Below are 45,278 nucleotides of genomic sequence, written 5' to 3' on the forward strand. Positions count from 1 at the left end.
CGCCAAGGTCATCATCTCCTCGCGCAAGGCCGACGTCTGCGAGGCCGTGGCCGAGGAACTCTCCGCCGAGGGGCACTGCGAGGCGATCCCCGCCGACCTGGGCCACGACGAGGGTGCGATCGGGCTGGCGCAGGCCGTGCGGGAGCGCACCGACCGGCTCGACGTCCTCGTGAACAATGCCGGCGCCACCTGGGGCGCGCCGCTGGAGGCGTACCCGGAGGCCGCGTTCGACAAGCTCTGGGCGGTCAACGTCAAGGCCGTCTTCCGGCTCACCACCGCGCTGCTGCCCGCACTGCGCGCAGCCGCCGGCCCCGACGACCCGGCCCGCGTGATCAACATCGGCTCGATCGACGGGATCCGGGTGCCGTGGATGGAGGTGTACGCCTACTCGGCGACCAAGGCGGCCGTGCACATGCTGACCCGCAGCCTCGCCCACCAGCTCGCCGGCGAGCAGATCACGGTCAACGCGATCGCGCCGGGGCCGTTCGAGAGCAAGATGATGGCGTTCGCGCTGGACGACCCGGCCTCCCGGTCGGCCATCGAGCAGCAGGTGCCGCTGGGCCGGATCGGGCGCCCCGAGGACATGGCGGGCACGGCGATCTACCTGTCGTCGCGCGCGGGCGCGTACCTGACCGGGGCGGTCATCCCGGTCGACGGTGGGATCACCACGCACGGCTGACGCGTACCCCTGATTCGACGGCCCGGGGCCGCGCGGACTCGGCAGATCCGCGCGGCCCCGGGTGTGTCGTGTCAGCGGCCGGCGAGCAGCCGGTTCACCGCGGTGTCGACGTCCAGGTGCTCGGCCTCGCGGCCGCGCGGGACGACGACGTAGGTCCGGCGCAGGAAGCGCACCAGCACGCTGCGCGGGACCTCGAAGAGGGCGTTGCCGTCCGGCGACGACAGCGCGAGCGCGACGAAGTCGCCGCGCGGGGTGGCCCACGGCCAGACCCGGACATCGCCGATGCCGGCCGGCTCGTCGAGGCCGGTGACCAGCAGTTCGCGGGCGAACGACCAGCTCACCGCCTCGCCGCCGGCGGATTCGGCGTGGAACAGGACATGGACCGCATACGGGTCAGCAGGGTCGTAACGCAGACTGGCACGCACCGGCAAGGCGGTGGCGTCAGGCGCGACGAGCCTTAGCGACGTCTCGACCTCTACGGTCGTCGGTCGAATGACACTCATGGACGTTCTCCCCCCGGCACCGCTGCGGAACGCGCGTGTCCCGCTTTTCCCATACTCAGGTGCTGCTCCTGGCTACGCTCCGCCATACGCTGACTTCACCCAGTGGTGGGAAGGGGGTCGGAAAGCCTCCAAGAACGTGAAAATTCTTGTAGGATTTCCGCTTCCGCCCGATCCGCCATCCCGCCCGGCAACGGGTGGTTCAGTCGTCGACTTACTCCGGTAACGTCCAGTCCTCAGCAGGGGTGACGGTCCCGGGCGACACTGGGGGTGGAAATGGTCACGAGGGGTTCCTCGGTGGAAGCGAGGACCACGGCCGGCCCACCGAAAGGTGCGGCCCGAGCAGCCAAAAGTCGGGGGTACGGGGTGCCTGTCGAAGGGGGTCCGGGGACCGCTCTCGCCCAGCGGCGCCGCGGCGGTTGGCGCGGCCGCGTGCACACCACCCTCGAACTGATCCGGGCCAACCCCACCGGCCGCATCGCCCTCAAGGTCTTCATCGGCCTGCTCGGCGCCATCGTCGTCACCGTCGGCCTCGCCCTGATCCCGCTGCCCGGCCCCGGCTGGCTGCTCGTGATCGCCGGCCTCGGCGTCTGGGCCGTCGAGTTCCACTGGGCCCGCCGGCTGCTCGCCTTCACCCGCCGCCACGTCAACGCGTGGACGCGCTGGGTGACCAGCCGGTCGCTGCCGGTCCGCTGCGCCCTGGGCGCCGTCGGGCTGGTGTTCGTGTCGGTCGTGGTGTGGCTGTCGCTCAAGTTCAGCCTCGGGATCGACCTCGTGGCGAGGGCGATGCACTACCTCGCGACGCACTGAGACCCGGTTTTTGGTCCGGGGTCTCGATCAGGTAGAGTCATCGGCGCTGAGGGCGATTAGCTCAGCGGGAGAGCGCTTCGTTCACACCGAAGAGGTCACTGGTTCGATCCCAGTATCGCCCACCATAGATATTCCCAGGTAGGAAGCCCGTCACCGGTTCGGTCGGTAACGGGCTTCCGCGCTGTTGCCCCTTAGATTGGGAGCAGATTGGGAGCAGGCGGTCCGGCTTAGGTGTCCCACCGCCGTCGGCCGCCCGGCGGCGGTACTGGTTACCGTTCCCGACCGCGCCGCCGGCTGATCGTGAAGCCGCAGGTGCCGCGACCGGCAGCCGCCTGACGACAGGGCGGCCCGCTCTGGCTCACCGGCGTGACTGGCGGCCGTCGGTCCGGTGGGCCGCCCACTCGCCGGTCCACATCGCGAGGTCGTGTACCCAGCCCTGGGTGCTCTGCCGGGACTTCGCCGACCACTTCGATGCGTTCCTGGACGCGAAGTGGTCCAAGACCTCGCGGTCAGTCGCCGTCCATGCGGGAAACTGTGCTAGCCATTCTTCTGCCTGTTCGGCGCTGTGGCCGCTGCCGATCAGCCACTGGACGAGCAACGCGAGTTCGACCCATGGTGCGGCCTTGGTTGCCCACGCCCAATCGACGATCCGTAGGCCGTGTGTGGTCACGATCAGGTTGGCCGGGTTGAGGTCGGAGTGGATGAGTGTCTCGCCGTCCATCGCCGGGTGCGCGAAGCCGAGCCGGGCTGTCGGGGTGAACCATGGCTCGCCTGGCGCGGGAGTCTCCTGAAGTGCCTTCAGCGTGACTGCGAGCAGATCGAGATCCGCGTTGCCGGGTGACAGGTCGGGGTGGGGACCGGCAAGATGCTCGGTCCCCACCACCAGCCAGCCATGGGACTCGAAGTGCCACAGAACTGCGGGTGGGTGCCGGTCGATGGCCCGGGTTGCCGCCAGCTCGTAGCGCAGTGACCGAACGTTCAACTCTCCCAAGGCCGCCTTGACGAAGACCGGTCCGGCGGGCCCGGTGACCGTCGAGGCGATCTGCGCGTGGTTGCCACTGGGAGCCGGGGTTACGTCGAAGGCTCCGCCGATCCGTTCGGCGATCTCTGTCGTGACACTGTGAGGCAGAGCGGTCCAGTCGCTACGCATCGTTCTCTTCTCTGCTACTTGCCGGGCTGAGGCGGGTTCGGCGGGCAGCAGGACTCGGCCTCACCACCCCAGAATTCCATGTCGACCCGGTAGCCGGTGTTGTGCAGCGCCGTGAGTGTGTAGGTGACGGCGGTGCCGTCCTGCATGGCCTCGGTCAGGATCGGCCGGTGGTGTACGTAGCGGCCCGCGATCTCCTTGCAGGCGGCGGTGTAGGGCTTACTGATCTGCCTGAGTCGGTGCCATTGCGGCGGCTCTCGCGTCCTGGATTGCCGCATTGCTGACCGTCAGGGCCTGCAGCAGTCGCTCGTGAGCGGCGTTTGGCATGCCCCGGTCTGCCATACCAGATGTCTGCAGGATTTCGGCCAGCTTGGCTCTCGACGAGGCGTCGACGACGGTGAGGACGTCGCGGTGGTGCAGTAGGTCACGGGCAATGTAGGCGTCATCGGAGGTGAGGGCCTGATTGATCAGATCTGCGGCGAGGCACCGTACGTCAGGATGGTCCACGCCGACAGCGTCAAGGACGGTGAGCCCGAGGCGGTTGTGAAAGACCGCACGACTGGGTGCGGACGTTAGCTGCCGATGACTGCGAAGCAGCTCGCCGAGCGCCATCCCTTCCGATTCGCCGGCCCCCTTGTTGCATAAGTAGGCCAGGCATAAGGTGACCGCTTCCTCCCATGGCTCCCCAGCGACGGTCTCGGCGATGAGCGAGCGCGCGCGTTCGATCTGGCCGGTGGTGGCGTGGGCGATGACCGCGACTTGGCGTCCGTCGAGCATCCGGTGCCCGATGCCATTGTTCTGCTGGAGGTGGTAGTGGGCTTCTCTCCAACGGCCGGCGGTGGTGAGTGCTCGAGCACCGTCGGCGAGGAGCACGGCCCACAGCCATTGCCGCACTTGACGATGGTCGTCCGCCGCTCGGGTTAGTCGGCTCGCCGGCAGGGGTTGGCCGTCGATCAGGGTGTCGGTGCGGGATGAGACAGCCTGGTAAAGATCGGTGAGGAGCCCGAGTGCGGCGTCGCCATTGCCGTCTCTGGTGTGCAGGCGGGCCAGGTTGACCAGTGGCTCCAGGGCATGCCGCGCGGCCTGCGCGGCCAAGGGGAGGGTTCGCAGGTACGCGGCCGCATGCTGGTGGCACCACAGTCGGGCCAGCTCGGGCTGGCCACAGTCCGAGGCTATTAGCGCGGCCTGGTTGTAGACGGCAGACGCCGCGGCCAGATCGCTCGCCCGAGCCGCACGGTCGGCGAGGGCGCAGAGGTCGTTGACGCGGATGCTCAGCGCCTTGGCGGCGGGCCGCGGTCGAGCCACGAGGGGAAAGCGCCGCAGGGCCTGGCTGGTCGGGTCCATCCTCATTGCCAGGTGACGGTGATCGGGTGGTGCGGCCGGGGGAGGACGAAGTGTCCAGCCGAGGGATTCGCCTGGGCGGGCGCGTCGGGGATTTCGAAACGCACGGTCCGGGTGCGGTACTCGGCGTCCCAGACGCGGGTCTCGTCGGCGACCTGCTGGGCGAGGTCCTTGCCGGAGGGGCCGTGGCCGATGACGCCGACTTCGTACAGCTTGCCGCCGTCGCCGGTGGGTCGTGCTGGCCGGATGCTGAGGTATGCGAGGTCGGCGCCGCGGGTGGTCGCCATCGCGCCCCACGGAAACATGGGGGAGACGGCGTCGCGCTCGATGGCCTGGGGTGTGACGTTCATCCGCATGATGGCGTTGTCGAGACGGCAGGCGAGCCACAGGTCGAGCCACTCGTAGGGCACCATCGGTGGGAAGAGCACGCCGGTCCACATCTCGTGCCGCTCGCTCTCGAGTACACCGGCGAGTGCGGCCGCGTCGACGTCCTGGTCCTTGTGCACCTGCAGCGTCACGTCCTGCTCGCCGGTGAGGGTGACAAGGCGTCGGGCGTCGTCGCCGATGCCGCGCAGCGGCATGAAAACGGCCAGTTCACTGCCGACGTCGCGCCATCCACCCTCGTACCGTTCGAAGATGATCGAGCGGGACGCGGCGCCGCGCAGCCGCAGCGGCACGACTAGCCGGCCGTCCGGGGCCAGTTGCTCCAGCCACGCGGTGGGTGTCTCCCAAGCGCCGACGGTGGCGATGATCCGGTCGTAGGGTGCGTCGTCGGGGTGTCCGAGCGCGCCGTCGCCGCGGACGACCTGGACGTTGGCGACCCCGGCGGCGGCGAGGTGTTTGCGAGCCCCGTCGACGAGGTCATCGTCGAGGTCGATGGTGCTGACGCGTCCGGTTTCGCCGGCGATGGCGGCCAGGAGAGCGGCGTTGTAGCCGGTTCCGGCGCCGGCTTCCATGATGCGGTGGCCTGGTTGGGCGTCGAGCTGCTCGAGCATCATGGCCACGATCTGGGGCTGCGAGGCCGCGCTGATCGAGGTGCCGCAGCCGTCGGTCTTGGTGTAGACCGGTCTGTCGGCGTACGCCTGCTCCAGCGGCACGCCGGGCAGGAACAGATGCCGGGGAGTCGTCCGCATCGCGGCGTCGACCGTCGGTGTCCGGATGAAGTTTTCTGCCCGCAGCCGGTCGGTGAGCTCGGTACGCAGGTCGGCGGGTTCACGAAGCGCGGCCATCTGGTCGACGCTAGCGGCCGGCGGCGTGGGTTCTGTGGTGGACACGGTGCTCCTCCCTATGGGGTCGAAGACGTTTCTCACCGCCAGCGCGGCGAGGGCGGACTGGTCGCGTACGGACAGGCCCAGGCGGTTGGCGTGGAAGATGACGTGGTGGGCGATGACCGCCCGGGGGCCCCGTCGGAGGCGGCCGTGCCGTGCCAGGTCGGCGACGGCTTGACCGGCGGTTTCGAACGCGTCGAGCCATGCCCCGTAGCCCGCGAGCGGGCTGTCCGAGGCGGGATGGCTCGAACTCCGGATGTCCGCGGTCATGAGCCGGTTCATCGCTCGGTCGAGGTCCGCGGTGGCGCCGCTTTCGGCGGGCAGAGTAGGGGCGGGGCGTAGGTCTGCGACCTTGGCCCAGACGTCGCCCTGCTCGTACCAGTCCAGGCCGGCGCTACGCATCAGCACGCTGGACAGCAGGATGGCGAGTTCGCGTCTGCCGAGCGCGGCCGGCTCGGCTAAGCCGGGTCCAAGGAGCAGCTGTCGGCTGTCCTGGTGGAAGAGGTCGTGGGCGATGTGCATGCCGGCCGAGCCGCCGAAGGCCAGCGTCTCCGGCTCGTAGATGCTCGGGGTCCAGTTGACGATGCGGTCGTCGGCGGCGAGCGTCTCCAGCAGGTCCTCGACGACATGAGAGGTGGGGTCGTCGGCAATGTAGCGCCATCGCCACGACGGGTACTTGCGGACGTACCACCAGCCGTGCAGGACGCCGTCGTCCTGAGCGGCGGCCAGTGCTGGGGCGAGCACCGTGGTGGCGATGTGCTCAGCTGCGGTGGGGTTGGGGAACTCGACGGTGTACTGCCGCCAGTCACATGTCGACATCAGTTCGGACTCCTCCTCATGTCACGGGATAGGTGGGTCGGGCGGTGATCAGACAGGAGTCCCAGGAGCTGACCGGCGTCGATGCGGTGCTGCAGGTTATGGCGGCCAGGGCCACTCCGGCGGCGCCTTCGAGCATCCCGGGGCCCGGTGCGGCGGCGACCAGGGCCACAGCCGTCCGTCGAGGGCCGGCACCAGTGGGGTCGATCATGCTGATCAGGTCGGGAACTCGGGCGTCAAGGCGGGCGGCTATGCCAGGGGGAGCGTCGGCGGCGACGCGGTGGGCGATGTGGGCGAGGCCGGCGTACCCGTGGCACAGCGACGGATCCGTCGTTGACGCCAACTGGCCCGGGTCGGTCAAGGCGCGGGCGAGCGCGTCCCCGGCAGTTGCGCGACGGACCGGGTCACCGGTCGCGAGAGCAGCGAGCTGCTGCGCGTGCGCCAGGCCGGCGGTGCCGTAGCACCATGAGGGCCGTTGGGCTGCTGGCGTCGATGGGCGGTCTGCGCGTAGCTGCCCTCTGGTGATCCAGTACGGCCAGATTGGGCCGGTGCCGGTATCGCTGCGCCACCGGTCGAGCCAGGAGCAGACGGTTGCGATGGCCTGGAGTTGCCCCGGTATGACGACACCCCGCAGAGCGGCGAGCGCGAGGAGGGCCAGTGGGCCGGCGATGCCGTGTGCCAGTCCGTTGTTGCTGTGGCCGTCGGGGAAGCGGGCGTCGGTGCGTCCGTTGGGGCCGCTGCCGGTCCACCAGCCTGGTAACACCTCGCCGTCGCGGTGCAGGGGAGCGGTCAGGCGGACCAGATATTCGAGTACGGCGTGAAGTGCGTCGCCCGCGGATGGTCGGCGGAGCAGGTACGCCCCGATCCCGGCGAGCCCTCGGATGGCGTCGAACTCGGCGAGGGCCGGTAGCTCGCTGGCGTCGATGCGGGCGTGGGCGGCGGCCACGCGGCGCCGGGCATCGGCGGAGATCGCCCTGTCGAGGCCGTCGAGTGCGTGGGCGTAGACGCCGGGCTGGTGGGTGGCCGCGCAGGCGAGGACGTGTGCGAGTGCAGGTGCGCCGTGGAAGGGATGGCTGTCGGCACCCGCCGTAATCGGGCCGCCGGTAACGGCGGTCAGCCAATGATGGGCGCGCTGCCACGGTCTCAGCCCCGCCGCTGCCAGCTCGACGTGCAGCAGGGCGATCCCGGGCACGCCGAGGGCGAGCGACTGCCGCCACCAGGGCTGCTCGATCGGCAGGCTCGAATCGTCGGGATGGGCGAGCAGGTCGGCGACCGCGACGGCGAGTTCGTGGCTCTCGTATGCCGGGTTCATGGCCGGCTCCGGGCGAAGTAGGCCAAGGCGGCGGCTCGCGCGAGGTAGCGGCATTGGTCCTCGTCGTCGAAGTCGATACCGACAGCGCGGATGTAGTGGGCGTGCATGAGTGAGCCGAGGACGTCGTCGCTGTTGATGCCCTCGGCGTACGGTCCGGGTAGGTGGGTCCGGTAACCGGCGAGGGCGACGTCGCGGCTCTTCCAGGCGTCGACGATGGCGGTGCCGCCGGCTACGGCGCGCAGCGCGGCCCAATCGTCGCCGGGGTGGGCGAGGCGGACGGCTTCGCGGAACAGCGGCCGCTCCACCGGTTGCGGCGCCGCCCCGGGTATGCGGTCGACCATCCAGCGCATGCCGGCCTCGACGCTGCCGGTGTACGCGATGGCGATGGCGGCGATCTGCGCGGCGACGAGCGCCTGCCGGCTCGGGCGGACGGGTTGGCGCAGCTGTGTGAGGACGGCGTGGGAGTCGGCGATGAAGACCGCCTCGGCGGCCTGCATGGCGGGGCCGGCTCCCCACCGGCCGGTCTCCGGGTAGGAGGTGGCGTACCCGATCTCCCGCAGCAGCCCGCGGCGCCGCAGGTCATCGGCCCACGCGCTGACGCGTTCGGCGGCCGGCCCGAAGGCCGACGCGTCGGGTAGGGCGATGCGTAGCCGGAGGTGCTGGTCGGGGTCGCGGAACCGGAGGAACCACCAGTCGGGCGGGGAGTCCCAGGCGGCGAGCAGGCGAGGCAGGTGCTCGGCGAGGAGCAGGTCTTGTCGGCGGATGTCTCCGTACACCTTGGCGAGCATGATCCGGGAGGTGCCGGGGCTCAGCCCCTGGTCGCGTCCGATGACGCGGGCCGGGGTTGGTGTGGGTAGGGGCGGCCAGGGCGGCGGTTCGGTGGCGTGCAGCGTGACGATGACCTCGTGTGGGCGTCCGCCGCACCAGCCGAGGTCCTGCGGGGTGGGTGCCTCCACGAGGACTGCTCGCGGCGCGGTGAGCAGGTGGGTGCGTAGCAGGACGCGGTGTGCGGACTCATCAAGGTCCAGTGGCAGGCGGCGGTCGGCCTCGACGAGCTGCACCAGGCGCGGCAAGCGGCGGCGGGCTCGCCACTGGTTGAGGGCGTCGTCCCAGGCGTACCAGGGCTGCCGCCGGTCGGGCAGCTCGGCCGCTTCCAACCGCCAGGTTGCGGGGGCGAGGATCGCCCGCCCGTAGCGCATCCGGGGCAGGAACGGCAGCTTCGCCCGGGCGGCGGCGCCCCAGTCGAACGCGGTGACCTGGGCGCACTGGGCGCGTCCGAGTTCGATGAGGAACCGGGCCAGCGGCGGGGTGTGGGTACGCAGGTTGAGCGCGTGCATGCCGACCGCCTCGATGCGGTGGCCGCGGTCGGGTACGGCGAGGTACATGCGCCGGCCGTCGCAGCCCACCGCCAGGTCGTCGACCGTGAGCACGTATCGGTTCGGACGCCGGTGCTCGGCCAGGCTGATGACCGTCGGCAGGATCTGCTTGGTGCGGGTGACGTGGGTGGTCGCCGGGTCCAGCGGCGGGAACGACATCTGGGCGGGCACCGTGTCGCCGTCCGCGGCGGGCAGGTCGGTCAGGCCGGCGGCCAGCTTTCCCGCGTCGACCGCGCGCAGCACGGTGAGGAACCGACCGGTGAGTCCGCCGGCGCCCCGGGACACGGAGGTGACCTCGACGGTGAACCTGCCGCGCGTCAGGGACGCCTCATCGGCGGCGTGCACGCGGACGCTCGCCTCCAGGTGCGCAGGCAACCGCAGCCGTTGCGGCCCCAGCTCCAGCTGCGCGGTCAACGCCTCGTCGAGCAAAACCTCGCCCACACCGTCCACCGCAGCGCGCTGAGCGAGGGCGAGAAGCAGCTCGTCACGGCGGGACAGGGGTGAGCGCGGTTCCGCCGCAGACGCACCGGGGTAGCCGTCGGGGAAGCCGATGCCGCTGTCCGGGTCGAGGACGTCGCGCAGCGGCACCAGCGAGCCGATCCCGTACCGCTCGTAGAAGCGCTGGTGGTAGGCCCGCCACGCTGCGGTGCCGTAGGGATGCGCGCTCAGCCGGGTCAGCACCTGCGCCGCGCGTTCCACCTCCCGCGCCACCTGATCGGGCAGCGTCACCGAGGCGTCCAGCCGGAGATCCACCGCGAGCGGTTCCTGCGCGGACACGCCAAGGCCGCGCATCTGGGAGGCCACCTGGGCGCGGGCCGCGCGGCCTGCGGCACCTTGGGGGGCGCGGTCGCGTCCCAACCCAGCGTGGATATCGCGCAAGGCGCGGACCACCTCGGCGATCGGCGCGATGCCGCCAGCGCCGCCGTCGTCGAGCTGGACCAGCAGGTACGCCAGCGCGTCCGGTTCCGTGCTGGGCGCGTGCAGGCTGGTGATCAGAGCGCCACGGGTGATCAGCTCGGTGAGCATCGCCGTGACGGTCGCCGCTGCGGCGTGTGGGAACACCGCACGGATCTGCGCGGATAACGACTCCATCCGGATCGGGGCGCGGGCGGCGGCGATCGCGGCGCGAACCGGCGCCGTGAATCGCAGCGACACCTCCACGGCCGTCGTGCCCTGCGGCCGGACGTACGGCTGGTAGGGCAGAACGAGCCGCTCATCGCGCACCGTCATCGTGTTGTTCGCGACGACCGGAAGCCGGGCGACCAGCTCCGGGCACCGCTCCAAGTGGCCGATTACATCGGCGAGCCACGCCGCTCCCGCCCGGGACACGGCATGATGCGCGGTGCCCCACCTGGTCGGCGAGCGTGAGCCGAACACGGCGGGTGCCACTCCGGCGAGGAGACCGAACGGGGTCGGCCGGCCGCGCAGACGCTGCGTGTAGCGGGCAACGGCCTGGATCACCCGCCGGGTCTCCCGAACGGTGAGCGCGTCACCCGCGCACAGCCTGCCGACCTGCGCTGCCAGCACCGGACTGGCGTGGCTGACCCCGTCCACGATCGTCTCGATCGTCCACACCTGCCGCAGCCACTCCACCCAGCCGGGCACGAGGTCATCGCACGATTCCGTCAGATCTGGCAACGGCGGCAGGTCGATATCGGAGTGGGCGGCCGCGCGGACAAGCGCGGCATTGGTCGACCGGTAGGCCGGGAAGCCTGTGGAAGAGCGCACGCTGCACCTCGGTGAATGTCAGTGGGGATGCCGGCCAGCACGAAACGGGGGCGCCCCGTCGCGCTAGCCGGCATCTCCGGGAGGGGTTCGTCGGTCAGGCGACGTTGGTTGTGCAGGCGGTGCAGGTGCTGCCGCAGCCGTCGTCGGTCAGGTTGACCAGACCCGCCACGTCTGCCACCTCCAGCAGCCTGACGTCCAGATCGAACTCCTCGTTGTCCGCGGTGGTGCTCTGCTCCGTAGTACTGATGGCCATGTTTCCTCCGATCCGAGATATCCCGGGCCGCGGTGGCCCGAGGTGGTGCCGGGTGGCCGCTTACCGGTGACGCGTCACCCCTACCGCCCGCTTGCCGGCGGAGCATGAGGGCCGGAGGCGTGTCCGGCTCAGAGCTGCCCACCGGCGCTCGCCGTGTGGCCGCGTACGAGGCCCGGGCACCTGTGCTGCCGCAACGCATCCAAAGGGCTGTAGCGCGGCCGGCTGCCGTACGGAGCCTCACCGAGTGCGCTTCACACGATCACTCATGGCGAATGGGAGGAGGAATACCTACCTGCGGTCCGACCTTGCTGTCACCCCGTGTCATTCCCCGGCATGAATGCATGACGGGTGTCTGATCTAGGCAGCCGGTGACATAGTCGGCAGGGATGGCATGTGGGCTGAGGGGAGAGACGGTGCCTCGGCATCCGGACGCGATGATCAGGCCGAACACTGTGCTCAGCGAGGCGCGACGACGCTTGCCCTCGCCCGTGCGCCCCGGTCAGCGAATGTCCCGCAGCGAGCTAGCCGATGCGGTCAACGTGGCGCTCGATCGAATTTACGCAGGCCGTGACGTCACTGCCCACTACGTGGACTTTCGGTGGGTTGGCAAGCTGGAGCGTGGCGAGCATCGGTGGCCGAGCGAGGCGCGCCGGGCGGCGTTGCGCTACGTACTCGGTGCCGAAATCGATGCGGATCTCGACCTCTACAGCCCTCGGCGTACGGATGGAAAGTACGTCGCCGATGAGGCGGCCGAGCCCCAACCAGGCAGCTGGGACGAGACCGTTCACTTGCTGCGCGAACAGTGGCATCTCTTGGTCCAGAACGACAAGATGTTCGGCCCCGAGTACGCCCTGACGGGTGTCGCCAGGCAACTAGAGGTGATTCGCGGCCTCCTCCGCGAGGCACCCCAAGAGCTGAGACCCTCAATCCTCCGCCTCGCCGCCCAGTACGCCGAATCCGCGGCCTGGCTGAACCAGTCCCTCAACGACCACTCCGCCGGCCACCACTGGACACAACAAGCACTCGCCTGGGCAGCACAGATTGGTGACTCGACCATGACCGCCTGGGCCACCTACCGCAGCAGCCAGCAGTGTTTGATGAGCGGATACCCCGCCAAGGCCGTCGAGCAGGCCGAAGCGGCGTTGCTCTACGACCGAAGGCTCACCGGACCGATGCGGTCGGCGCTGCGTGTCCAGCAGGCACACGCTCTCGCCGCGATGGGCAAGCACCACGCGGCGATGCGCCTCCTAGATGAGGCGCACCGCTGGGCAGCGGACCGCCACCCAGGAAAGGCAGAAGGCGAGCACGGCACCTACTGCACCAGCGGCTACATCGAGGTACACCGCGGAACGTGCCTCCGGCTGGCGCAGCGACCCCAAGAGGCGCTCACCGTCCTGGAAGACGCCCTGCCCAAGATCCCACCGCGGCATCGCCAGGACTTCGCTTCCGCCTTGCTGAACAAAGCCGCCGCCTACGCGGCGGCGAGCCAACCCGACCTGGCCGCGGCGACAGCACACCAAGCACTGCCGATCGCGCGGCGGGCAGGGTCACGACGTATCCTTCACCAACTCACGCAGCTGGGCGCTGCGGTAAGCGGACACCAGCAACTGTCGGACGTTCGCGCCTTCCTCGACGATCTCAAGGAGGCCCCCTGATGGCATCCGACACCGAATTGGCCGCGATGCGACATGCAATCACGCTGTCATCGTTCGGACTGGGCACCACCAGCCCGAACCCGCCCGTCGGCTGCGTCATCCTCGATCGTCACGGCGTACCTGTCGGAGCCGGTTACCACCGGCGAAAGGGAGAACCACACGCCGAGGTGAACGCTTTGAACGCAGCTGGCGCCGCAGCGCGAGGAGGCACCGCCGTCGTCACACTCGAACCCTGCAATCACATCGGCGTCACCCCAGCCTGCCGCCAAGAACTCATCAACGCCGGCATCGTCCGCGTGGTCATCAGCATCATTGACCCCACATCCCGAGGCGACGGAGGTGCTGCTGTGCTCACGGCCCACGGCATCGACGTCGAAACCAACGTGATTCCCGACGAGACACTCACCGTTCTCGGCCCCTGGCTCGCAGCCACCCGTCGGCGTCGTCCCCACCTGACCTGGGCCTATGGCCTCGGCGACAGGGGCAACCATGAGGTCGACGAGCGACTGACTGCTGACCTGCGCACCAGTGCAGACCTCGTACTCGACGGCAAGGCAATCGAGGAGGGTGTGCCGGGCGGCCATGCCCCTGAACACTTCACACTGCCCGACGACTCGACCAGCGGCATCCGACAGCGGCTGTCAGCCTGCTACGCGGCAGGCTCGCGAACCATCCTGGTCGTAGGAGCTCACCATTCAGGCGCATTCCGCGACAACCTCGACTGCGTCGACGAGATCGTGGTCGCGGTGGAGAGAACCCCAGCATCAGGCGGACTCGCCGTAATCACCGCGGACGTCACGCCCGCAGGCTTCGAGGTGGCCGATATTTCCCCCGATATAGCCGGCGCCCGTGTCCACCTTCGCCGCCTCACTTAGGCCGCTCCACCACGAGCCACCGAATACGTCTTGTACCAGGCGAAGCGTCAGCCAGGACGGGTTGGCGCTCACCCGGCGAGGTGGCGAGGTGTTCACTTTCAAGGTCGGGTCGCCGACTTGTTGGTGGCCTAACCTCGCAGATTCTGGTCCCACCAGCAGGTTGCCTAGCCGTCGGCGGCGGTGATGATTGGCTCACCCCGTCGGCTCCTACTCGGGCGTATTCGCGAGTTGCGCCCCCTACTCAACCCGGGGACCTGCTGTTCGTGCTGGCGGGCCCGACAGCACGACTCGAGCCGGTTTCCAGCAACCTCGCGCACTGTCATGAGCCCATGGGCGAGGCATCGGGCTGAGTAATTGCGAAGGTCCTGCTCTCCGCGCGGAGAATCACCGTTCCGTCGGTTCAGCTGTCATCGTCGCGGGTCAGGCGATATTCGGACCACAGGTCAGACACTAGGTCGGGCCGTAGGTCGGAATTCCCGCCCGGCTCGACCGTAGGGGATTCTGATCGGCATGAATCGCTGCATTGTCCCTCCATGCGGTTAGCGCCTTGCCACCGAGCAAACCGCCGACGCTGGCAGTTGCTTCAACTGCACGGCCAGCAGCAAGCCACGTCCGTAAACGCCGTGACCGAGGAAGGCCAGCAGTGGTGATCCCCACACCCCCTGGCGCAGAAGATGACCGACCGGTAGTGCGCCTGTACCTGGAGTCCACACCTGCGAGACACCGGCGGGCGCGGGGGAGTGGCCCGGAGGGGCCGGTGCTGCTGGCTGACGAGTTTTTCCTGATCGCGCACGACGACCAGACCGGCCGGCCCCGTCTGCACCAGAGCGCGATCACTCATGGGCTGGCGGCGGCGCTGCTCGGCGAGTTGGCCGCCGCCGGTCGGATCTCGTTCGACCGGGGGCACATCTACGTGCTGGACCAGCGGCCGCCGGCCGACGCGCTGCAACATCTCATCCTGGATCGGCTTGTCGGCGAACCTCAGCACACCGCGACCCGCACGTGGCTGTCGTACCTTGCCGCGACTGCCCACGATGAGGTCGCGCGACGGTTGTGGCAGGCCGGCAAGGTCGAACCGCAGCAGCAGCGCAAGTTCCTGCGCACGGTCACGGTGCACGTTCCGACGGACATGAACGTCGCCGCCTGGTCGTGGGCCCGCCTGTCAACGAAGCTGCGCCAGTACGAGGAACTCGACGCGTTCGACCTCGCCTTGGCCGGCATCGCCACGTCCTGCCGCCTCGACCAGTTCATCCTCGACGGCGCACCCTACGCGGCCGGCGCGCACCTGCGGCGCCTGCTGGCAGCCGCCCCGCAGCCGATGCGTGAACTCCTCGCCGACCTGGACACCGCGATCGGTCACACCGTTCTAAGCCACCGCACCTGAGCGCAGCTGCGGTACACCACCCAACCGTTCACCCTTCAACCCCCAGAGAGGGGCAGCTTCCCCATGCCCAGACATCACCCTGACACCGTGTCCGCGGTCCTCGCGCGCGGCCGGCTCGGCATCCCCGCCGTGGTGTTCTTCGTCGTGGCGGCCGCCGCGCCGCTGACAGCCGTCGCCGGCGGCGCGACCACCGGCTACGCCGTCACCGGCGTACTCGGCATCCCACTCGCCTACCTGGTGGTCGCCGCGGTGCTGGCCCTGTTCGCCGTCGGCTACGTGGCCATGTCCCGCCGGATCGTCAACGCCGGAGCGTTCTACACCTACGTCACCCGAGGCCTCGGCAGACCCGCCGGCGTCGCCGCCGCGATCGTCGCCCTGCTCGCTTACAACAGCATGCAGATCGGCCTGTACGGCGTCTTCGGCGCGGTCCTGTCCGGGCTCCTCAACGACCGGTTCGGGACGAACACCACCAGGTGGCTGTGCGCCGTCATCGCCTGCGCGGTCATCGCCGTACTCGGCCTGCTCCGCATCGACCTCAACGGCAGAGTCCTCGCCGTATTACTGGTCGCCGAGTGCGTTATCGCCCTGGTCTATGACGCGGTGATGGTCGCCCGACCCGTCAACGATCTCGGCGTCAGCTTCGACACCCTCGCCCCAGGCAACCTGATCGGGCCTGGCATCGGCGCCGCCCTCGTCACGGGCATCGCCGGGTTCGTCGGCTTCGAAGGCACCACGGTGTTCGCCGAGGAGACCAAGGACCCCCAACGGACAGTGCCCCGCGCCACCTACATCGCCGTGGCGGTTACCGGCCTGCTGTACGGGGTGTCGGCGTGGTCGATGTCGGTGGCCACCGGGCCCGACCAGATCGTCGCAGCCGCGCAGACCGAGGGCACCGACCTCATCTTCAACCTCGTGTCCCCGCACCTCACCTCTCCGCTGGTGACCCTCGGCCGGTGGCTGTTCATCACCTCCCTGTTCGCCGCCCTGCTGTCCTTCCACCACACGGTCGCCCGGTACGCGTTCGCGCTCGGCCGCGAACAGGTCCTCCCCAGCGCCCTCGGCCGAACCAGCCGCCGCACGGGCGCGCCGAAGGCCGGCTCCATCGTCCAGACCGCCCTCGCCCTGGTGGTGCTGACCGGGTATGTGCTGGCCGACGCCGACCCGATCGTGCACCTGTTCTTCTGGCTCACCTCCCTCGGCGCGCTCGGCGTGCTCATCCTGATGACGGCCACCTCGGTCGCCGTGCTCAGCTACTTCACCCGGATCGCCCACCGCGACGGCATGTGGCGCACCGCCGTCGCGCCGTTCCTGTCCGCCCTGGCCCTCGGCGCGATCCTCGTCGTCACCGTCGAACAGTTCGACGCCCTGCTCGGGGTCGAGCCGACCTCCCCGCTGCGGTGGATGTTCCCCGCCAGCTACGCCCTCGCCGCGGCGATCGGACTGGCGTGGGCCTTCACGCTGCGCGCCGCCCGACCCGACGTCTACCAGACGATCGGCCTCGGCGCCGACAGCGCGACAGCGCCCCTCCGCGCCCCCGATCCCGTCCGCCAGCCCGTCTGAGGAGCCGCACCATGGTCACCATCCGCACCGATCTCACCGTCCGGGAGGCCACCGCCGACGACGTACCGGCGCTGCTGCCCATGCTCGCGGAGGCGTTCTCGACCGGGACGGTCGCCGAGTGGGCGGTCCCGGAGCCCGCCGACCGGCTCGAGGTGTTCACCGGCTACTTCCGGTACATGCTCGCCCTCGGCCTGCGCCACGGCAGAGTCGACACCACCCACGACCTGTCCGGGGCGGCGATCTGGTACCGGCGCGACGAGACACCCCCACCTCACCCCGACCACCTCTACGGGCTGGAGGAAGCCACCGGCCGCTACACGCCGAAGTTCCTGCTGCTCGACGCGATGTTCGAAGCCCGCCACCCCCGTCTACCGCACGCCTACCTCGCCTACGTCGCCGTCGCCCCGGCCGTGCAAAGCCGGGGCGTCGGGTCGGCCCTGCTCACCCACGCGCACGAGGCGCTGGACGCCGAGAACCTACCGGCGTACCTGGAGGCCAGCAACCCCCGCAACCGGGACCTGTACGCCCGCCACGGCTACGAGTCCGGGCCGCCGATGCAGCCCACATCGTCCGGGCCACCCTTCTGGCCAATGTGGCGCGGCCAGCTCAACGGCGGCGTACGCGCGTCGTTCCCGCCGCCCAATCCGTACTACCGCCGGCTGCGGTGAACACCGCCATGACCGGGCCGGCCGGCCGGCCAAGCGGCTCGCGCGGCGGCCGGAGGCCGCCGTTGAGGACATGCCGGAAAGCCCTCCGGCGTCAGGCGACCCTGAGGCGACCCTGAGTCGTAGCGACCTGAGTACCGCCGTTCTCCCAAGAGGCTTGCCCTGTCCGCTACATGGCAGACCCCGTGGGGTGAGTCCTCGAGAGGAACAGTCGGGGGTCCTCCGTAGGATCGGCGCCGTGAGCGACCCGGACAAGTCCCAGCTCACCGAGGCGGAGATCCGCACTCGGTACATCACGCCTGCCCTGACCACCGCCGGGTGGCCGACGGACTCCTTCCGCGAGGAGTTTTACTACTTTTCGGCCGGTCGAATACAGGTCGTGGGCAAGAAGGGCGTACGCAAGAAGCCCAAGAAGGTCGACTACCTGCTGGAGTGGAAGCCTAACCTTCCGATCGCTGTGGTCGAGGCGAAGGACAACAACCACGAGCCTGGTGACGGCATGGGTCAAGCCCTTGAGTACGCCGAGCAGCTCGATGTCCCTTCGGTCTTCACCAGTAACGGCGACTCCTTCGTGTGGCATGACCGAACAGGGCTGCGATCACCGGTTGAAGAGGAGATTCAGCTCGACCAGTTCCCCTCGCGCGCAGTCCTCTGGGACTTGTATAAGCAGTGGAAGGGCATCTCCGACGAGGAGGTCCCGGTCATCTCAACCGACTTCTACGACGACGGGTCTGGCCGGCGTCCGCGCTACTACCAGCGCATCGCTGTCAACCGGACCATGGAAGCCATCGCCGCCGGTCAACGTCGGCTCTTACTGATTATGGCAACGGGCACCGGCAAGACCTACACCGCAGCACAGGTCATCTGGCGTTTCATGCAAGCCTTCAAGACGATCAACCCCACCAAGGGGCAAGCAAGGGTCCTCTTCCTGGCCGACCGCAACATCTTGATCGACCAAACGATGATGAATGACTTCTCCATGTTCAAGGGACGCATGGCGAAGTTGAGCAGCTCTCACAGGACCATCACCAAGGTCATGAGTGCCGACGAATCGGGGGAGTACACCAAGGCGGTCGACAAGAGCTTCGAGGTGTACATGTCGCTGTACCAGGCGGTGACAGGCACCGAAGAGGTTGACAACGTCTACAAGCAGTTCTCGCCCGACTTCTTCGACCTGGTGATTGTCGACGAGTGCCATCGCGGCAGTGCTGGCGAGAACAGCGCCTGGCGCAGGATCCTGGAGTACTTCGGCTCGGCCGTCCAGCTGGGGATGACTGCCACGCCGCGGGAGACTAAGGAAGTCAGCAATATCGAGTACTTCGGTGAGCCGCTGTACACGTACTCGCTGAAGCAGGGCATCGACGACGGATTCCTGGCGCCGTACAAAGTCATCCGGGTCGCCACGAACGTTGATACCTTTGGTTGGCGTCCAGCGGAGGGGCAGCAGGACGATAAGGGCCAGCTGATCCCTGACAAGCAGTACACCGAGGCTGACATCGGAAATGAGTTGATCCTGCCCGAGCTGGACAAGGCCGTTGCGCAGCGAATCACGGATTATTTGCGGGATACCGACCGATTCGCCAAGACGATCGTGTTCTGCGACGACGTCCCTCACGCCAACCGAATGCGCCGCGCCTTGGTCAATCTGAACGAAGACGAGGTCCGCAATGACTCTCGCTACGTTATGCGCATCACCGGCGACGACCAGGCAGGTAAGCAGGAGGTCGACAACTTCATCGACCCTGAGAGTCCGTACCCAGTCATCGCGACCACGTCGAAGCTCCTGGCAACGGGTGTCGATGCTCAGACCTGCAAACTTATCGTTATGAATAGCCGGGTCGAGTCGTTGACCGACTTCAAGCAGATGATCGGCCGCGGAACGCGCGTGCGGGAGGACTACGGCAAGTGGTTCTTTGTCATCCTCGACTTTAAGAACGTCACTCGTCACTTCGCAGATCCAACCTTCGACGGCGAGCCGGTCAAGGTCTACGAGATGCCCCTAGACGGCGACATGGGTGACGCAGTCAACAACCTCGACGACGTGGACGAGCGCGGTGACGAAGATGAGGAGGACGGTTCGGACGAGTGGATCGAGCGCCCCGGAGGGCGTAAGCCTCGCCGGAAGCGTTACGTGGTCAGCGGAATCCCAGTCTCGATCATCGACGAGCAGGTTCAGATGGTTGGCGCCGACGGCAAACTGCTGGCAGCCAAGCTGAAGGATTTTGTCCACGCTAAGCTGCTGGAGCAGTATCCAACTCGCGAAGCGTTCACCGAGGCGTGGACTGCCGCCGCCAAACCAAGCGACTTTCTGGACCAGCTGGCGAACTCAGGGATCCCGGTTGAGGATCTGGCTGACCAGATTGCCCCGGAAATGGATCCCTACGACGTCGCGTTGAACGTCGGCTACGGGAAGACAGCGCTCACCCGCCAGCAACGGGCCGAGCATGTCAAAGCGTCCGGATACCTCGCCAGGTACCAGGGCCAGATGCGTATGGTGGTTGACGGTTTAATTGCCAAATACGTCGAAGGAGGCGCCCGGCCCCTCGATGACGTCAGGATCCTACTCGTCGAGCCCTTCAGCTCGATCGGGCGTCCCCTTGAGACCATCGGACTATTCGGCAGTCGAGCCAGCTACTTCACGGCCGTACGCGAGCTTCAGCAGACGCTGTACCAGGAGGAATTGTGATCTCGTCCACTCTTATCAAGTCTATCCAGGACGTGATGCGTCAGGATCAAGGCGTGGACGGCGACGCTCAACGCTTGAGCCAGCTTGTGTGGATGATCTTCTTGAAGATCCTCGATGACACCGAGCGAGAGCTTGAGCTGCTGGACGAGAGTTACTTGCCAGCAATTCCGTTGCGATACCAGTGGCGATCCTGGGCTGCGGACCCAGAGGGCCTGACCGGCGACAGTTTGAATGACTTCGTCAACAACGATCTGTTCCCGGGACTGCGACAGTTGCCATCGTCGGACAACCCTCGTACTTTGATCGTTCGTGAAGCTTTCGAAGACTCGTACAACTACATGAAGAGCGGTACGCTGCTGAGGCAGGTGATCAACAAGATCAATGGTATTGACTTCAATGCGCAAACTGACCGCCATCAGTTCAATGACTTGTACGAGAAGCTTCTAAAGGACCTGCAAGGCGCTGGAAACTCCGGTGAGTACTACACGCCGAGGGCGTTGACCGAGTTTATTGTCGAGATGATTGATCCGACCTTGGAGGAAGTCGTTCTCGATCCCGCATGCGGAACTGGAGGGTTCCTCGTAAACGCCATTAATAGCAAGCGTCGACACGTTAAGTCGCCAGAAGACGAATTCACCTTGCAGGCGTCCATTAAAGGTATCGAGAAGAAGCAGCTGCCTCATCTTCTCTGCCTCGCCAACATGATCCTGCATGGTATCAACTCGCCCACCACTGTTCGGCGGGCAAACACGCTCACTCGTCCGCTTCGAGACTATGGCCCAACTGACCGCGTGGATGTAATCGTCACCAATCCGCCTTTTGGTGGGACCGAAGAACCCGGGGTAGAGCAAAATTTTCCTCGCGGGCTTCGCACGCGGGAGACGGCTGATCTTTTCCTTGTGTTGATCATGCGGCTCCTGAAGCCTGGTGGCCGTGCAGGCATTGTACTGCCTGATGGAAGTTTGTTCGGGGAAGGTGTTAAGACTCGCATCAAGCAGCAACTTCTCGACGAGTGCAACCTTCACACAATAGTTCGTATCCCTAACAGCGCCTTCGCTCCGTATACAACAATCGCTACCAACCTGCTGTTCTTCGACAAAGGTGAGCCGACAAAGGAGATCTGGTATTTCGAGCACCCTCTCCCGAAGGGAATGAAGGCTTACAGCAAGAGCAGGCCAATCCTTGCGTCCGAGTTTCAGGTTGAGCGCGACTGGTGGGCTAATCGATCTGAAGGCCCTAACGCGTGGCGCGTCTCGATTGATGAAATCAAAGCGCGCAACTACAATCTAGACGTGCGCAATCCCAGCGGTGCCGAGGGCTCTAGGGTGGACCCAAAGGTCGCTCTCACCCAGTATCGGAGCCATAGAGCGGCATTCCTGATCACTCTCAACGAGGTGCAGGACCTTCTCAGGGAAGGACTGAAGGATGAATAGAGACCAGCTGAGGAGTTACATCGAAAATCTTGAGCCATTTCTGGAAACTCCAGGCGCGTTTGAACATCTGCGCCAAACATTCGTCGAGCTTGCCGTCGCCGGCAAGCTAACAATCTCCTCGGGTGCCCAAAATTCCGGCTTCGACCTTCTGAAGCTCATCCTTGCGCAACGCCAGGCGTTGGATCTAAAAAGCACCATGGGTCCGGTGGACGCGGGGCACCCGATGTTCGCTGACCTTCCGAGTCGATGGACTTTGGCCTATCTGGGTGACTTGCTAAGCCACTGCAGAAATGGTTGTTCTGCAAGTCCAAATACTAATGGGGACGGCTATCCCTTACTGCGCATTAGCGCGGGCACTTCTCGCAAAGATGGCTACGTCGACCTAAATGACATTAAATATGTTGTCGTTGGCTCGGAGCAAGCAGAGCCCTTCATGATTCAGCCGGGTGATCTGCTCGCTTGCCGGTTTAGTGGCAGCCTGGGCTTAGTCGGACGTGTTGCACAGGTGCCGGACGAAGTCCCAAGACCTACTTTGCATCCTGACAAGCTGATTTTGATGAGGGCAATCTCGGTGCGTCACGACTACCTCCGCGTCGCCATGGGTTCCTCAGCGGTGAGACGACAGATTGAAGCCGTAGCGGCAACAACCGCTGGAAACATTGGCATCAACGGTCGGCAGATCAAAGCCCTGGTGGTGCCATTGCCGCCGCTTGAAGAGCAAGAGCAGATTGCGGGGAAGGTGCGCAGCGCGGTTTCTTTGGTGAATCGAATGCAGGCTGAGCGAACAAATGCGCAAGCCAGCCTTAGTCAGGCGTTTGTCGATCTTGTAACTGCGTAATTGCCCAGGTTCAAACTGCAACCTGATGGTCTTGGCGTGACTGGCTTCGGTAAGATCCGAAACCCATCGCCTGTGCGAGGGCCATGTCGCGGCTGTCGAAGCACGGCCAGTGGGTCGTCGCCGACGATCGGCAACGCGCTGGCCGGGCCGTCGCTGCGGAACAGGCATCCCCGTCGGCCACGGCGGGCCGTTCGAGACTCATTAGGTAACGGGGCTTGCCAGTCCCGCCATACCGGGGCAGCGCCTTGAGGGGGCATGTGCGTGAAGTCCTCGATCTGCTCGATGAGGTCGGATGTGTCGTCGGCGAGGCCGGCCCGGGTGACGGCCTCGTGTACGCGCTGCGCGGAATGCACGATGCCGTTCATTCGCTGCTCAGGGAACCGGCTCCACGACCGGCGCGAGTGCGTCGGTGGCGCCCGCGACGTCCCGCGATGCGACGCTGGCGGTCGCCAAGTCGGCCCGCGACTCGGCCTCGTCGCCGAACGCCCACGACGGGTTTGACCGGTCCTCGTGCGCGGCGGCCTCGTCGGTGTGACCGGGCAGCCAGGCGAGGGCGTCGGCACCGTAGTACAGCGTCCGCGCCGGCTGAACGTACAGATGCCGCCCGGCTCGTCGACGGCGTCGGGCTCGACGGTGTCCCAGGCGTCCTCGGCGGTGCGGATCCCGGCGACGGCGCGGTCGCCGTTCCTCAGCGCGGCGTACGCGCGGGCGGCGCTGACCGGAGCCACACCGGGGAACATCGTTGTGCACCACGACTTCGTACAACGTGATGAAGGCGCAAACCAGGACGTCTAGCTGCCCTCGTCCACTGATCACGATGACGTGGGCCGCCCGGACCTGGAAAGCCGCTGCGGTTGTTTCGACCGGTGGCGTAACTGAAGAGCCGTGCCTGAGTTAGCGGCAGGTGTACCCAATAATTGTCATTCCGTGGCCCGGCGTGCCTCACCGGGTGCCAGCAGCTGGCGGGGGAGTGCCGCGGTCCTGCTCCCGCCACCGACCGGCGGTGTCGGCGCGCAGCAGACGATCAACCATCTGCACGGCCTCCGGCTCCGAGTCGAACTCCCAGCGCAGCACCTTCCCGGACTCCGTGTCCCCAGCCCGGGCCATTACCGTCCAGCGCGTCTCGCGGACCAGCCACACGTCGCGCCGGGTCAGGCGCCCCCAGACACCGTTCCACCACCGCCGTACCACTTCCTGCACCCCGCGATCGTACATACGTTCGATCTGCCGGGTGGCTCGGATGGCGAGCGTGTCTCGCGCCCCTCGCGAAGGGTCATTCGCAGCGGTCCTCCGCGCCCCGGCCGTAGGGCTCGCAGCAGTCCTGGCGGTGTCGATACACCCGAAGATCACGCCCGCACCGTCGGGCAAACTCCGGCGTGATCTCGTACAAGCAGGCCTGCCACACGACGGTCTCCCCGCCGCCGGAGACCACCTGGCCGTCACCCGGCCCCCCGCGCAGCAGCACCTCCACACCTCCGACCGTAGGGGATCGGCGAGCGCCAGGCCCGAGCTCGACCGATCACCCCCGCCGCCTTGGACGGATCGAGAAGGAGGGGTCCCCGCAGCGTGACCTGCACGGCTGCGGGGACCGGGTGTCGGTGGCCTGCGGCTGGGGCTGCTCCACCTGCACGTGGCCGTGGCCAGCAGCCTCAGGGCGACCTCGTCGACCTGTTGAGGTTCGCCGCACCGCCAGCAGTTCGCCAGCCCGCGGCTTGGCGTTGTGGAGAACTTCGGCGCTGTGCAAAACGCCCTGATCATGGCCGGATGTGCTAGCACCCCCGCGACCAGCGGTTGTCTCGCAGGCTTCCTGACTGGCGCCGCCTGGCTCCAACCTCCCGGTCCACCCGACCGCTGTGGCAGCTACTCGTAATGGGCCGGCGAGTCTGGCCGAGGTGCACGGGTCACGGAGTAAGGGATCCTCCTTTGCTGGAGATCCACCACCGACCCGCCTGTGGCGCGTCGGGTTATTCGTTGTGGCGGATCTCCACCCCTGCCGGCCTCCGGTTCTTCGATCATGACGTGAAGGGGGGTGGGGGATGAGGGGCACTTGCGGCCGGAGTGGTGGGGCCTGGAGGTGATGCCAGCCGGTCCGCAGGGGAGTGCCGGGGAGGAGCCAGCGCTGCATCGGCCGGTCGCGCCGATGCTCGCGGCGCCGGTGGACGTCGTACCCGAGGGGCCCGGCCTGGTACACGAGCCGAAGTGGGACGGGTGGCGGGCGATCGCCTTCCGCGAGGCGGATGGGGTGTACCTGCAGTCGCGGGCCGGCCGGAACCTGACCCCCTACTTCCCGGACATCACCCGCGCGATCCGGGCGGCCATCCCACCGGGCGTCGTGCTCGACGGCGAACTGATCGTCTGGGAACGAGGCCGCACCAATTTCGCCCAACTGCAGCGGCGCGTCACCGCCGGCCGAGCCCTCCTACGCCTGGCCCGCGAGTGCCCCGCCCACTACGTGCTGTTCGACCTGCTCGCCGACGCCGACGGCAGAGCGATCCTGGACCTACCCCTGTCTCAGCGTCGGGCCCGGCTGGAGCAGCTGCTCGCCGTCGCGCCGGCGCAGCTGACCCTGACGCCACAGACGGCCGACATGCGGCAGGTGTCGGACTGGCTCCTGCACTGGACCGTCGCGGCGGGCATCGAAGGCGTGGTCAGCAAGCGGCTGGCCGGCCGGTACGAGCCCGGCCGCCGCGGCTGGTCAAAGTTCCGCACCCGCATCGTTACGAACGCCATCGTCGGCGGAGTCACCGGCAGCATCCGTAACCACGGAAACCGTACTGCTCGGTCGGCTCGACCGGCGGGGACGACTGCGCTACACCGGCCGCTCCCACCCGCTCACCACCGGCCAGGCCACGGAGCTGGCGGCGCTGCTCACACCACCGCGCCTTGCACGCCCCGGCACGATCGCCCACTCATGGCCGCAGCCGCTGCCCGCATCCTGGTCCGGCCAACTGGAGCGACCCGAACCCTTGCCGTATGTACAGGTGGACCCAGTCGTGGTGGCCGAGATCGACGCCGACGTCGCGTTCGAGCACCAACGGTGGCGCCACCGGGTCCGCTACGCGCGGACCCGACCGGACACGTCAATCTACGACGTGCCGCTACTCCTCGGCGAGGGCGACGACCCCTTCGGAATACCGGCTGGCTGAGGTGCACATCGGCGGCGACATCTTCAGGCGAGAGCCAGCCGTATGTGAATCTTGGATCTGGGCTTGCGAGAGTGACTATGGATCAGGCGACGTACCTGACGAGGCCGAGCGCGAAGAGCGTGAACGCCAGGGCCATTAGCGCCCAGCCCGGTGCAGCGCCGAACGTGCCCGTGAGCCGGCCGAGGTACCCGACTGCCAGCAACACGAGGAACAGCCCGACGCACAGGAACCACATCCGGGCATCTAGTGGCCGCTTCCACTACCTCTGCGCCTGAGCGGGTGGGCGATGGCCACCGCATAGACGCTTGCCAGCGCACCGAACGGGAGGAGGGCAACAGGCACTGGCCCAGCAAGCGGGACTCTACGCACATGAAAACGCTACTGGTTTAGCCATGTCACCGTTCCCTTCTCGGGGACACCTACGTGGAGTCTGCGGTTTAGTCGGTCGACCGGTGCGGGTACCTTCACGGCGAGCGTCGATGACCAGGAAACGAACGTCCTGCCAGCGAGGAGGACACCCTCAATCGGCCCGGCGTCTTCGTGAAGCACGGCCCGAACGACGGGCGCAACAGCGGAGTGCAGAGGCTGGTATCGCCGAAGAACGGTAAGCCCAAGGGCTAGGGAACTCGGCGGGACCTTGTGTTTGCTGCCAGCGTCACGGGCGGCCAGGAGATCGCGGCGGACCTGTGCGAGCGCATCGTTTTCCAGGATGCCAAACTTCAGGCACGCAGCCAGGTACGCCTGTTTCAGCAGGGCGATCGTGTATCGGTTGCGGTCCGGACGGCATGCCTCAAGATCCACTTCACCGGATGCCAGCATGGCGGCGATGTCGGGATGGCTGGAGCCATCGACCACCAGGACGAACTCTCCTTCTGGTGTTGTCCGAAAAAGGATGCGTCCGGCCCGACGCCGACCCCTGACGCCTTCTGACCGGAAGTAGGGGATCGTGATCGCATCCTCAATCCAGTCCACAAGATCGGCTTCCACGAAACTTCCGAGCCGGTTGTTGCACGGCGCGCACGTGCGCGTCATTACCCGGCCGCCCAGCCGCGCTGGTGGGACGTGCTCGTCATTTGTTGCAGGATCGCCGCATATGGGGCAGTCGTTAAAGAAGCGCGGGTTTAGCGTCTCGATCAGCGTGATCGCTGCCGATTCTGCGGTGTCTGGCGGTCGGATCGCCATATCGAGGCTTCGGCCGCTGGGAAGCAGAACAGACATCGACTCAGGTGCCGTTCTCCGCATCTGGGAAGGCTACTCCCTCATCCTTGTCGGTGCTGCTCAACTCTTCCGGCAGCGAGGGCCGCCCGCTTCCGCCCTGGCTAGTCCCGCCCGATACTAGGGATTGGCCTGCCCCTGCCGATCGACGATCTCGTACAACTCCTGGATGGCCCGGATCACCGAGGCGGCCAGCAGTACCGCCACCACGGCGTTGCCAGGGGTGTAGTGCTTGAGGTCGGCTTGGTGGACGGTGACGTGCCGGCTCAACTCTGTAGGGGCCGGTGTGCCGGAGCTCGGATACCAGGTGGTGTAGAAGACGCCGATCGGAGCGAGGGCGGCCCGCAGCCGTAGCTGGCTGATGGTCACCCGCTCCGGGTCAAACGACACCTGCTGCTTGACCGCCTTGTAGCCGCCCAGCGCTCGGGCCACCACGGTCTCCGTGGCTACCACAGCCAGTGCCTGCGCGGCCTCCTGGTGTCCGGCGCCGAACGCGTCGATGGCCTTGGCAACCAACGGCAGTTGCCCGGCCAGCCGGGGGTGGGTGACGGCGGTGAGGACCTCCCGGCAATCCTCCACCACCTCGGTCGTGCGTGCCAGCAGAATCTGAATCCGCGCGTCCCGGTCGGGGGCGGCCAGCATCTCCTCCACGATCTCGCGTCGGGGCACCCACACAATCGGCAGCCCTTCGTCTTGGAAGACCGTGACCACCTGCTTGTGATCTATGCCGGTCGGCCAGTTCGGGGGCATCCACTCCCGAATCTGTTCGAAGAGCGGGGCCATGGTCTGTCGCAGGTCCGGGAATATCAGGCCGCGGAAATGCGCGGACATATCCGGGGTCCACTTGACGTCCACCTTGGGCACGAGGCCGGCCAAGCTGCGCCGGATTTGCTCATCTAAGAAGCTCAGGTTGGGAGCGAAAAAGTTGAACCGGGGAAACGGGTTGCCAGCCGGGTTGTGGCTTACTGGGATCCTGACCCCACCCGACTCCTCGTCGCCAGGGTCCTCGAAGTCATCGAAGTCGTTGTCAGGGGTTTCGTCGGGGGGCACGTCAGGCACGGCGGTTCTCCTGTATGAGCGGGTGGTGTCGGCGGCGGCCCGCCTCGGCTCGTGGCCAACAGGCAGCCCGCTGACTGCAGCGCCGACAAGGGACGGACGATCACTCAGGGCAAGTGTGCCATCACGAGACCACAGTGAGCGGCCAGCAGTTGCCAAGCTGGGGGATGCCGAGCCGAAGCTGACGGCGGACCTCTATCCACACCGACATTCAAGCTAGGGGTCGCCATCAAGGTCCCTGGATCGTCCGGCCGGCGGTGTGAGGATCTTGGGGTCCGGCACCCGCCCTTCGTCGTTGCTCGACCGATCGGAGCGCGAAGCGACTCCTTGCCTGTTGACCACGTTGACGGGCGGGGCTACTGCCGGAGGACGGCCGCCCTGTTAGGAACTCATTGAATCGGCTGATCCCGGCGGGTAGCCGATCCTTCGACTGGCCGACCCTGTCCCGATCGCCCCTTTGCGCTACGGGCTGGTGAATCGAGCGACGACCGGCGCGTGATCCGGCACAACGACCGCTTCCCGGCTGCGGGTGGAGGCGCCGATGGAGGTGATGTCGTCGACGAGCGAGTCGATGCTGACCAGGCGCAGCTGGAGGTCGCGGGTGGCCAGGATGTGGTCGATGAGTTCGCCGCGGCCTTGGTAGATGCGGGAGTAGGCGCGGGCTGGCGGTAGGCGTCGTCCGAGGTTGTACAGCCGGACCGCGTCGCCCTTGTCCGGGCGGTCGACGTCCCCGTCCGCGGGGCCCTCGAGCAGCACCGTGGTGACGGCGTCCGGTCCGTCGTTGAGGTCGCCGCACAGGATCGTCGGCATGCCCGGCTGCCCGTCGACGGCGGCTGCGGCAAGGACGTCGTTGAGGTGCACGCGCAGCGCGACGGCCTCGGCGGTGCGGCGGAGCAGGGCGTAGCCGGCGCCGCGGGCGCGTTCGTCTTCGGTGCGGGGGTAGCGCCGCCCGCCGGGGTAGGTGAGCAGCTTGCTCTTGAGGTGGGCGGTCAGCAGCCGTAACCCGGGGCCGCCGCAGTCGACGTGCACCTGGACCGCGCCGCGGCCCAGGTGTGTGAGGGTCCCGCCGTCAACGTCGGGGACCGCAGGCAGCCCTGCCTGCGGCAGCGCGACGATCTGCGCTTCCTCGGTGAGGGCGTGGCGGGCGAGGACAGCCACGCGGATGCCGCGGCTGTCCGGGTGGGAGGACACGATCGCCTGCCAGGGCTCGCCGAGGGCTGCCCGGAGGTCTTCGGCCGCTGTCGGGGAGCCGATCTCCTGGAGGGCGACCACGTCGGCGCCCGTGCCCGAGATGAGTCCGGCGAGATAGGCGAGCTTCGCGGCGTACGTTTCTGCCGCCGACGTGTCGGTGTTGTCGGGTCGGAACAGGTTCTCCACGTTCCACGTCATGACGATCAGGTCGTTGGCCACCGTCGCTCCAAGCGTGCGCTACCAGCTGAGAGTCGCACTGTAAGACGCCGCTGCAGCCGCGGGCGCCGCCCCGTCGCCATGTCGACACGCACCAACCAGCCAGCAGTAACAGACACGCCCGCCCGGCCACCGGTGCCGGCGCAAGGAGGCTGGTCCGGGCCAGTATTCGCAGAAGCCTCTTTCCCTCTTCACAAAGGCGACCTTCGATGGACATGATCGGCCGAGATGGTCGCTGTTCATCGCGCTGCCGAGGAGGCCTTCATGCCCGTCACCCGACCGTCCCCCCGAACCTCACTACGGCGGCGAGCCTTTACCGCCCTAGCCACAGTGGCCCTGGCCGGCGCCTACCTACTCGCCGTCGACGCTGCGCCAGCCCTCGCCACACCTCCCGGCATCCCGTCCAAGGCGACCGCCCAGTCGCAGCTCAACGCTCTCACCGTCAAGTCCGAGGGCTCGACGAGCGGGTACTCCCGGGACCTGTTCCCCCACTGGATCACCATCAGCGGCACCTGCAACACCCGCGAGACCGTCCTCAAGCGCGACGGCACCTCCGTCGTCACCGACAGCAGCTGCGCCGCCGTGTCCGGCCGCTGGTACAGCCCATACGACGGCGCGACCTGGACCGCCGCCGCCGACGTCGACATCGACCACGTCGTGCCCCTCGCCGAGGCATGGCGCTCAGGTGCCAACGGATGGACCACCAGCCGGCGGCAGAGCTTCGCCAACGACCTCAGCCACCCGCAGCTGATCGCCGTCACCGACAACGTCAACCAGGCCAAGGGCGACCAGGACCCCTCCACCTGGCAGCCGCCCCTGTCGTCCTACCGGTGCACCTACAGCAAAATGTGGATCACCGTGAAGTACACCTGGGGTCTGGCCCTGCAGTCGTCGGAGAAGTCCGCCCTGCAGAGCATGCTGAACACCTGCAGCTCCTGACGCCCCAGGGAGTCCGCGCACTCATAGCCCCGAGGTTGCCGCCGGGCGGCCTGCGACTGGAAAGCACGTGCGGGCTTCCGAGGCGAGGAGGCATATGGCCGGATGCCAGTGACGTGGTCAACGGGCGGCGAATTCAACCCCAGGCTTGCCGCCTCATCCGCCACCCGCCGCCGACTGCGACGACAGTCGCGGCGGGCGAGCCAGGTGGCCGCGCCGTCCGCACGGGTGAGTGGCGGCCGTTCAATAGCCTTGGATCTATAGCAGAAGGGTGGCGTGGCCTCACGGGGATCTCGCGGATGGACATATGGAGCCGTGGACCGTGGCGCTGGTGGATCAATGGCTCAGCTGGGTGCACGACCGACACGGCGAGTTCGACTGCCGCGACAGCCTAACTTGACAGTTTCCCGCGCCTCAGAGACCGAAGGTGAGTTAAGCCTCGTCCTCGCGGGCACCGATGCCGGACACTTATAGAATTCCCGCAGTGGAAGGCAGCAACGGTAGCGAGTAGGTGAATTCCTTGCCGCCGCGCTCGGCAATTCCTCGCTCGCGTATGAGTGCTCGAGCTGCAACGAGTCGCTTAAGTCGGTTGTTGGCGTTGGGCGCGGAGATGCTGAGTTGTTCGGCAAGGTCGGTCGCGGTGAATCGATGGAGTTCTGCGGCAACTTCGAAGGTCTGGTCCAGGACTTCCGAGGCGGCGATGAGCGTTATGTGGCCGTGGTCCACCTCGGCAGCGAATAATTCCCGACGTTCGAGGCAAACAGCTACCGTCTCTTGGTTCTCCTCGTTGAGTCCAGTCAGCAGGACGGTTGTTGGTGGCCTGTCGTTCGCCGCGAGCGCCGAATAATATCGGCCAAGAAATTCGTCAGCGAAGCTGATCGTCATCGCCTTGACGACGGTGAAGTCAATGACGACGTGCGTGGCAGCGCCGAAGGAGATGCGATCTTCCAGATCGCGGAGGGCTGTCCTAGCGACGCCTCGGGTCGCGAGGAAGTCTCCGTGCGCGCTGACGGCGTAGGTGAGCGGTGCGGCGGGTTCCCGTTTCACGTGACTGATTGAAACACGCCACGGACTGTTACGGAACCCGGACGCGTAGCCACGCCCAGGTTCCGCTGATCGGGGTGCCGACTGTCTCGCAGGTCACCGTACGGTTCCGCCGCACAACGACGCTGGCGATGGCGTCGCCGCTGCGAAGGATCAGGCGGCCGACGCCGTCGCGGCGGGCCTGCTCGCGAAGATCCGTGAGCCCGTGTCCGCGGCCTTCCAGGGCACCGGTCACGCCGTACCGCAACGCGAGGTCGAGCGCGGTTTTGTGATCAGCGACCTTTTCGTAGAGGGAGTTGGTCCGAAGGTGTTCAAGGACGCCCACGCCGGTGTCGCAGATGGCGAACTCAAAGCCGGCTCGCCGGCTGGTGGCTCCACTGTAGAGCTGAGCGGCCGCGAACGCTCCGAGAGGACTCTCGCCGTGGGTGGTGGCATTGTCGATGAGTTCTCCGATGCTCCTGAACGCCGCGCTGGCGGCACGGGGGTGCAGTTGGTCCTCCGTCATCCGGCCGAGCGTGGCAGCGACCTCGTTGCCGTTGGCGGGCGACACCGCCGTGACCTCGAGTAGTCGCTGGGAGCAGTCGTTGCGCCGCTGGGTGGCGAGCGCTCCCGTGATCGTGGCGATGGGCTCGATGTACTCGACGACGTTCATGCGCTGGATGTAGGAAGCGACGTCGTCGCTCTCGGGCATGAGGAACGTGACGTCGGCACCGCCATGGGCGGCGGTCGTCGCCAGCGTGACCATGGCGGCCAGCTCCAGGGGGCCGGCGAACTGTAGTCGTCGGGCGTCGAGCACGACGGCCCGGTCGGCGGCGCGGTCGTGCACCGACAGCTCGGCTCGCAGGAAGGGGTGCCGCCCGGACAGCTCGATCCGCACAGGTCCAGCATCCCAGGCCGCGGTGCCGACCGCCGCGCTGCCCCGCCCGGCCGGCCGCTGAGAAGATTGACACGCCTTCGATCATCGGTTTAACTGAGCCCGATGAAACCGCGCGGGGCGCGGACGGCGGGGCGGACGCCCCACGAGGAAACGGAGAGCTACGTTCATGACCACGGAGATCGAGGAGAAGAAGCCGCACCCGGGCGGCCCGCTCATTACGGTGACGGTGTTCGCGCCGCGCTCGCCGGAGCCCAAGACGTTCCAGTTCCGGCGCAACGACACCGTGGGTGAGGCCGCGCGGCAGGTCGCCGACGCCTTCGGCTACCAGGCCGGCAACCCGTCGCTGGCCACCGACGACCAGGTGGTGCTCGACCGGGACAAGACCCTGGCAGGCGCGCAGGTGCGCGACGGCGACCAGCTGCACCTGGTTGATGTTGGCGGCGGGGTCTGACGTGATCCCCACGGTTGTCACACGCACCGTGATCGCCTCGGAGCTTCCGGCGGCGCAAGCCTGGGCGGCCCGCCGCCCAGGCTGGACCGTGGACCTCAACGGGGACGCGGAGCCGCTGCTCATCGTCGGCGCCGTACACCCCGGCTCCGGCGCCCTGGTACGGATCACGGCGGATCTGTCCGGGTACCCCGCGGTCCCGCCGGCGTGGCGCTTCACCGATTCCGCCGGCGGATCGGCGGCACCATTCCCACAGCCTGGCGGTAGCCCCGTCGTGCCGGGCTCCATCTTCCACCCGAACCGGTTGATCTGCGCCCCGTGGAACCGCCTGGCATACGCCGAGCACGGCGGACCCCACCCCGACTGGGGTGCGTTGACCAACTGGAAGACGGCCGGCGCCGGCTACACCAAGGCCGACACCCTGGCGGACATGCTCAGCCAGATCCACCTGCACCTGACCCTGAGCCCGGGGATGAGCTGATGGCCGTGCACCGCCGTACCCCGCTACCCACCGGTCCGGCCAGCGGCCGGCTGCTCGTCGCCGAGCACGTCCTCGCCCCCACCCGCGCGGCGCTACAAGCCAGCAGCGGCGACCATCGCTCCCACGAGGGCCTGGTTTTCTGGATCGGCCGCAACGTCGGCGCCGACACCCTGGTGATCGCCGTCGCCGCCCCGCCCACCAAGCACCACCCAGGTGGCGTGTTCGTCGCCGAACAGGCCGTGGCCTCGACGTCGCGGGCCGCCCGCGCGGTCGGGCTCGGGCTCGTCGCGCAGGTCCACAGCCACCCCGGCCGCGACACCCGCCACTCCGACGGCGACGACCAGCTGATCCTGATGCCGTACGAGGGCATGTTCTCCCTCGTCGTCGCCGACTACGGCCAGGGCAGCCTCCTGCCCGCCCACGGCGCCGGGCTGCACCAGTACCAGCACGACCGGTGGGTTCTCGTTGCCGGCGACGCCCTCGTCGTCGTGCCCGCCCTTCTCGGAATCGGAGCGCACCGATGAGCAACCGCCGCGACGCCTTCTACGACGAACGGGACCGCCGCACCCGACAGTACGGCGGCCGCGACAAAGCCCTGGAACGGCCGGTGCGGATCATCGTCGGTGACGATGTCGCCACCACCCCGGCCGGCCAGCAGGCGACCCTCGCACTGATCAACCTTGCCGCCCGCGTCCACCGCCACATCGATGTGCACATCCCCGCCACCCGGCTGCTCGTGCCCACCCTCGTCCCAGCGAATGACCTGCATGCCGCCGCCGTCGCCACCGCACTCGCGATCAACCCCGTCCTCGAGTTGACCACCTCGGCGACGCTCGCCCCAATCGACGGATCCCTCGCCATCGGGCTCGGCCGGGACGTCCCCAAGGACCTTGATCTCTACCTCGACTGGGCCGGGGGGCGGGGGCACATCAACTCAGCCCCCCTCGCCGGGTCTCCAGACCCCGTCTCGGTGTTCGGGGCGGCCACCGCAGCGGTGCTCGGTGCGGCTGGACTGTTTCGCCTCGTCCACGCTCAGCCCATACGCGCGACCCGGTTCAACCCGATCGAACTCACTGCCGACGACCGGGCGGGCACCGACGACCGATCCGGCCCGATCGACGTGGGAACCGTCCTGGTCATCGGCGCCGGCGCCGTCGCCTCCGCCCTGGCCTACTGGGCCCGCCAGCTCGGCACCGACGGCACCGGATGGGACATCGTCGACGCCGACATCGTCGAGCTGCACAACATCAACCGGTGCATGACCATGACCGCCGCCCACGCCGGCTGGCCCGACGGCACACCGATCGAAACGCCAGCGCACAAGGCCGACGCCACCGCCTGGGCCCTCGGCGGGACGCCCCACCATCAGTGGTATGACCAGTGGCAGCCCCAGCACGACGCCCAGCGCCACGACGTCGTCCTCACCCTGGCCAACGCCCGCGGCGTACGCGCCCTGGCCGCGCAACGCGGCGAACCGCTACTCCTGCATGCCACCACCTCGGCGAACTGGACGGCAGAACTGCACCGCCACCTGCCCGACCGCGACGACTGTCCCGCATGCCGCCTGCCAGACACGTCCAAGCCGAAGATGGCCTGTGCCACCGGGCCAACCATCCCCACCGAGCCCGACAGCCCCGACGCCGCCCTGCCGTTCCTTTCTGCAGCCGCCGGCCTCATGCTGGCCGCCACCCTCAGCGACATCCCTGGCGCCGCAGCGCTGCACGGACGAATCAACCACTGGCAGCTCGACCTCACCCTCGACGCGCCGCCGCTGCAACCCCGTCAGCACCCGCCGCGCGACGGCTGCACCCACCAACTTCCCGCCCCGCTGCGACAAGCGGTACACACTGCCCAGGCATGCCGGTGGGACCACCTCGACGATGTGAACCAGCGAGCGGATGCCCACGGAGAGTTGTAGGCGACGAGTTGGTCGATTTCCTCGGCCCGAGTTGTTCGCCCGTTCGCCAGAAGACCAACAGGCCAGCCTGGTTCGCGGTTACCAATCCTGCAGGGTGTGGGTGGTCTCGACCCGCGCGATGAGCAGCGCCGGCGGCGCGATCTCTTCGGCGAGCGCGGTGTCGCCGACGTCCGTGGGCCTGACCCAGGTCCGGCCACGTCGGCCGGCGTACCTCTTCTCGATCTGGACCAGGCCGGCGTTCTCCAGCACGGCGAGGTGCTGGAAGAGAGAATTCGCCCTGCAGAGCCTGCTCAACACCTGCGCCCCCGGACCTTGCCCCCGGCTGATCCAGCAGCCGTGCGCGGCGGCACGCGGGCGGCCAGGCCCGGTGCGAAAGGTTGGCCGCCTGCGGTCCCCGCACGTCCCCGGCGTCCGTGACCGCTGGTCACGGTGGCGGAAGGACGTTGCCCTCGCGGGCCCACGTCTGGCTGCCGTCGAGCCAGACGACCGCCGGCTCGCCCTCGCCGTGCAACTGGCCCTGCCCATCGACCCGCAGGGACGTGGGGTGCTCGCTTATGACCGCGACGTCGGCGAATGGCCACCATGGCCCTGCGGCCAGCGCCACCTCCCTGCATCCTTCCCAGGCGGGATCGGGAGTGGTTTCGAGTAGCTGCTGGTAGGTGTCGATGGTGGCTAGGAGGAGCCAGTCGGGGTAGAAGTTCCAGGCTGGGTCGAAGAACCAGTCCCGCGGGTTCAGGCAGTAGCGGACGACGGCGTGTCCCTCGTCGTCCTGGTCGACGATGCTGCTCCCGGTGTCCCAGTACCTGGCGGGCAGCAGGGTGTAGCTGGCGGTGATGTTGCGGTCGATGCTCGCCCAGATCGGCGAGTGCACCAGGTCGTACACCTGCCGCACCGCGTGCAGCACCGGCGCGAGAGTGGCGCCTTCGAGTTCGGTGACCGGGTTGCAGCGGTAGGGGTACTCCATGAGGTCGTAGCGGGCTTCGACGCCGTCGTAGCGCTGTTCGCCGTAGTAGCCCGTCCACTCCATGAACTGGTGGAAGTCCCCGTGGGCGGTGAACCGGTCGAGCTTGCTGGTCTGCTCCCAGATCGGCGCCCGCGCGGCGGCGAGGGAGCGGTTGAGGTTGTCGCGCCGGATCGACGTGATCAGCGACGTGTGCCCGTCGTCGATGACGCGGTGCAGCTGTTCCATGGCGGCAGGAGGAGAGGGGCACCAGAGGAATCGGGAGGGTTCGGGGTGCCCTGCCGCCTGGTAGGCCAGACGGACGGCGGCCTCGGCCCGCGCGTGATCGGCGGGTTCGCAGGACAGCGCGGCCTGTGTCCACCTGTTGGCGACGGCTTGTGCTTGTGCGGACATCGGGCTGGTGGGTGGCTTCATGATTTCCTCCGATGAGGATCGTGTGGACAGGTTGATATCGACGGTGGGCTATCGGGTCAAGTCGTGGGCGGCCCCGCATTGTTCGGGTCAGGCTCGGTCGGCCGCTGTGCATCTACGCTGGCGGCTTCCGGCGGTCCGCCCATGGGCCCCCGGTTTGATGGCTGTGAGTAGTTCGCGGGTGACGTGAATGTGATCCTCATGTTTGACTGACGTCTATGGGTACGGGGGAGGCGCGCCTGGCGGTCGACTGCGGTAGCGCCAGCACTGTGGCGGTGCTGGCGTGGCCGGACGGCACGTGGCTGCCGCTGATGTTTGACGGTGAACCAGCCCTGCCGAGTGCCGTGCTGGTCGGCGGGGACGGCGACGTGCTGACCGGCCACCAGGCATGGCAGGCCGCCGCCGCGGATCCGCAGCGGTTCATCCCTGCCCCACGGCGGTCACCCGAGCAGCAGCTCGCCGTTGCCGGCGCGGATGTCGACACCTTGGACCTGGTCGCCGCGACGCTACGTCGGGTCGCCGCCGAGGCGCAGCGGGCAGTCGGGTCGGTGGTGGAGGACGTGCGGCTGGTGGTGCCGGCCGGCTGGGGGCCGCGGCGGCGGACGTGGATGCGCCACGCCGCGCACCGGGCGGGCCTGCCCCAACCCCGCCTGATCGAAGCCCCCGTGGCCGTTGCCGGACATTTGCTGGCGACCGGGGTCCAGCTGCCGGTGGGGTCGTACATCGTGGTGTGCGACGTCGGCGCCGGCGCCGAGGTCAGCGTCCTGCGGCGCGGGCCGGCTGGGTTCGAGGTCCTCGCTACCCTCGCCGACGCCAGCGCGGGTGGGACAGCGATCGACGAAACCCTCACCGCCATGTTCGCCGACACCAGCCCGGCAGGTGGCGACGGGCAGCGGTGGGCCCTGCTGGCCAGCGTCGGCGCCGCGAAGCATGCCCTGGCCGACCGTGTCGCGGTGACGGTGCCGCTGCCCCAGGGCCAGGCCGCGGTGCTCAACACCGACCTCCTCGAGCAAGCCGCTCATCCTGTCCTGCAGCGCGTCGCTCAGCTGGCGATCGAGGCGATCGCCGCCGCCGAGATCGCGGTCAACGACCTTGCCGGTGTCTACTGCGTCGGCGGTGTCGCCCGGATGCACCTGCTGGAGAAGGTCCTCACCGAGACCGTCGGTGTCACCCCGACGGTGGTGGCGGACCCCGCCACGGCGGCCGTCCGGGGAGCCGCCGACGCAGGCGCCGCCGACGCCACAGCAGCCGCAGAGCTGCCGGCGGAGGAGCCGGTGCCACCCCTGCGACGGGCCGCTGCGATCGCGGTACCCGGCTTTATGTCGCTCGGCCTGATCTCCCAGTTCCTGCTGACTCCCGAATGGAACGGAAGCTACCTCTACAAGTGGGCGCTGCTGAACTGGGGTGAACTGGCCGTGGCCGCCGTGTTCGCGGTGATCGCCAGCCTCGGCGCCGGTACCGTCCTCGCCTCCACGATCGCCGCCCGCACCAGCCCGGCGGTGAGCCCTGGCTCCCAGACCGGCACGGGCATCCTGGCGTCGGCGTCCCTCGGCGTCGCGGTCAGCGGCATGTACGCCGTCGTCGGTAGCCTCTACATCGGCGACCCCGCAGGCGGATTCCTGCGCTGGGCGCTGCTGCCGATCGCCCCGATCGTTGCCGCGGCCGCGGTAATGGCCCTCGTCGCCGCCCGACAGTGGCGCATCCCCCAAGGCGGCTGGTCGCAGCTACTGGCGTTCCCGACCGGCTCCGTGGTCACCGCCGGGCTGGGGATGATGCTCATCCAGTACTCCCTGACCGCGGACCGCTGGCCCCACATGGTCCTGTGGATCGACCTCGCCAGTCGCCTCGGCGGCCTGCTCCTCGGTGTCGGAACCGTCATGGCCGTCGTCTCCCAGCCCATCCTGCGGCTGATCCTCGGCGCACCCCTCGCCGTCATCACCGCCGCGCTGGTCGGCTGGCCCGCCTCCGGAATCCTCGGGGCGATCTACGCGATCGCCGTGGCCGCATGGTGGCTGCGCCAGCTGTGGACCCGCCTCCTTCGCCCCGCGACGCCCGCAGCTCGATGAGCGGCGGGCCGAGGCGCGGACAACCGCGCCCAGCAGAGGTCAGCTCCTGCAGGAGGTGGGTGAGGTGAGGTGGCCGCGAAGGGTCACATCCCTTGCCTTCGCTCTGCTTCTTCTGGGTATGCCGCCGTGGCTGCTGGCGAGGTTCGTCGGCCCGCCGCTGCACAGCTGGCCAACCCTGCAGCAGCTCCGCCTCTGGGCCGCGCAACCCCTCACCACCCAGACGCTGACCGCCGGGCTGACGGTCTTCGCATGGCTGCTCTGGCTGCTCGTGGCATACGCGGTCATCGTCACCGCCGCACGGCGTCTGCGTGCCGGCGCCCGCTGGCTGCGGCGCCTGCCGCTGCCGACACCCCTGCAAGCCACCGCCACCGGCATGGCCGGCGCCGCCGCCCTGACCGCCGCGGCCAACACCACCGCGACGGCCCCGCCCGTCCAGCCCATCGCTGTCTCCGCCGGCACACTCCACCACGACGCTGTTGACGCGCACCCGGCACCCGAGGTCCACGCGGGGGAGGGCGTCACCATCCCGGGCGGCTGGCTGCCCCAGAAGACGGCCGACCAGGTGGCCGCCGCGGCCACACTTGTGTGGCTGAGGCGCCGACGCAGCTACCAGCCCGGCCTGCGGGAGTCTCCGGACCAGGACGACCCGGACCTGGCACCGCTGCCGGCCGCCGTCACCGCCGTCCAGGCAGCCGTCTGCGTCCCCGACCAGGACTCCAGCGAACGGTCGCCCGACGAGCAGCCCCGGGCTACCGCGCCGCCGTCAATCGCCGCGTTACCTGCGACGGGCGTCGCCTTCGGCGGCGGCGGTGCGGCCGACGCCGCCAGGGGAGTGCTGGTCACCGCGCTGCTTGCGGCGTTGCGCGATCCGCCCGACGCCATCCGCGTGGTCATCACCCGGTCCGCCCTGACCACGCTGCTTGCGCCGGCCGCCACCGCAGTCTGCGACGGCATCCCCGCCCTCCGGGTCACCGAGACGGCGGCCCACGCCGTTGAGCTGATCGACTCCCTCGCGTCGCCCACACCTGACACGGCTGGCCCGTCGCCGCCGACGCACGAGGAGGCTTCGCGGCTGGTGCTGATCACCGAGCCGCCGCCGGGGCCTGCCGCCGACCGGTTGGCGGCCCTGCTCGGCGCCGGCCGAGCAACCGCGGTCGTCCTCGGCGCATGGCCGCTCGGCGCCACGTGGAGCGTCGACCAGCACGGCCGGACCGTGAATGCGCGGCTGCCGGGTCAGGCGGGGCCCCGGCTGTGCGTCCTGGACCGGGTTGCCGCGATGGACCTGCTCACCGTCATCGCCCCGCCCACACCAAGCCGCGCACCGCACGCAGGCACCGCCCCTCGCACAGCCGTTCCCGAACAGCGACGTCAGCCGCCCGAGGTCCGGATTCCCCGCCAAGCCGGCGAGGACCGCACGCCCCAGCCCACCCCGCCCGTTGCCGCGCAGCCGCCGGTCGAGCTGCGGGTCCTCGGCCAGCCCACGCTGCTCATCGACGGCCGGGCCGTGACCATCCGCCGCAGCGCCGCCGTGCAGATCCTGACCTTCCTCGCCGTCCACCGCCACGGCGCCACCACCGCACAACTCGTGCAGGCAATCTGGCCCGGCCTGGCCGCCCACACCGTCACCAACCGCCTCTACACCACCCTCAGCGTGCTACGCGCCGCCATCCGCGCCGCCTCGGATCTCTCGATCATCGACCACACCGACGACCGCTATCGCCTGCGCAGTGAGCACCTTGAGGTCGACCTGTGGCGGCTGCACACCGCCGCCCACCACGCCGCCACCACCCTCACCGACCCCGCCCGCGCGTGGCAGGCCGTGATCGACGCCTACACCGGCGACCTCGCCGCCGGCCACACCTGGCCCTGGATCGACCAGCCCCGGGAAGGCGCCCGCCGGCTCGTCCTCGACGCCTACGCCGCCGCCGCGTCGACCCAACACGATCCCCGCCGCGCCGTGGAGTTCCTGCAGGCCGGGATCCGCGTCGACCCCTACAACGAGAACCTCCACCAGCGGGCCATCGACATCCTCACCACGCTGGGAGACCACGCCGCCGCACAACGGCTGCGCGACGCCCACCGTCACCGGCTCAGCATCGCCGGGCTGCACCCCAGCGACACCCTCGGCCAGCCCCGCGAACACAGCAACGCCTCCGCCGGCGACTAGCGAACCCCTCCGAACGTCGAAGCGCGGCAGCGCGAGCCACCCGTTGCGGCGCGACCGTTTGCAGGGGCCGTGACTGGTTGACCTGCGGTTGTAAGGGCGTGTGAGGTTTTGTAAGGCGCTGTCAGCCGTCGCACCGGTGCACCGCCATCGCCACGGCCATAGCGTCAGATCATTCCCAGCCCACCGCCATCCGCAGCCCTCGTTCGCGGCGCGCTCGCCGCTGCATCCGGGGCAAGCGGCGGCGTGGCAGCCAGCGACGCGAGGAGGTCAGGTGAGGTCCAGAGCAGCGAACGCCGCGGCCGCCGCCACATCCATCATGTCCACCCTTGTCGTTGCCGCGATCCTCATCGCAAGCGGCGTGTGGCATCCTCGGCTACCGTCGCCGGCGGCGCTCCGGCAGTGGATTCACCAACCGTTGACGACCGACTTCGTCATCCTCCTGGCCGAAGCAGGCGCCGTGATGCTGTGGCTGCTCCTGGCAACCACCGTCCTGACCCGCGCCTACACGACGCTGGCTCGCCGCCTGCGCTGGCTGCCCGCACTACACCTACCCGGCCCCGTCCAAGGCCTCACCGCCGCACTGCTCGGCGCCACCGCCGTCACCACCGCCACCGCGGGCACCCCCGCCCACCCCGCCCCCGCAACCGGAACCACGCACGACAGCGACGCGCAGACTCCGCAAGCTTCGACCACCGCCCCAGCGACCCGCCAGGTGAGCAGCAGTCAACAGCTGATTCTCATGCCGGCCGACCGTACCTCCACCCACACCGTCAGGCGAGGGGACACCCTCTCCAAGATCGCCGCTGAGCGGCTCGGCGACGCCGACCGCTGGCCCGAAATCTTCGCCCTCAACCGCGGCACCCACTTCACCCACACCGGCGGCACCCTGCGCAACCCGAACGTCATCTACCCCGGCTGGACCCTCACCCTGCCCGACGGCGCCACCCCACCGACCAAAACGAACCGACCCCGCACCGAATCGCCACCGCCGGCCCCGGATGAACCGGACCTCGCCACCCCTGCCCCCGCCCCGACAACCACCGCGCCGCCCTCGACACCGCACCCGGCACCACCCACGGCAACCAATCCCACAATCGAGCCGAGCCACGCGCCGACACCCACCACCGCCGGCACCTGCGCCAGCGCAGACAACACCACGAGCACGCCTACCTCCGGACCGACCGCGGACCGTGGACCCCGCCCCAGCAGCCCCGACCGGGGCGTGGTGCTGCCCAGCGGCAGCTGGATAAGCCTGGGCCTCGCCCTGGCCATCACCACCGCCGCCGCCCTCGTCTGGGCGCACCGCCAGCGCCGCTACACCGCGGGCAAGCCCTCCACCACGCCGCGCTGGGAAACGCAAACTCTCGCCCCCTTGCCCCGGCTGATTGGGCAGATCCGCCGCGCGCTGCGCCAAACCGCCACCATGCCGGGCGAAACGGGCCAACACAACGAGCCGGCGGACGCTGCAGTCGGCGATCCCGACGGCACCAGCACCCTGGGCAAGACCAATTCGAGCAGTCAACAAGCGACGTCACGCGATCCTTCGGCCACCGCCTCACACGCCACCTCCGCACTGACCAGCAGCAGCCACGGCTTCGACCCGGTCATGCCGGCGCCTGCGCCGCTGACGGTATGGCCTCCCGCCGGACTGGGCCTGACCGGACCCGGCGCAGACGCCGCCGCCCGAGGCTTCCTCACCGCCGCCCTCGCCACCGACACCGACGAACATCCCCACGCGCGCACCCACGTCGTGATACCGGCAGCGACTGCGGCGACCCTGCTCGGCGCCACCACAGGCACCGTGCCCCGCACACCCCGGCTGAGGATCACCCCCACCCTCGACGACGCGCTGGACCTCCTCGAAGCCCTGGCGCTGCACCGCACCCGACTGCTCGACCAACACGAGACCGCCACCGTCGCCGACCTACGCGCGGACCCCTACGAAGAACCCCTCCCACCGGTCATGCTCCTCACCCACCCCCCGGACCGGCGCGAGCACCCCCGCGTCGCCGCCCTCCTCACCCAAGGGCAACGCCTGGACATCCACGGCGTGCTCCTCGGCCCCTGGTCCGACGGCACCACCGTCACCGTCAACGAGGACGGCACCACCACACCCGCCGACCCCGACCACGCCTCCCACCGCGCCGACATCGGCCGGCTCACCGTCCTCGAACCCACCGAGACCCTCGATCTGCTCGCCGTGCTGGCCGAGGCCCACACCGGCGAGGCCCCCTCCCCAGCCCCCACCGAGCCCACGCCCACTACACCGCGCACAGGCGCACAGCCCGACCCGCGAACAGCGCCGGCGCACCAACATCAGCTAGCAACGACGCCGGCCAACACACCCCTACACGGCGCTCACCACGAGATCCAGGCGCTCGACACGGGCCACGCTGACGCCCTCGACCAACCCCTCGCCACCAGCACGCCGGCGACCAGCTCCACCCCACCAGCCCCCGAAACCGGCACCGTCACCACGGTCGCTGTCACCGTGCTCGGTGCTCCCGCCCTCGCCCACGCGAACCCGCAGCGCAGCCTGCGCGCCAAATCCCTCGAACTGCTCGTATACCTGGCCGCACGCGACGGCACCGCCACCACCGAAGCGATCCTCGACGACCTGCTGCCCGACGCACCCGCAAGCAAAGCCACCCACCGGCTGCACACCTACGTCTCCGACCTGCGCAGCGTCCTGCGCCACCACGGCGGACCCGGCACCTACCTCACCCACCCCCGCCACCGCTACGAGCTCAACCCCGACCGTCTCGACGTGGACCTGTGGCGGATGCGCGCCGCCCTCCGCGCCGCCAACACCGCCACCAGCAAAGCCGAACGCATCGCGGCGCTGCGCCGCGCCGTCGACACCTACCGCGCACCACTCGCCGACGGCTGCGACTACGAGTGGATCGAGCCCCACCGGGAAGCCGTGCGGCAACAAGCCCTCGACGCGGCCGTCGCCCTCACCGAGGAACTCGACGGCCAACCAGCCGAGCAGCTAGCCGTCGTCGACGCCGCCATCGGCCAGCACCCCTACGCCGAGCAGCTGTACCAGGTCGCCATGCGCGCCCGCGCGCACCTCGGCGACATCGACGGCGTGCGGGCCCTACGCCGAACCGTGACACGGCAGCTCGCCGAAATCGACGCCGAGCCCAGCGACGACACCCTCACACTGGCCGACCAACTCATCACCAAGCTGCGCCCCGCCGGCCGAGAAGGTCGGGCCGCAGCGCAGGGAGCACGCTCGTGAGCCCGCTGACCAGCCCCACCACCCATACCGCGGACAACTCGACAAGCGAGGCCGCGACTGATGTGGCTGTGGTGCACCTGAAGCGGCTGCGATGGGCAGTACGGGCAACCCTCACCCTCGGAGTCGCCGCATCGGTCGCCGCGAACGTGCTGCACGCCCGACCGAACCCGATCAGCCAGATCATCGCCGCGTGGCCGCCGCTGGCGCTGCTGCTCACCGTCGAGCTGATCTCCCGCGTCCCGCACCACCGCCGCTCCCTCGGCATCATCCGCATCGCCGCCACCAGCGTTATCGCCGCCATCGCCACCTGGGTCTCGTACTGGCACCTCGTCGGGGTCGCCGCCCGCTACGGCGAGGCCGGCGCAGGGGCCGCCTACCTGCTGCCCATCTCCGTTGACGGCCTGGTCATCGTCGCCAGCGTCAGCCTCGTCGAGCTCACCGCCCGGATCCGCGCGGGACAACCCGAACAGCACCCCCAGCCCCCTGTGGCCGCCCCACCCAGCCCTGCGTCCACCACACGCATGCCGCACGCCGCGTCAGCGGGCCGCCGAGACGAGGGCACTGCAGACCCGTCATCCGGCGCGAGGGCATTAGCCGATCCGGTCCCGTGCCCTGACCCGCCGCAGCGTCGCCCACAACATGACGCCGGCGACGGTGAGCGCCGGCCGAGGCGCCACCTGGTCGACGTCGCCAAGCCACCCTCGGCCAACGCGCCGGCGCAGCAGCCGCCCGCCACCAGCACCGCGAACGGCGAGCCGGCGGTGAACGGCGACCAGCTGGTGCCGTCGGAGACGGCCGCCGCCGTTGCCCACTGGCACCGGCGGGAGCCCCACCTGCATCCGGCCGAGATCGCGGCGCGTATCGGACGCTCGGAACGCACCGTGCGCCGCTACTGGCCGCCACGTCCGCAGACACCACCGGCAGCCAACGCGAACCACGCCGGTGAGCTCACCGAAGGGGCCCGCACCTAGCAACCGCGACCGCTTCCACGACCCACGGAACTCCGGGGGAAGAGATGTCGGCGTACGGGTTCCGGTGCAGAGTCGGGTAGGCCAGACGTGCAAGGTCGGGGCGCGAAGCATTCGGGACGCTGCGACGGCGGCCGGCCCCACGTCCGCTACTCACGATGAGTAATCGGTGGACGTGAGCTGGCGCCCGGAGAGCGGCAGATCAGTACCCAGCCCGCGCGGTTTCTGGATTTTGCCGCGCTTGTGGGAGTTTATGTGGCGTCTTCTTGTTCTGGTCTTTCTACCTGGTCGAGTAGAGCGGTCAATGCCTGCAACGATTGTTCGTCGAGGATGGCGGTGACTACGTCGGAAAATCTGTGTTCGCCGAGTTTCGCGCGGAGGTCACGGAGTCGGGCGATATCGAAACTGGCTTGGGGAACGCCGATTCCGAGCCGTATCGCGAGGGCCTGGCAGTGGAAGGTTACTGCCTCGGCGATGTCGCCCGTTTCGGTACGCAGGGTTCCGAGCTGGCTGATTGAGGTGGCCGTGCCGGCCCGGTTGCCCAGCTCCTCGTCGATGGTCAGCGATTGCTGGTAGCGGCGTTCGGCCTCGGCGTAGTCGCCCCGGT

39 protein-coding genes, 1 tRNA gene and 1 pseudogene (1 of these 41 running past the window's edge) are annotated in these 45,278 nt (G+C 68.5%); 22 read left to right on the forward strand and 19 right to left on the reverse strand.

The annotated features are described in order from the left end of the window. Positions 1–679 carry the 3' portion of a glucose 1-dehydrogenase gene (locus tag GA0070214_RS30650; protein ID WP_091270048.1) on the forward strand. 98 nt of this gene lie to the left of the window's left edge, so 679 of the gene's 777 nt are visible here — the last part of the coding sequence; its start codon lies beyond the left edge, outside the window; it ends in the stop codon at positions 677–679. Between the two features lie 71 nt (positions 680–750). Here GA0070214_RS30650 and GA0070214_RS30655 read toward each other — a convergent pair whose 3' ends face one another. Next, entirely contained in the window at positions 751–1,182 is a 432-nt protein-coding gene (locus tag GA0070214_RS30655; protein ID WP_007457244.1) for an SsgA family sporulation/cell division regulator, read from the reverse strand. Positions 1,183–1,476: 294 nt separating this feature from the next. Between GA0070214_RS30655 and GA0070214_RS30660 the strand changes: the two genes are divergently transcribed. Both GA0070214_RS30660 and GA0070214_RS30665 read left to right on the forward strand, forming a co-directional pair. After that, positions 1,477–1,989 carry a TIGR02611 family protein gene (locus GA0070214_RS30660; protein WP_377462406.1) on the forward strand — a complete coding sequence of 171 codons (513 nt, stop codon included), beginning with the start codon at positions 1,477–1,479 and terminating at the stop codon, positions 1,987–1,989. 50 nt (positions 1,990–2,039) lie between these two features. After that, a tRNA-Val gene (locus GA0070214_RS30665) sits at positions 2,040–2,114 on the forward strand. Between the two features lie 233 nt (positions 2,115–2,347). Here GA0070214_RS30665 and GA0070214_RS30670 read toward each other — a convergent pair. The 7 genes from GA0070214_RS30670 to GA0070214_RS30700 all read right to left on the reverse strand — a co-directional run bounded on the left by GA0070214_RS30670 (position 2,348) and on the right by GA0070214_RS30700 (position 11,230). Then, the gene (locus tag GA0070214_RS30670; protein ID WP_091270019.1) at positions 2,348–3,139 is read right to left on the reverse strand and encodes a phosphotransferase family protein; all 792 of its coding nucleotides are present in this window, start codon (positions 3,137–3,139) and stop codon (positions 2,348–2,350) included. Between the two features lie 14 nt (positions 3,140–3,153). Next, positions 3,154–3,285 carry a hypothetical protein gene (locus tag GA0070214_RS32890; protein WP_279615684.1) on the reverse strand — a complete coding sequence of 44 codons (132 nt, stop codon included), beginning with the start codon at positions 3,283–3,285 and terminating at the stop codon, positions 3,154–3,156. A 70-nt stretch (positions 3,286–3,355) separates the two neighbouring features. Then, entirely contained in the window at positions 3,356–4,480 is a 1,125-nt protein-coding gene (locus GA0070214_RS30680; protein WP_091270021.1) for a hypothetical protein, read from the reverse strand. A 2-nt stretch (positions 4,481–4,482) separates the two neighbouring features. Continuing rightward, on the reverse strand, positions 4,483–6,564 hold the full coding sequence (fxlM, locus tag GA0070214_RS30685; RefSeq protein WP_091270022.1) for a methyltransferase, FxLD system: 2,082 nt from the start codon (positions 6,562–6,564) through the stop codon (positions 4,483–4,485). Positions 6,565–6,580: 16 nt separating this feature from the next. Next, complete coding sequence (locus tag GA0070214_RS30690) at positions 6,581–7,873, reverse strand: lanthionine synthetase C family protein (RefSeq protein ID WP_091270049.1); 1,293 nt, start codon at positions 7,871–7,873, stop codon at positions 6,581–6,583. Then, the gene (locus tag GA0070214_RS30695; RefSeq protein ID WP_208602962.1) at positions 7,870–10,854 is read right to left on the reverse strand and encodes a lantibiotic dehydratase; all 2,985 of its coding nucleotides are present in this window, start codon (positions 10,852–10,854) and stop codon (positions 7,870–7,872) included. The genes GA0070214_RS30690 and GA0070214_RS30695 overlap by 4 nt, the downstream gene beginning before the upstream one ends. A gap of 217 nt (positions 10,855–11,071) precedes the next feature. Next, positions 11,072–11,230, reverse strand: a complete 159-nt coding sequence (locus tag GA0070214_RS30700) for an FxLD family lanthipeptide (RefSeq protein WP_091270023.1) — start codon at positions 11,228–11,230, stop codon at positions 11,072–11,074. Positions 11,231–11,736: 506 nt separating this feature from the next. Between GA0070214_RS30700 and GA0070214_RS30705 the strand changes: the two genes are divergently transcribed. The 8 genes from GA0070214_RS30705 to GA0070214_RS31635 all read left to right on the forward strand — a co-directional run bounded on the left by GA0070214_RS30705 (position 11,737) and on the right by GA0070214_RS31635 (position 22,326). Next, positions 11,737–12,885, forward strand: a complete 1,149-nt coding sequence (locus GA0070214_RS30705) for an NsdA family TPR-like regulatory protein (protein WP_091270024.1) — start codon at positions 11,737–11,739, stop codon at positions 12,883–12,885. Continuing rightward, positions 12,885–13,760, forward strand: coding sequence for a bifunctional diaminohydroxyphosphoribosylaminopyrimidine deaminase/5-amino-6-(5-phosphoribosylamino)uracil reductase RibD (locus tag GA0070214_RS30710; protein ID WP_091270025.1), 876 nt, complete (start codon positions 12,885–12,887; stop codon positions 13,758–13,760). Before GA0070214_RS30705 ends, GA0070214_RS30710 begins: the two co-directional genes overlap by 1 nt. A 757-nt stretch (positions 13,761–14,517) precedes the next feature. Further along, positions 14,518–15,144: a GOLPH3/VPS74 family protein gene (locus GA0070214_RS30715; RefSeq protein WP_167364365.1), complete on the forward strand. Its 627-nt coding sequence runs from the start codon at positions 14,518–14,520 to the stop codon at positions 15,142–15,144. A gap of 63 nt (positions 15,145–15,207) precedes the next feature. Next, positions 15,208–16,704, forward strand: a complete 1,497-nt coding sequence (locus GA0070214_RS30720; protein WP_091270027.1) for an APC family permease — start codon at positions 15,208–15,210, stop codon at positions 16,702–16,704. A gap of 11 nt (positions 16,705–16,715) precedes the next feature. After that, the gene (locus GA0070214_RS30725; RefSeq protein WP_091270028.1) at positions 16,716–17,372 is read left to right on the forward strand and encodes a GNAT family N-acetyltransferase; all 657 of its coding nucleotides are present in this window, start codon (positions 16,716–16,718) and stop codon (positions 17,370–17,372) included. A gap of 235 nt (positions 17,373–17,607) precedes the next feature. After that, complete coding sequence (gene hsdR, locus GA0070214_RS30730; RefSeq protein ID WP_091270029.1) at positions 17,608–20,055, forward strand: EcoAI/FtnUII family type I restriction enzme subunit R; 2,448 nt, start codon at positions 17,608–17,610, stop codon at positions 20,053–20,055. Next, on the forward strand, positions 20,052–21,488 hold the full coding sequence (locus tag GA0070214_RS30735) for an N-6 DNA methylase (protein ID WP_208602963.1): 1,437 nt from the start codon (positions 20,052–20,054) through the stop codon (positions 21,486–21,488). Before hsdR ends, GA0070214_RS30735 begins: the two co-directional genes overlap by 4 nt. Continuing rightward, on the forward strand, positions 21,481–22,326 hold the full coding sequence (locus tag GA0070214_RS31635; RefSeq protein ID WP_139141945.1) for a restriction endonuclease subunit S: 846 nt from the start codon (positions 21,481–21,483) through the stop codon (positions 22,324–22,326). Before GA0070214_RS30735 ends, GA0070214_RS31635 begins: the two co-directional genes overlap by 8 nt. 942 nt (positions 22,327–23,268) lie before the next feature. Here GA0070214_RS31635 and GA0070214_RS30745 read toward each other — a convergent pair. Together GA0070214_RS30745 and GA0070214_RS30750 are read right to left on the reverse strand one after the other, a co-directional pair. Then, a complete protein-coding gene (locus GA0070214_RS30745) occupies positions 23,269–23,526 on the reverse strand; it encodes a hypothetical protein (protein ID WP_244167923.1) in 258 nt (85 codons plus the stop codon). A 73-nt stretch (positions 23,527–23,599) separates the two neighbouring features. After that, the gene (locus tag GA0070214_RS30750; protein ID WP_091270033.1) at positions 23,600–23,797 is read right to left on the reverse strand and encodes a hypothetical protein; all 198 of its coding nucleotides are present in this window, start codon (positions 23,795–23,797) and stop codon (positions 23,600–23,602) included. Between the two features lie 669 nt (positions 23,798–24,466). Between GA0070214_RS30750 and GA0070214_RS32680 the strand changes: the two are divergent. Beyond that, positions 24,467–24,970, forward strand: a pseudogene (locus tag GA0070214_RS32680) (ATP-dependent DNA ligase); the annotation flags it as partial. A gap of 337 nt (positions 24,971–25,307) precedes the next feature. Further along, complete coding sequence (locus tag GA0070214_RS32685; RefSeq protein WP_244167926.1) at positions 25,308–25,472, forward strand: hypothetical protein; 165 nt, start codon at positions 25,308–25,310, stop codon at positions 25,470–25,472. Positions 25,473–25,554: 82 nt separating this feature from the next. Here GA0070214_RS32685 and GA0070214_RS32045 read toward each other — a convergent pair whose 3' ends face one another. The 4 genes from GA0070214_RS32045 to GA0070214_RS30770 form a co-directional block, all read right to left on the reverse strand. After that, a complete protein-coding gene (locus GA0070214_RS32045) occupies positions 25,555–25,707 on the reverse strand; it encodes a hypothetical protein (protein WP_167364366.1) in 153 nt (50 codons plus the stop codon). 143 nt (positions 25,708–25,850) lie between these two features. Next, on the reverse strand, positions 25,851–26,714 hold the full coding sequence (locus GA0070214_RS30760; RefSeq protein WP_091270034.1) for an HNH endonuclease: 864 nt from the start codon (positions 26,712–26,714) through the stop codon (positions 25,851–25,853). A 93-nt stretch (positions 26,715–26,807) separates the two neighbouring features. Next, positions 26,808–27,746, reverse strand: a complete 939-nt coding sequence (locus GA0070214_RS30765) for a hypothetical protein (protein WP_244167924.1) — start codon at positions 27,744–27,746, stop codon at positions 26,808–26,810. A gap of 459 nt (positions 27,747–28,205) precedes the next feature. Then, complete coding sequence (locus GA0070214_RS30770) at positions 28,206–29,153, reverse strand: endonuclease/exonuclease/phosphatase family protein (RefSeq protein ID WP_091270035.1); 948 nt, start codon at positions 29,151–29,153, stop codon at positions 28,206–28,208. A gap of 261 nt (positions 29,154–29,414) precedes the next feature. On the opposite strand from GA0070214_RS30770, the gene GA0070214_RS30775 reads away from it, so the two are divergent. Further along, a complete protein-coding gene (locus GA0070214_RS30775; protein WP_091270036.1) occupies positions 29,415–30,089 on the forward strand; it encodes an HNH endonuclease family protein in 675 nt (224 codons plus the stop codon). A gap of 465 nt (positions 30,090–30,554) precedes the next feature. Here the strand turns inward: GA0070214_RS30775 and GA0070214_RS31640 are convergent, their stop codons facing one another. Continuing rightward, entirely contained in the window at positions 30,555–31,133 is a 579-nt protein-coding gene (locus GA0070214_RS31640; protein WP_139141946.1) for a hypothetical protein, read from the reverse strand. Between the two features lie 28 nt (positions 31,134–31,161). Next, on the reverse strand, positions 31,162–32,007 hold the full coding sequence (locus GA0070214_RS30780; RefSeq protein ID WP_091270037.1) for a hypothetical protein: 846 nt from the start codon (positions 32,005–32,007) through the stop codon (positions 31,162–31,164). A 166-nt stretch (positions 32,008–32,173) separates the two neighbouring features. Here GA0070214_RS30780 and GA0070214_RS30785 point away from each other — a divergent pair, with 166 nt between their 5' ends. From GA0070214_RS30785 to GA0070214_RS30800, 4 genes are all read left to right on the forward strand, one after another. After that, positions 32,174–32,458 (forward strand): ubiquitin family protein, encoded by a 285-nt coding sequence (locus GA0070214_RS30785; protein WP_091270038.1) that lies wholly within the window; start codon positions 32,174–32,176, stop codon positions 32,456–32,458. A gap of 271 nt (positions 32,459–32,729) precedes the next feature. Further along, positions 32,730–32,936: a hypothetical protein gene (locus GA0070214_RS32175; RefSeq protein ID WP_208602964.1), complete on the forward strand. Its 207-nt coding sequence runs from the start codon at positions 32,730–32,732 to the stop codon at positions 32,934–32,936. Beyond that, positions 32,936–33,460, forward strand: a complete 525-nt coding sequence (locus GA0070214_RS30795) for a Mov34/MPN/PAD-1 family protein (protein WP_091270039.1) — start codon at positions 32,936–32,938, stop codon at positions 33,458–33,460. The genes GA0070214_RS32175 and GA0070214_RS30795 overlap by 1 nt, the downstream gene beginning before the upstream one ends. Next, a complete protein-coding gene (locus GA0070214_RS30800) occupies positions 33,457–34,854 on the forward strand; it encodes a ThiF family adenylyltransferase (protein WP_091270040.1) in 1,398 nt (465 codons plus the stop codon). The genes GA0070214_RS30795 and GA0070214_RS30800 overlap by 4 nt, the downstream gene beginning before the upstream one ends. Before the next feature lie 78 nt (positions 34,855–34,932). On the opposite strand, the gene GA0070214_RS30805 is transcribed toward GA0070214_RS30800, so the two are convergent. Further along, positions 34,933–35,148 carry a hypothetical protein gene (locus GA0070214_RS30805; RefSeq protein WP_167364367.1) on the reverse strand — a complete coding sequence of 72 codons (216 nt, stop codon included), beginning with the start codon at positions 35,146–35,148 and terminating at the stop codon, positions 34,933–34,935. A 130-nt stretch (positions 35,149–35,278) separates the two neighbouring features. Continuing rightward, positions 35,279–36,043 carry a DUF6745 domain-containing protein gene (locus GA0070214_RS30810; protein ID WP_091270042.1) on the reverse strand — a complete coding sequence of 255 codons (765 nt, stop codon included), beginning with the start codon at positions 36,041–36,043 and terminating at the stop codon, positions 35,279–35,281. A 401-nt stretch (positions 36,044–36,444) separates the two neighbouring features. On the opposite strand from GA0070214_RS30810, the gene GA0070214_RS30815 reads away from it, so the two are divergent. The 4 genes from GA0070214_RS30815 (at position 36,445) to GA0070214_RS30830 (ending at position 44,674) form a co-directional block, all read left to right on the forward strand. Then, complete coding sequence (locus GA0070214_RS30815) at positions 36,445–38,292, forward strand: Hsp70 family protein (protein WP_091270043.1); 1,848 nt, start codon at positions 36,445–36,447, stop codon at positions 38,290–38,292. Positions 38,293–38,410: 118 nt separating this feature from the next. Further along, positions 38,411–40,459, forward strand: coding sequence for an AfsR/SARP family transcriptional regulator (locus GA0070214_RS30820; RefSeq protein WP_091270044.1), 2,049 nt, complete (start codon positions 38,411–38,413; stop codon positions 40,457–40,459). Positions 40,460–40,730: 271 nt separating this feature from the next. Then, positions 40,731–43,703 (forward strand): AfsR/SARP family transcriptional regulator, encoded by a 2,973-nt coding sequence (locus tag GA0070214_RS30825; RefSeq protein WP_244167925.1) that lies wholly within the window; start codon positions 40,731–40,733, stop codon positions 43,701–43,703. Then, positions 43,700–44,674, forward strand: a complete 975-nt coding sequence (locus tag GA0070214_RS30830; RefSeq protein WP_377462393.1) for a DUF2637 domain-containing protein — start codon at positions 43,700–43,702, stop codon at positions 44,672–44,674. Before GA0070214_RS30825 ends, GA0070214_RS30830 begins: the two co-directional genes overlap by 4 nt. Before the next feature lie 248 nt (positions 44,675–44,922). On the opposite strand, the gene GA0070214_RS30835 is transcribed toward GA0070214_RS30830, so the two are convergent. Next, on the reverse strand, positions 44,923–45,278 hold a 356-nt coding region (locus GA0070214_RS30835), incomplete at its 5' end, for a tetratricopeptide repeat protein (RefSeq protein ID WP_139141948.1).

It is taken from the genome of Micromonospora chaiyaphumensis, from assembly GCF_900091435.1.
Lineage (GTDB): Bacteria > Actinomycetota > Actinomycetes > Mycobacteriales > Micromonosporaceae > Micromonospora > Micromonospora chaiyaphumensis.

Bases quoted from the DNA above. Each gene is read 5' to 3' on its own strand.
- GA0070214_RS30655 (WP_007457244.1), bottom strand. From the start codon at position 1,182: ATGAGTGTCATTCGACCGACGACCGTAGAGGTCGAGACGTCGCTAAGG.
- GA0070214_RS30670 (WP_091270019.1), bottom strand. From the start codon at position 3,139: ATGCGTAGCGACTGGACCGCTCTGCCTCACAGTGTCACGACAGAGATC.
- GA0070214_RS32890 (WP_279615684.1), bottom strand. From the start codon at position 3,285: ATGCAGGACGGCACCGCCGTCACCTACACACTCACGGCGCTGCACAAC.
- GA0070214_RS30680 (WP_091270021.1), bottom strand. From the start codon at position 4,480: ATGGACCCGACCAGCCAGGCCCTGCGGCGCTTTCCCCTCGTGGCTCGA.
- fxlM (WP_091270022.1), bottom strand. From the start codon at position 6,564: ATGTCGACATGTGACTGGCGGCAGTACACCGTCGAGTTCCCCAACCCC.
- GA0070214_RS30690 (WP_091270049.1), bottom strand. From the start codon at position 7,873: ATGAACCCGGCATACGAGAGCCACGAACTCGCCGTCGCGGTCGCCGAC.
- GA0070214_RS30700 (WP_091270023.1), bottom strand. From the start codon at position 11,230: ATGGCCATCAGTACTACGGAGCAGAGCACCACCGCGGACAACGAGGAG.
- GA0070214_RS30705 (WP_091270024.1), top strand. From the start codon at position 11,737: ATGTCCCGCAGCGAGCTAGCCGATGCGGTCAACGTGGCGCTCGATCGA.
- GA0070214_RS30710 (WP_091270025.1), top strand. From the start codon at position 12,885: ATGGCATCCGACACCGAATTGGCCGCGATGCGACATGCAATCACGCTG.
- GA0070214_RS30720 (WP_091270027.1), top strand. From the start codon at position 15,208: ATGCCCAGACATCACCCTGACACCGTGTCCGCGGTCCTCGCGCGCGGC.
- GA0070214_RS30725 (WP_091270028.1), top strand. From the start codon at position 16,716: ATGGTCACCATCCGCACCGATCTCACCGTCCGGGAGGCCACCGCCGAC.
- GA0070214_RS31635 (WP_139141945.1), top strand. From the start codon at position 21,481: ATGAATAGAGACCAGCTGAGGAGTTACATCGAAAATCTTGAGCCATTT.
- GA0070214_RS32045 (WP_167364366.1), bottom strand. From the start codon at position 25,707: ATGTGGTTCCTGTGCGTCGGGCTGTTCCTCGTGTTGCTGGCAGTCGGG.
- GA0070214_RS30760 (WP_091270034.1), bottom strand. From the start codon at position 26,714: ATGCGGAGAACGGCACCTGAGTCGATGTCTGTTCTGCTTCCCAGCGGC.
- GA0070214_RS30775 (WP_091270036.1), top strand. From the start codon at position 29,415: ATGCCCGTCACCCGACCGTCCCCCCGAACCTCACTACGGCGGCGAGCC.
- GA0070214_RS30785 (WP_091270038.1), top strand. From the start codon at position 32,174: ATGACCACGGAGATCGAGGAGAAGAAGCCGCACCCGGGCGGCCCGCTC.
- GA0070214_RS30795 (WP_091270039.1), top strand. From the start codon at position 32,936: ATGGCCGTGCACCGCCGTACCCCGCTACCCACCGGTCCGGCCAGCGGC.
- GA0070214_RS30800 (WP_091270040.1), top strand. From the start codon at position 33,457: ATGAGCAACCGCCGCGACGCCTTCTACGACGAACGGGACCGCCGCACC.
- GA0070214_RS30810 (WP_091270042.1), bottom strand. From the start codon at position 36,043: ATGGAACAGCTGCACCGCGTCATCGACGACGGGCACACGTCGCTGATC.
- GA0070214_RS30815 (WP_091270043.1), top strand. From the start codon at position 36,445: ATGGGTACGGGGGAGGCGCGCCTGGCGGTCGACTGCGGTAGCGCCAGC.
- GA0070214_RS30820 (WP_091270044.1), top strand. From the start codon at position 38,411: ATGCCGCCGTGGCTGCTGGCGAGGTTCGTCGGCCCGCCGCTGCACAGC.